Source organism: Flavobacterium sp. ZE23DGlu08, from assembly GCF_030505335.1.
Lineage (GTDB): Bacteria > Bacteroidota > Bacteroidia > Flavobacteriales > Flavobacteriaceae > Flavobacterium > Flavobacterium algoritolerans.
Map to the genome: position 1 here is coordinate 3,229,055 of NZ_CP130045.1, position 57,671 is coordinate 3,286,725.

Annotated in this window: 43 protein-coding genes, 1 tRNA gene and 1 pseudogene; 15 read left to right on the forward strand and 30 right to left on the reverse strand. The window is 34.9% G+C overall.

Annotated features, from left to right (window positions below):
- The first annotated feature begins 136 nt into the window (after positions 1-136).
- The gene (locus tag Q1W72_RS14165; RefSeq protein ID WP_282744595.1) at positions 137-568 is read left to right on the forward strand and encodes an META domain-containing protein; all 432 of its coding nucleotides are present in this window, start codon (positions 137-139) and stop codon (positions 566-568) included.
- 98 nt (positions 569-666) lie between these two features.
- A complete protein-coding gene (locus Q1W72_RS14170; RefSeq protein ID WP_158234594.1) occupies positions 667-1,188 on the forward strand; it encodes a DUF4251 domain-containing protein in 522 nt (173 codons plus the stop codon).
- Between the two features lie 90 nt (positions 1,189-1,278).
- Here Q1W72_RS14170 and Q1W72_RS14175 read toward each other — a convergent pair whose 3' ends face one another.
- The 13 genes and pseudogenes from Q1W72_RS14175 to Q1W72_RS14235 all read right to left on the reverse strand — a co-directional run bounded on the left by Q1W72_RS14175 (position 1,279) and on the right by Q1W72_RS14235 (position 17,675).
- The gene (locus tag Q1W72_RS14175; RefSeq protein ID WP_302135956.1) at positions 1,279-3,084 is read right to left on the reverse strand and encodes an acyl-CoA dehydrogenase family protein; all 1,806 of its coding nucleotides are present in this window, start codon (positions 3,082-3,084) and stop codon (positions 1,279-1,281) included.
- Between the two features lie 66 nt (positions 3,085-3,150).
- Positions 3,151-4,332, reverse strand: coding sequence for an acetyl-CoA C-acyltransferase (locus Q1W72_RS14180; RefSeq protein WP_099714878.1), 1,182 nt, complete (start codon positions 4,330-4,332; stop codon positions 3,151-3,153).
- Positions 4,333-4,412: 80 nt separating this feature from the next.
- Positions 4,413-6,803, reverse strand: a complete 2,391-nt coding sequence (locus Q1W72_RS14185) for a 3-hydroxyacyl-CoA dehydrogenase/enoyl-CoA hydratase family protein (protein ID WP_302135958.1) — start codon at positions 6,801-6,803, stop codon at positions 4,413-4,415.
- Positions 6,800-7,291, reverse strand: a complete 492-nt coding sequence (locus Q1W72_RS14190; RefSeq protein WP_099714882.1) for a MarR family winged helix-turn-helix transcriptional regulator — start codon at positions 7,289-7,291, stop codon at positions 6,800-6,802. The genes Q1W72_RS14185 and Q1W72_RS14190 overlap by 4 nt, the downstream gene beginning before the upstream one ends.
- A gap of 137 nt (positions 7,292-7,428) precedes the next feature.
- Positions 7,429-7,815 carry a hypothetical protein gene (locus tag Q1W72_RS14195; RefSeq protein WP_099714884.1) on the reverse strand — a complete coding sequence of 129 codons (387 nt, stop codon included), beginning with the start codon at positions 7,813-7,815 and terminating at the stop codon, positions 7,429-7,431.
- Between the two features lie 165 nt (positions 7,816-7,980).
- Positions 7,981-8,511, reverse strand: coding sequence for a hypothetical protein (locus Q1W72_RS14200; protein WP_302135959.1), 531 nt, complete (start codon positions 8,509-8,511; stop codon positions 7,981-7,983).
- 30 nt (positions 8,512-8,541) lie between these two features.
- Positions 8,542-10,428 (reverse strand): IS1634 family transposase, encoded by a 1,887-nt coding sequence (locus tag Q1W72_RS14205; RefSeq protein ID WP_302134830.1) that lies wholly within the window; start codon positions 10,426-10,428, stop codon positions 8,542-8,544.
- Positions 10,429-10,624: 196 nt separating this feature from the next.
- Positions 10,625-11,131, reverse strand: a pseudogene (locus tag Q1W72_RS14210) (alpha/beta fold hydrolase); the annotation flags it as partial.
- Positions 11,132-11,153: 22 nt separating this feature from the next.
- The gene (locus Q1W72_RS14215; protein ID WP_099714888.1) at positions 11,154-12,929 is read right to left on the reverse strand and encodes a long-chain fatty acid--CoA ligase; all 1,776 of its coding nucleotides are present in this window, start codon (positions 12,927-12,929) and stop codon (positions 11,154-11,156) included.
- Positions 12,930-13,112: 183 nt separating this feature from the next.
- Positions 13,113-13,556 (reverse strand): hypothetical protein, encoded by a 444-nt coding sequence (locus tag Q1W72_RS14220; RefSeq protein WP_099714889.1) that lies wholly within the window; start codon positions 13,554-13,556, stop codon positions 13,113-13,115.
- Positions 13,557-13,613: 57 nt separating this feature from the next.
- A complete protein-coding gene (locus Q1W72_RS14225; protein WP_099714891.1) occupies positions 13,614-15,899 on the reverse strand; it encodes a GH92 family glycosyl hydrolase in 2,286 nt (761 codons plus the stop codon).
- A 208-nt stretch (positions 15,900-16,107) separates the two neighbouring features.
- Complete coding sequence (locus tag Q1W72_RS14230) at positions 16,108-16,704, reverse strand: HD domain-containing protein (RefSeq protein WP_302135961.1); 597 nt, start codon at positions 16,702-16,704, stop codon at positions 16,108-16,110.
- 83 nt (positions 16,705-16,787) lie between these two features.
- Entirely contained in the window at positions 16,788-17,675 is an 888-nt protein-coding gene (locus tag Q1W72_RS14235; RefSeq protein WP_099714895.1) for a YitT family protein, read from the reverse strand.
- 176 nt (positions 17,676-17,851) lie between these two features.
- Between Q1W72_RS14235 and Q1W72_RS14240 the strand changes: the two genes are divergently transcribed.
- Both Q1W72_RS14240 and Q1W72_RS14245 read left to right on the forward strand, forming a co-directional pair.
- A complete protein-coding gene (locus Q1W72_RS14240) occupies positions 17,852-18,295 on the forward strand; it encodes a hypothetical protein (RefSeq protein ID WP_099714897.1) in 444 nt (147 codons plus the stop codon).
- A 98-nt stretch (positions 18,296-18,393) separates the two neighbouring features.
- The gene (locus tag Q1W72_RS14245; RefSeq protein WP_302135964.1) at positions 18,394-20,112 is read left to right on the forward strand and encodes an adenylate/guanylate cyclase domain-containing protein; all 1,719 of its coding nucleotides are present in this window, start codon (positions 18,394-18,396) and stop codon (positions 20,110-20,112) included.
- Between the two features lie 63 nt (positions 20,113-20,175).
- On the opposite strand, the gene Q1W72_RS14250 is transcribed toward Q1W72_RS14245, so the two are convergent.
- From Q1W72_RS14250 to Q1W72_RS14260, 3 genes are all read right to left on the reverse strand, one after another.
- Positions 20,176-20,937 (reverse strand): LuxR C-terminal-related transcriptional regulator, encoded by a 762-nt coding sequence (locus Q1W72_RS14250; protein WP_282731637.1) that lies wholly within the window; start codon positions 20,935-20,937, stop codon positions 20,176-20,178.
- A 446-nt stretch (positions 20,938-21,383) separates the two neighbouring features.
- Positions 21,384-21,854: a DUF1905 domain-containing protein gene (locus tag Q1W72_RS14255; RefSeq protein ID WP_302135966.1), complete on the reverse strand. Its 471-nt coding sequence runs from the start codon at positions 21,852-21,854 to the stop codon at positions 21,384-21,386.
- Between the two features lie 199 nt (positions 21,855-22,053).
- Entirely contained in the window at positions 22,054-23,160 is a 1,107-nt protein-coding gene (locus Q1W72_RS14260) for a two-component regulator propeller domain-containing protein (protein ID WP_302135969.1), read from the reverse strand.
- A 303-nt stretch (positions 23,161-23,463) separates the two neighbouring features.
- On the opposite strand from Q1W72_RS14260, the gene Q1W72_RS14265 reads away from it, so the two are divergent.
- Entirely contained in the window at positions 23,464-24,465 is a 1,002-nt protein-coding gene (locus tag Q1W72_RS14265; RefSeq protein WP_099714043.1) for a transposase, read from the forward strand.
- Positions 24,466-24,596: 131 nt separating this feature from the next.
- On the opposite strand, the gene Q1W72_RS14270 is transcribed toward Q1W72_RS14265, so the two are convergent.
- A complete protein-coding gene (locus Q1W72_RS14270; RefSeq protein WP_302135971.1) occupies positions 24,597-25,055 on the reverse strand; it encodes a DUF4375 domain-containing protein in 459 nt (152 codons plus the stop codon).
- A gap of 115 nt (positions 25,056-25,170) precedes the next feature.
- Here Q1W72_RS14270 and Q1W72_RS14275 point away from each other — a divergent pair, with 115 nt between their 5' ends.
- On the forward strand, positions 25,171-26,709 hold the full coding sequence (locus Q1W72_RS14275; protein WP_302135917.1) for an IS1182 family transposase: 1,539 nt from the start codon (positions 25,171-25,173) through the stop codon (positions 26,707-26,709).
- 235 nt (positions 26,710-26,944) lie between these two features.
- Here Q1W72_RS14275 and Q1W72_RS14280 read toward each other — a convergent pair whose 3' ends face one another.
- On the reverse strand, positions 26,945-27,304 hold the full coding sequence (locus Q1W72_RS14280; protein WP_302135972.1) for a hypothetical protein: 360 nt from the start codon (positions 27,302-27,304) through the stop codon (positions 26,945-26,947).
- Positions 27,305-27,423: 119 nt separating this feature from the next.
- Here Q1W72_RS14280 and Q1W72_RS14285 point away from each other — a divergent pair, with 119 nt between their 5' ends.
- Both Q1W72_RS14285 and Q1W72_RS14290 read left to right on the forward strand, forming a co-directional pair.
- Positions 27,424-28,962: an IS1182 family transposase gene (locus Q1W72_RS14285; protein WP_302135917.1), complete on the forward strand. Its 1,539-nt coding sequence runs from the start codon at positions 27,424-27,426 to the stop codon at positions 28,960-28,962.
- 368 nt (positions 28,963-29,330) lie between these two features.
- On the forward strand, positions 29,331-30,332 hold the full coding sequence (locus Q1W72_RS14290) for a transposase (protein WP_099714043.1): 1,002 nt from the start codon (positions 29,331-29,333) through the stop codon (positions 30,330-30,332).
- 137 nt (positions 30,333-30,469) lie between these two features.
- Here the strand turns inward: Q1W72_RS14290 and Q1W72_RS14295 are convergent, their stop codons facing one another.
- The 5 genes from Q1W72_RS14295 to Q1W72_RS14320 all read right to left on the reverse strand — a co-directional run bounded on the left by Q1W72_RS14295 (position 30,470) and on the right by Q1W72_RS14320 (position 40,398).
- Positions 30,470-31,150, reverse strand: a complete 681-nt coding sequence (locus Q1W72_RS14295) for a hypothetical protein (protein ID WP_302135974.1) — start codon at positions 31,148-31,150, stop codon at positions 30,470-30,472.
- A gap of 184 nt (positions 31,151-31,334) precedes the next feature.
- On the reverse strand, positions 31,335-32,138 hold the full coding sequence (locus Q1W72_RS14300) for a hypothetical protein (protein ID WP_302135976.1): 804 nt from the start codon (positions 32,136-32,138) through the stop codon (positions 31,335-31,337).
- 195 nt (positions 32,139-32,333) lie between these two features.
- Positions 32,334-35,987, reverse strand: a complete 3,654-nt coding sequence (gene purL / locus Q1W72_RS14305; protein ID WP_302135978.1) for a phosphoribosylformylglycinamidine synthase — start codon at positions 35,985-35,987, stop codon at positions 32,334-32,336.
- 91 nt (positions 35,988-36,078) lie between these two features.
- Positions 36,079-38,634 carry an endonuclease gene (locus Q1W72_RS17050; RefSeq protein ID WP_367881665.1) on the reverse strand — a complete coding sequence of 852 codons (2,556 nt, stop codon included), beginning with the start codon at positions 38,632-38,634 and terminating at the stop codon, positions 36,079-36,081.
- Positions 38,635-38,871: 237 nt separating this feature from the next.
- A complete protein-coding gene (locus Q1W72_RS14320; protein WP_302135980.1) occupies positions 38,872-40,398 on the reverse strand; it encodes a hypothetical protein in 1,527 nt (508 codons plus the stop codon).
- Between the two features lie 137 nt (positions 40,399-40,535).
- Here Q1W72_RS14320 and Q1W72_RS14325 point away from each other — a divergent pair, with 137 nt between their 5' ends.
- From Q1W72_RS14325 to Q1W72_RS14345, 5 genes are all read left to right on the forward strand, one after another.
- Positions 40,536-40,970: a PaaI family thioesterase gene (locus Q1W72_RS14325; RefSeq protein ID WP_302135982.1), complete on the forward strand. Its 435-nt coding sequence runs from the start codon at positions 40,536-40,538 to the stop codon at positions 40,968-40,970.
- 129 nt (positions 40,971-41,099) lie between these two features.
- A complete protein-coding gene (locus Q1W72_RS14330) occupies positions 41,100-42,179 on the forward strand; it encodes an isochorismate synthase (RefSeq protein ID WP_302135983.1) in 1,080 nt (359 codons plus the stop codon).
- A gap of 52 nt (positions 42,180-42,231) precedes the next feature.
- Complete coding sequence (bshB1, locus tag Q1W72_RS14335; protein WP_302135985.1) at positions 42,232-42,948, forward strand: bacillithiol biosynthesis deacetylase BshB1; 717 nt, start codon at positions 42,232-42,234, stop codon at positions 42,946-42,948.
- Positions 42,949-43,023: 75 nt separating this feature from the next.
- Positions 43,024-43,097: transfer RNA gene (locus Q1W72_RS14340), tRNA-His, on the forward strand.
- A gap of 311 nt (positions 43,098-43,408) precedes the next feature.
- A complete protein-coding gene (locus tag Q1W72_RS14345; RefSeq protein ID WP_099714919.1) occupies positions 43,409-44,605 on the forward strand; it encodes a PAS domain-containing sensor histidine kinase in 1,197 nt (398 codons plus the stop codon).
- A 185-nt stretch (positions 44,606-44,790) separates the two neighbouring features.
- Here the strand turns inward: Q1W72_RS14345 and Q1W72_RS14350 are convergent, their stop codons facing one another.
- The 5 genes from Q1W72_RS14350 to Q1W72_RS14370 form a co-directional block, all read right to left on the reverse strand.
- Positions 44,791-45,804, reverse strand: coding sequence for a M28 family metallopeptidase (locus tag Q1W72_RS14350; RefSeq protein ID WP_282744437.1), 1,014 nt, complete (start codon positions 45,802-45,804; stop codon positions 44,791-44,793).
- 5 nt (positions 45,805-45,809) lie between these two features.
- The gene (locus tag Q1W72_RS14355) at positions 45,810-46,823 is read right to left on the reverse strand and encodes a DUF3667 domain-containing protein (RefSeq protein WP_099714923.1); all 1,014 of its coding nucleotides are present in this window, start codon (positions 46,821-46,823) and stop codon (positions 45,810-45,812) included.
- Positions 46,824-46,923: 100 nt separating this feature from the next.
- Positions 46,924-47,694 (reverse strand): dienelactone hydrolase family protein, encoded by a 771-nt coding sequence (locus Q1W72_RS14360; RefSeq protein WP_121342441.1) that lies wholly within the window; start codon positions 47,692-47,694, stop codon positions 46,924-46,926.
- Between the two features lie 112 nt (positions 47,695-47,806).
- Positions 47,807-50,008 carry a penicillin acylase family protein gene (locus tag Q1W72_RS14365; RefSeq protein WP_233206878.1) on the reverse strand — a complete coding sequence of 734 codons (2,202 nt, stop codon included), beginning with the start codon at positions 50,006-50,008 and terminating at the stop codon, positions 47,807-47,809.
- 16 nt (positions 50,009-50,024) lie between these two features.
- Positions 50,025-50,477 (reverse strand): Lrp/AsnC family transcriptional regulator, encoded by a 453-nt coding sequence (locus tag Q1W72_RS14370; RefSeq protein WP_099714929.1) that lies wholly within the window; start codon positions 50,475-50,477, stop codon positions 50,025-50,027.
- A gap of 230 nt (positions 50,478-50,707) precedes the next feature.
- Here Q1W72_RS14370 and rocD point away from each other — a divergent pair, with 230 nt between their 5' ends.
- Together rocD and Q1W72_RS14380 are read left to right on the forward strand one after the other, a co-directional pair.
- On the forward strand, positions 50,708-51,991 hold the full coding sequence (gene rocD, locus Q1W72_RS14375) for an ornithine--oxo-acid transaminase (RefSeq protein ID WP_099714931.1): 1,284 nt from the start codon (positions 50,708-50,710) through the stop codon (positions 51,989-51,991).
- 11 nt (positions 51,992-52,002) lie between these two features.
- Entirely contained in the window at positions 52,003-52,965 is a 963-nt protein-coding gene (locus tag Q1W72_RS14380; protein WP_099714933.1) for an arginase, read from the forward strand.
- A gap of 93 nt (positions 52,966-53,058) precedes the next feature.
- On the opposite strand, the gene Q1W72_RS14385 is transcribed toward Q1W72_RS14380, so the two are convergent.
- Both Q1W72_RS14385 and Q1W72_RS14390 read right to left on the reverse strand, forming a co-directional pair.
- Positions 53,059-54,450, reverse strand: coding sequence for a RagB/SusD family nutrient uptake outer membrane protein (locus Q1W72_RS14385; protein WP_099714935.1), 1,392 nt, complete (start codon positions 54,448-54,450; stop codon positions 53,059-53,061).
- Positions 54,451-54,461: 11 nt separating this feature from the next.
- On the reverse strand, positions 54,462-57,449 hold the full coding sequence (locus tag Q1W72_RS14390) for a TonB-dependent receptor (RefSeq protein WP_099714937.1): 2,988 nt from the start codon (positions 57,447-57,449) through the stop codon (positions 54,462-54,464).
- Between the last annotated feature and the right edge of the window lie 222 nt (positions 57,450-57,671).

Sequence of the window (57,671 nt, forward strand, 5' to 3'; positions counted from 1 at the left end):
GATTTCTGATTTTAAGGTTTGAAGGATTTAAAAGATAGTTTTGTAAGACTCTTTTTTTGTAATTTTTTATAAAAAAACGACACATTGGCAATGTTTTTGAACTATAGAAAAAATATAAAAATCAAAAATGGATCACATGAGAAAAATAATTCTGTCGCTTACGGTTATATGTTTAGCATTTATTTCTTGCAATTCGGTTAAAACAATCACAGGTAAAACAGCTTCACTTGAAGGAACTTGGGAGTTGAATTATGTTACAGGACCAAGAATAGCTTTTAATGGATTGTATCCAAATAAAAAACCAACTATTATCTTTGACTTGAAAGAAAATCGTTTTTCAGGAAATACCAGTTGTAACAATTACACGGGAAAATTAAGTGTTAATGGAAATACAATCAGTTTCAAAGAGCCAATGGCGGTAACCAGAATGATGTGTCTTGATGGTCAAGGTGAAAGTGTGTACTTATCAACTTTAGAGAAAATTGATTCTTACTCCATTTCAGAAGATGGAAAAACTTTAAATTTTATCATGGGCGATATCGCTATGATGCGTTTTGAGAAAAAATAAATTTAGAGTTTTAGTTTAACCTGCTTTTCAGAACCTATTAGCATATATTTAATATTGGTTTTTGAAACATTACTGTCAAAACATTAAAAATGAATGTCATGAAAATAAAACGAACTATTTCAGTAATTTTTTTGTCACTTATAATGACTGTTGGTTACAGCCAGGAAAAAAGTAAGAAACAATTAAGAGAAGAGCGCAAAATAGAGAAGCAAAAACAAACAGCGGCTTTGGTTGATTCTAAAGAGTTTGTTTTTGTTGGCAGAACAGCTTTGCCTCAGGGGTTTAGAACAATGGATTTGACTACGAATCCTAATTATGTACAATTTCGTCCTGATAATATTAAGAGCGAAATGCCTTTTTTTGGCAGAGCATTTAGTGGAGTTGGTTATGGAAGTGATGTAGGATTACACTTTGAAGGAACGCCTAAAGAGTTTAGCGTCGAGAAAGGTAAAAAATCCTATCAGATAAAAGTAGTTGTCAGAGGAGAGAAGGATACTTATACGTTGTTGCTTTCTGTTTTCTTTGAGGGCAGTGCAACACTTTCCATTAGTTCCAATAACCGAAGTACGATTTCATATAATGGTGATATTACAGCAATTGAGAAAATAGAAGCGAAGTAGTTTACCTACGGAAGAAATAAAAAAAACCGTCTTGCTTTCAGGAACAAGGCGGTTTTTTAACAAATAAAATTACTAAAAACTATCTTCTAATTAAAAACAATATTCATTTTCAGCCACTAATTTTGAAGTGATTATTTCTCTTAATCCTACAATATTTGGCATGTTCGTGTATTTTGTAAAACGACGTAATCCCATTAACATCATACGTTGTTCATCGCCTTCAGCAAAAGAGATAACACTTTCTTTTCCTTTTTGAGTAACGATATCTACCGCTTTGTATAAGTATAATTTTGCCATTGCAATTTGCTCTTGCACTTTGGCTTCGCCTTCTTTTTTGGCTAATTTTTCGGTTCTAAGAATAGTACTTTCAGCCATATAGATTTCAATTAAAATATCAGAAGCTGCCATCAATAATTGTTGGTGTGAATCTAAATCTGGACCGTATTTTTGAACAGCACCACCAGCAACCATTAAGAATGCTTTTTTCAATTTGCCAATCATTTCTTTTTCTTCTGCAAATAACTCAGAATAATCAGGAGTTTCAAATGATGGAATTCCCATTAATTCTTCTTGTACTTTTGATGCAGGTCCAAGTAAATCAACATGTCCTTTCATTGCTTTTTTAATCAACATTCCTACAGAAAGCATTCTGTTGATTTCATTTGTTCCTTCGTAAATACGAGCAATTCTGGCATCTCTCCAAGCACTTTCCATCGGAGTGTCTTCAGAGAATCCCATTCCACCAAAGATTTGAATTCCTTCATCGGCACAGTTTTGAATGTCTTCAGAAACTGCCACTTTAAGGATAGAACATTCAATAGCATATTCTTCAACTCCTTTTAGTTCCGCTTCTTGATGAGAAGATCCTTCGCCTTCGCGAGCAATGATTCTATCTTCAATATCTTTTGCAGCTCTGTATGAAGCACTTTCTCCTGCATAACAGCTCGTTGCCATTTCTGCTAATTTTGCACGAATAGCACCAAACTGAGCAATTGGAGTGTTGAATTGGATTCTTTCATTAGCATATTGTACAGAACTTGCAATCACTCTTCTTTGAGCGTCTAAGCAAGCTGCTGCCAATTTGATACGACCTACATTCAAAGCATTCATTGCTATTTTGAAACCGTTTCCTCTTTCTGACAACATGTTTTTAACAGGAACTTTCGTTTCACTGAAGAAAACCTGACGCGTAGAAGATGCGCGAATCCCTAATTTATGCTCTTCTTCACCCATAGAAATTCCGTTATCAGCGGTATTTTCTAAGATGAAACCAGTAATATTTTTATCATCACCAATACGTGCAAAAACGATAAATACAGAACAAAATCCAGCATTCGAAATCCACATTTTTTGTCCTGTGATTTTATAATGCGTTCCATCTTCAGATAAAACTGCTTTTGTTTTCCCCGAATTAGCATCAGATCCTGCGCCTGGTTCTGTCAAACAATAGGCACCAAACCATTCGCCAGAAGCTAATTTAGGAACGTATTTTTGTTTTTGTTCTTCTGTTCCGTACAAAGTGATTGGCATTGTTCCAATTCCGGTATGTGCTCCAAAAGCAGTTGAGAAGGATCCCGTTGCTCCCGAAATATAATCACACACAAGCATTGTGGAAACAAATCCCATTCCTAATCCACCGTAAGCTTCAGGAACTGCAACTCCAAGAAGTCCAAGTTCACCAGCTTTACGCATACTTTCTTCTGTAAATGCGTAATCTTTACTTTCAAAACGATTTTTATTTGGCCAAATTTCTTTGTCCACAAACTCTTTTACAGAGTCACGCATCATTAATTGCTCTTCCGAAAAATCTTCTGGAGTGAAGATATCTTCGCATTTTGTTTCTTTTACCAAAAACTGACCGCCACGGGTTACGTTTTTTTCAATTATATCTGCCATTTTTTTATTTTTTTAATGTTTTTTACTTATAATCTAAATCCTCAATAAACGGATAGAAATCTATGACTACAAAAGTTCATAAATCCCTGCACTTCCTTGTCCAGTTCCCACACACATGCTTACAATTCCGTATTTGCTTCCTCTGCGTTCCATTTCGTCAAATAGTTGAACAGACAATTTTGCTCCGGTACAACCCAGTGGGTGACCTAATGCAATCGCTCCACCATTGACATTGATGATATCCGGATTTAGGTTTAATTCGCGCGTAACAGCCAATGCTTGTGATGCAAAAGCTTCGTTAAGTTCTATTAAATCAATATCATTCAATGTTAAACCAGCTTGTTTCAAAGCTTTTGGAATTGCTTTTACAGGTCCAATTCCCATGATTCTTGGTTCAACTCCTGCCGAAGCAAAGTTTACCAAACGGGCGATAGGAGTAAGGTTCAATTCTTTTACCATTTCTTCACTCATGATTAGAACAAAAGCTGCTCCATCACTCATTTGAGAAGAGTTTCCTGCAGTCACGCTTCCGTTCGCTTCAAAAACCGGTCTTAAACCTGCTAAAGCTTCTACAGAAGTTCCTGCTCTAGGACCTTCATCTTTATTAACTACGTATGATTTTGTTTCTTTTTTACCATTTTCATTGATAAATGTTTGTTCTACGGTAATAGGAACAATTTGTTTGTCAAACTTACCTTCGGCTTGCGCTTTAAGGGCTTTCATGTGTGAGTTATAAGCAAACTCATCTTGGTCGGCACGAGATACATTGAATTGTTTGGCTACCGCTTCCGCAGTTAGTCCCATTCCCCAATAATAATCTTCGTTACCCGCTTTTGCAACAGCATAATCCGGTGTTGGTTTGTAACCTCCCATTGGAATAAAACTCATGCTTTCTGCACCACCAGCGATGATACAATCCGCCATTCCAGATTGGATTTTGGCTGTTGCCATACCAATTGTTTCTAATCCTGACGCGCAATAACGGTTTACGGTTACACCCGGAACATCTTCGATTTTCAATCCCATCAAAGAGATTAATCGTCCCACGTTTAACCCTTGTTCCGCTTCCGGCATTGCATTTCCTACCATCACGTCATCAATACGTTTTTTGTCGAAATCAGGCAGCTCATTCATCATAAACTGAATCGTTTCTGCCGCCAATTCATCAGGACGTTTAAATCTGAACACACCTTTTGGGGCTTTCCCCACGGCGGTTCTGTATGCTTTAACTATATAGGCTGTTTTCATGACTATTATTTTGAATTTTGAATTGTAAATTTTAAATGAAGCTCATTCATAATTTATAATTCATAATTTATAATTAAAAATTAATTTCTTAGCGGTTTTCCTTTGGTCAACATAAACTGAATTCTTTCTAATGTTTTTCTTTCTGTACATAATGACAAGAAAGCTTCACGTTCTAAATCCAATAAATATTGTTCGGTTACTAAAGTTGGTTCTGATAAATCACCACCAGCCATAACATAAGCTAGTTTGTTAGCGATTTTCTTGTCGTGTTCAGAGATGTATTTTCCGGCTTCCATTTGGTCCGTTCCTACTAAGAACATTCCAAGAGCTTGTTTTCCAAGAACTTTCACATCGCTTCTGCGAATCGGTTGTGTGTAACCGGCTTCTGCCATTAGTAAAGCGTGTTTCTTGGCTTCAGCAATTTGACGGTCTTTGTTCACCACAATAATATCTTTTCCGTGTTGTAAAAGTCCGGTATCAAAAGCTTCATAACCAGAAGTAGACACTTTTGCCATAGCAATAGTCAAGAAATATTCTTGTAAAACATTTAGCTCCACATCATTTTTATGGAATAAATCCGCTGCACGCAATGCCATTTCTTTCGATCCGCCACCGCCGGGAATTACTCCAACACCAAATTCCACTAATCCCATATACGTTTCTGCTGCAGCAACAACTTTGTCGGCATGCAAACTCATTTCGCAACCACCGCCAAAAGTCATTCCGTGTGGCGCAACGACTACTGGAATTCCAGAGTAACGTACACGCATCATCGTGTCTTGGAACATTTTGATGGCCATATTCAACTCATCATATTCTTGTTCGACTGCCATCATGAAAATCATTCCGATATTGGCCCCAACAGAGAAATTCGCTGCTTGATTTCCAATAACCAGACCTTGATATTCTTTTTCAGATAAGTCAATTGCTTTATTGATAGCGTCCAAAACATCGCCACCAATCGTATTCATTTTAGATTGGAATTCTAAATTCAAAATTCCGTCTCCTAAATCTTGTATAATCGCTCCGCTATTGCTCCACACTTTTTTGCTCTCGCGAATGTTGTTCAGGATAATAAACGCATCCTGACCAGGAACTTTAGTTTGTGATTTTGTTGGAATATTATAGAAAAAAGTTGCTCCTTCTTTAATAGAATAAAAACTAGAACTTCCAGAAGCCAACATATCAGTTACCCAAGCAGCTGGTTCAAGACCTTCCGCTTTCATGATTTCAATTCCTTTTGCAACACCAATGGCATCCCAAATTTCGAAAGGACCATTTTCCCATCCAAAACCGGCTTTCATCGCATCGTCAATTTTGTATAATTCATCTGTAATTTCAGGAATTCTGTTCGAAACGTAAGCAAACATTCCTGCAAAGCTTTTTCTGTAGAATTCTCCTGCTTTGTCTTTTCCTTTTACCAAAACTTTAAAACGGTCAATTGGTTTATCAATCGTTTTTGTCAGTTCCAAAGTGGTAAAAGAAGCTCTTTTAGCTGGACGGTATTCTAAAGTATCTAAGTCCAAAGACAAAATATCCTTGTCTACTTTTTTATAAAATCCTTGACCAGTTTTACTTCCCAACCATTTGTTCTCCATCATTTTGTTGACAAAATCAGGAAGTTTGAATAACTCGTGTTGCTCGTCATTCGGGCAGTTTTCATAGATTCCGTTGGCAACGTGTACCAAAGTATCTAAGCCAACAACGTCAACTGTTCTGAAAGTAGCCGATTTTGGTCTTCCAATAACCGGACCGGTCAATTTATCCACTTCTTCAATTGTCAATCCCATTTCTTTTACCAAATGAAACAAACTCTGAATTCCGTAAATCCCGATTCGGTTCCCAATAAATGCCGGAGTATCTTTGGCAACGACCGAAGTTTTACCCAAAAATTTAGAACCATAATCAGTAAGGAAATCCAAAACTTCCGTAGCTGTTTGTGGACCAGGAATGATTTCGAATAATTTTAAATAACGCGCAGGGTTAAAAAAGTGAGTTCCACAGAAATGCTTTTGGAAATCGTCGCTTCGTCCTTCACTCATAAAGTGAATCGGAATTCCTGATGTGTTTGAAGTTACCAAAGTTCCCGGTTTTCTAAATTTTTCAATTTGCTCAAAAACCATTTTTTTGATGTCCAAACGTTCTACCACAACTTCAATAATCCAATCTACATTGGCAATTTTTGCCATATCATCAGTAGTATTTCCCGTAGTGATTCTGCTGGCAAATTTCTGATTGTAAATAGGGGATGGTTTCGATTTTAATGAATTGGCTAAATGCTCGTTCACCAATCGGTTTCTTACAATTTTGCTTTCTAAAGTGAGGCCTTTTTTAGCTTCTGCTTCAGTAAGTTCTCTTGGAACAATGTCCAACAGTAACACTTCAACTCCAATGTTGGCAAAATGGCAGGCAATTCCTGAACCCATAATTCCGGATCCTATTACTGCAACTTTTTTAATTGTGCGCTTCATACTTCGTTTGTATTTGTTTTTTCAGTTTGCTCCGCCAGTTCGCTGGCGTTCGTGTGATTAAATATATTTTTGTCTAGAATTAATTCGTTGATGGTTTCGGCCACTTCAATAAAATGTTGCAGCTTCTCCTCAGAGATGTGTTGTTTTACCGTTTCATTGAATTTCAGCACCGTATTTTTAGATAATTCTCTTTTTTCTTTACCAAAATCAGTCAGGTAAATCAATACGCCACGGCCATCTTCAGGATTTTTCTTTCGGATAATTAATCCTTTTTCCTCCATAGATTTTAAGGTCCTGGTCAAGCTGGTGGCTTCCATTCCCATTTTTGGCCCCAAAGAAGTGGATGGCGTCCCACCTTCTTTATCAATACTCAACAAAGCAAAACCTGTTGCCATGCTCGCATCGTATTTTGAAGCTTCTTCATTGTACATTCTGGCTACCGCTTGCCAGGTAGCACGTAAAATATAATCTATCGTTTTATCTTTCATAAGTAACTATATCGATTTCAAATATAATAAAAAAAATACTATGCATGCATAATATATTGAAATATTTTTTTGTGATTTTTTATTTAAACTAAAAAACTCCCCATAAAATGAGGAGTTTACTGGTGTGTTTTTATATTTTATTTTAGTTTCCCATTAACCAGAGCAATTACTGCTCCTACTAATGCGGCCATAACAACAGTGATTACAACATCTAACCCCATAGTTTGATAATTGATTTCAGCTGTCATAGAATTCATAAAGAAATTACTGTATAGGGACATGAATAATCCAATAACGGCACCGGCTTTTAAACCTGTCGCTACATTCGAAATTCCGGCCCATTTCGTAAAAATGTAAGAGACGAAAAATCCAAAAGTCATGCATCCTAAAAATATGAATAGCATGTTTTCATTTCCATTAGTAGGGAATGAGTTTTTAAATAGGATTCCGTAAAACAACCATCCTAATAGAAATTCGACGATACCACCTACAATGCCCGAAACTAAAAAGTTTTTTACATTCATAATGTTTGGTTTTATTGGTTAATACAATAAAGGTATTAAAAAATAACAAAATAACAGATAAAGTGTTAAAAAACAATTGAATATGAAATAAGTGGTTGTGTTTTTGTTTTAGATTAAAAAAAAACTCATCAGCAATTGATGAGTTTGTATTATTTCGAATAAAGTCTATCCTTTTTTAAACTCCCCGCTATCCACATCTTTCAAGAACTTGATTACGCCCGGAAAATAGGTTTTTGGGTCATCGTATTGCGAAAGATGACTTCCGTTAGGGCAAAACAGGAAACGTCCGTTTTGAACTTCGTTAGCAATCCATTTCATGTGTTCGGGATCCATCGTGTCGTATTTAGAACCAATACTCAAGGTAGGAACCGTCAGGGTTTTTAGTCTGGCTTTGACATCCCAATTTTTAAGTGTAGCGTTTCCAGTGATACCAAATTCACTATGGCCTTGCATATACACATATACATTTGGGTTAATGTGTTTGAAGCATCTGTTGATGGATTCTGGCCATTTCTCCAGTGGCATTCTCAAAATATGTTCGGTATAGTAATGTTTGAAAAGCAATTCACTGTATTTTGGATTATCAAAATCATTATTGTTCTCGATATCCTGCAATTGTTTTAGGATTTTAGGATCCATTTGCGGTGCCAGCACGTCTTTTGCGTAAGCGTTATATTCCGCTGCACTCGCCATCATATTGGAGATAATTAACCCAACTTGCAGACTTTAGCTTGTAAACCTTTGTTTAAAAAGGAAATCTTGTTTTAGGATTTCAGATTTGGGGACTACAAATTTTTTCCTGGTAAAGGGACATTTTTTATAGTTTAGGGCTAAGTAAATTTCCTTTAGTTTAGGGCTTGGCTCTGAACATTTCTTAATTTCGATTGTGTTTTCAAGTACATCTTTTATCTCTGTTGTAACTAACTTTTGAGTATTTGCAATTCTCATAATTTCTTGCCAATCGTGATTTATTTTTTTTACTTTTAGTTGATATCTAATCGTATTTACGATCCAATAGGCTAACAATCCAAGGTTTAAATGTGCCATAGTTGACTCATCGTTCTGATGATAAATAGGTCGTAAATCCAAGTCTGTTTTTAACGTTCTAAAAGTACTTTCAATTTCTCGTATGCAATTGTATATTCTCCAAATTGTTTGCTCATCCCTTTCTTTTAGAGACGTTTTTATAAAATAAACGCCATGTTCTTTTTTCTGATTTATTTGACTTTCTTTGACCTCCCATTTCATAGAAGTTACCTTGCTCGTTTTTTGGTCAACCAATAAATCAATTTGGTAATGCTTGGCTATTGAGGGATATTTTTGTTGCAATCGCCCTATTTTTTGATTTATAATTTCTTGCTTTTTTATCCCCGATTTTTTGGCTAATCCATTGGCAAGTTTGGTTAATGTGTCTTCATAAAGGGTTTTAAATTTGCGATTCATTGAACGTTCTTTCATTGCTTTCATGTCGCTTTTCACCTTGAAAACACACTGATTTTGTTCTTCACCTTCAATTTCATTCAGCTCTATTTTCTGATTTTTTTTGTCATAAACTATTGTAGGGATTTCATTTTTTAAGGCATATTTTTTGGGTTTAGTACGGCTTACACATAAATAATCATATCCTTTTTCTGTCACCAATTTCAAGTTTTCGTCAGTGGCAATACCAGCATCCATAATCACCAAAGCCTTTTTTGTGGACTCACTCGTAGCCTCACGAAGGCTATCAATCATATCGGACAAGGTCTTGCAATCGGCCATATTCCCTTGGTAGATATTGGAATATTTCAAAAAGCCTTCTACATTTACAACAGCTGCCAAAACAACTAGTTTGGCATCGGTTCGCTTTTCCTTGCTACGTCCGTACTGAGCTAAATCACTGTTCTTTTTCTGACCTTCAAAATAGGTATTGGTTAGGTCATACAAATAAAATTTATCTTCAATATCAAATAATTCATTGGTCTTTTGAGACAAATATTTTTCCATCTCATCTTTAACTTGATACAAATTTAAGGCAGATTGATATAATTTATCCTTTGTTATTTTTTTGATAGGATAAGCGGTTAATTCACAAATAGCCGAATTTTCTTTTATCCATTTACTGGTTCTGTTTTCGCTCGCGGGATAAACGGCTCTGCTTATAATTTGAGTGAGTGCCAATTGAACTTGTTCTTCCGGCCAATTTTTATCCAATAAAAACTGGTCTATTTTTAGTTGCTTCAATGTTTGCAAACTCATCCATTCACCTCCTAGTTCACGTGCTTCAGTGTGTTTTAGTGTGTTCAAATCTACACTGTGAATGTCTTTTTGGGAAGAATGAGAATTATCTATTTTGTTTGATTTTAGTATTTTGGAATACAATTCATCAATATACTCCCAAAGATGTTCTTGAAAATCATCTTCAAACAAGCTGTTTTTTCCATTGAGTTTTTCAGTCAATTTTTTCTGGATATAATTCAATTCCTCAGCCGTTAAATGGTCTATAAATCCAGCAGTTACAATAGTTCTGTTTCTAACAATATCGTTTTGATCACGAAAACTCTCTACCAATCGGTAGTAGGATTCCATTTTGCCTGTTTCAGGATTTCGACGAAAAGTAGATTTGAAATACATTTAGTAAAAATCGGAAATATCCCCATTAAAGACAAGATTTGCTGGGGACTACAAAACGGAATTTACCTAAAAAACACCTGTTTTGAATACAAAAAATACCAATTTTTAAATAAAAACTTACAGAAATGATTGTTAAAATGATGTAATTAACAATTAATTAACTTTTATCGTCATTCAACCCTGCAAGTTGGGTTAAGCCTTTCAGGTTTTTTTGGTATTTCAAAGCGTATTCCATTGCGAGGATTCCGCCCCAAGATTGTCCCATCAAGTAAAAGTTAGAACTGTCCAAGCCTAATGCGATACGTACTTGCTCCACTTCCTCCACAAAACGTTCATTGGTCCACAAACTATTGTCATTGGGTTGGTCACTGTAATACGAACCCAACTGGTCGTAATAAATGTATTCAATGCTTTCGTTAGGGAAATAGCCGTCAAAAGATTCGTATAATTCATGCGTCAATCCCGGTCCACCGTGAAGCAACAACACTTTTATTTTCGGATTATTGCCCACTCTTTTTGTCCAAACGTTGAAGGTCCCTTTTGGTGTTTTAATCGGAATCATTTTGATACCGCCAGTCAGCTGGTCGTCTCGTTTGGAAAAGTCTAAATAATTTGCCTTTATGGAATCTTCCTTTGGTTTTTCTTTACAATTAGAAAAAAAGAACACACTTATAACAGAGCAAATTAAGACTTTTAGTTTCATAATAGAGCGGTTTTTTCAAAGGCTAGTTGTAGATTTTATGGAATAAATCAATGTATTTCTCCATCACTATTTTTCGTTTTAGTTTTAGAGTAGGAGTAAGCTGTCCGCCTTCAATAGACCAAATATCCGGTGTCAATTCAAAACGTTTTATTTTCTCCCAATTTCCAAATTTTTCATTTAAGCTGTCAATTTCTTCTTGAATTCGAGCAATAACTTTTTCGTTTGAGACGATTTCTTCATTGCTTTTTCCAACATCAATTCCATGGATAACACCCCATTCTTTAATAAAATCAAAACTTGGTTGAATGAAAGCTGCCGGCATTTTTTGTCCGTCACCAATTACCATTATTTGTTCAATGAAACGAGATTGTTTCATCGTATTCTCAATTAATTGTGGCGCAATGTATTTTCCTCCAGAGGTTTTGAACATTTCTTTTTTACGGTCCGTAATTTTTAAGAATCCTTCTTCGTCAAAAATTCCGATATCGCCAGTATGAAAATAGCCGTCAGTAATTACTTCATTGGTCAGTTTTTCGTCTTTGTAATAGCCCATCATTACGTTTGGTCCTTTACAAAGGATTTCACCGTCTTCCGCAATTAACACTTCTACATTATCAATTACTTTACCCACAGTTCCTACTTTGAAACCGTGATTTCTCATATCATTAACAGAGATTACAGGTGACGTTTCGGTTAAACCATAGCCTTCCATTACCGGAATTTCTGCTGCAGCAAAAACTCTCGCTAATCTAGGTTGTAAAGCGGCACTTCCAGAAACCATCAAATCAAGGTTTCCACCCAAACCTTCTTTCCATTTACTGAAAATCAGTTTGCGGGCAATTTTGAGTTGGAACTCATACCAAAATCCATTTTTGCCATAAGGCTCATAGACTAATCCTAAATCAATTGCCCAAAAGAATAGTTTCTTTTTGATACCGGTTAATTCCGTTCCTTTGGCATAAATTTTATCGTATACTTTTTCCAAAAGTCTTGGAACCGCAGTAATTACTGTTGGTCTAACTTCTTTTAGATTGTCACTAATTTTATCAATTGATTCCCCAAAATATACCGAAACTCCGTAATATTGGTATAAATACAAAATCATTCTTTCGAAAATATGGCAAATAGGAAGGAAACTCAACGCACGGCTTTTTCCAGCTTCAAAAGGAATTCTGGAAGCACTGTCCAGCACATTTGAGACAATGTTTTTATGCGAAAGCATAACTCCTTTCGGTTTTCCGGTGGTTCCCGAAGTATAAATTATAGTCGCTAAATCTTCTGTTTTTACATTGTTTTTACGGTCTTCAACTTCACTTTGATTGCCTGTGTCTACACCATGAATCAATAATTCATTCCAGTTTTTGCAACCTTCAATTTCGTTGAACGAATAGACTTCTTTTACATTCGGAATTTTATTTCGAATCAAATTTACTTTGCGCAGTACTTCGGCATCCGATACAAAACAATATATGGCACCGGAATGATTCAGGATATATTCATAATCATCTTCGGAAATGGTTGGGTAAATAGGAACGGTTTGCGCGCCGGTTTGTAACACACCAATATCCATAATATTCCATTCGGTTCTATTATTAGTAGAAATAATGGCAATTTTATCGTCTTTTTGAACATTCATTTTCAAGAGCGCCCTCGAAACAGCATTGGCTTTAGCGATGTATTCTTGAGTAGAAGTTTTTATCCAAACTCCATTTTGCTTAGTTGTTAAAGCATCTGGAATTGAAGTATATTTATCTTGTTGATAATAGGGAAAATCAAAAAGTCTGGTTATAGAAGTCATTATTCGAATGTTGAATTGACTCGCAAATTAAATAAAAATTAATAATAATTATTAATTTTCAAAAATTAAATGGAAAATTAAACCAGAATTATTCCATTTTACGAAAACGTTTTCTTGAAATAAAGTTTAAGATACTGATTTTAAGCTAAAATGTTCATACCATATGAATTTTGGATTAATAGATTACTCTACATAATCTTTGCTTCTGTCTCCTAAGATGAACATTTTCTTTTTTTGAAAATGGATAGAAAAATGGGCATTTGTCCAATCTTCTGAGGTTTCCATTTCTGAACTTGTGTCTTTGTTTTTGTACCAAAGCGTGTATACCGCATAGTTAAATCCTTTTTGGTATTTCGGAGTGCCATTTTCAAAACATTCCATTCCCCAAAGGATAGTGGTTTTTGATAAATCCAATACCTGAAAAACACCGGTTCCATCGGGGTCTAATTGTACGATAGGTTCTGTAAGGCCTTCAAAAAGATAGGTTCCCGTTATGGGATAATCAATGTTTGTGGTAATATAATGCATTCCGTCTTTTGCGGTTATTTTTTCAACTTTATTCTGAGCATTTGCAGTGACTACAAATAGAATTAATGGAATTATAAATACGGTAACTAATTTTGTCATTTCGTATAGTTTTGGTTTTTCAACAAATAGTTTTTTTTGGATTCGGTGCCATTAGCTTTATTTTTTTGTTGGCTTTGGACTCATATAAAAAGTGATTTTTGAACCGTTGGTAATGTCAGCATGTTTGATAAATAAACTGTTTAATGGTTTTCCGTTCAACAGCACTTTTTTCACATAAACATTTTTATCACTTTGGTTCATCGCTTCCACAGTAAATGTTTTTCCATTTTCTAAAGTCAGGGTTGCATTATTTACCAATGGCGAGCCTAAACTGTATTCATCAGATCCCGGCGCTACAGGATAGAAACCCAGTGAAGAGAATATATACCAAGCACTCATTTGTCCGCAATCATCGTTTCCTCCTAAACCATCGGGAGTAGGTTTGTACTGCATGTTCAAAATTTTACGCACTTGGGATTGCGTTTTCCAAGGTTCGTCTGTCCAATTGTAAAAATAAGCCACATGATGCGCAGGTTCATTGCCATGAACGTAACCGCCTATGATTCCTTCTCGGGTAATATCTTCGGTTTCTGCAAAAAATGAATCTGGCAAATACATTGAAAACAGGGTATCCAATCGTGATGCAAAAGATTTTTTGCCACCCATTTGAGTGACTAATTGAGTTGGATCCTGCGGTACAAAAAAGCTGTAGTTCCAGCTATTGCCTTCTATAAAACCTTGACCGTGGGTGCTCAAAGCGTCAAATTCTTTTTTGAAGGTACCATCAGCTAATTTTGGACGCATAAAACCAGTTGTTTTATCAAAATTGTTTTTCCAATTTCCGGAGCGTTTTATAAATTCATTGTATACATCAGTTCGGTTTAGTTTCTTGGCGATTTGTGCAATACACCAATCATCATAAGCATATTCTAATGTGTTTGAAACAGATATGCCACTTTTTTCGGCAGGAATGTAACCCAAATCAATATAGCTGCCTATGCCTTCATAATTGCGGTGGTTTGCTGTAGTGATACAGGCTTCCAAAGCTTGGTTTTCATCTCCATTGTAAGTTCCTTTTATAATGGCATCCGCAATTACAGAAACACTATGATAGCCGCTCATACACCAGTTATCATTGGAATAATGAGACCAAATGGGTAACATGTGCAAGGCACTTTGATTGTAATGTGCCAGCATGGATTTTACCATATCATTGTTACGTGAGGGTTGGATTATATTGAAAAAAGGATGCAATGCCCGATAGGTATCCCAAAGTGAAAAAGTACTGTAATTGGTAAAACCGTCTGCTTGGTGAGTTCCTTGATCCAGTCCTTTGTATTGTCCGTTTACGTCCGTGTAAGTTGTTGGATTTATGAAAGTATGATACATGGCGGTGTAAAAATTCACTTTGGTATCTTCTGATGCAGTGATATTGATTTTATTCAATTCTTTGTTCCAAATTGCTTGTGCCTGGTCTTTTACTTTTTCAAAATCCCAATCTTTAATTTCTGCCTGCATATTTTGCAATGCGTTTTCTTGGCTAACCGAGGATAAAGCGAATTTTATTTTTATTTTTTCGGATTCTTCTGTTTTGAAATCAAAATACATTCGTATTTTTTTTCCGGCTATTTCAGGGAAATTTTTGGTTTGGTCGAACTTGCCCCAAAATCCTCTATACGGCTGTTTAGCATCATAATTTTTTTGACCATATTCTTTAAAAGGTTTAGAAAATGACATGGCAAAATAAACCGTTCGGGTTCTTGCCCAGCCATTCGTTTGTCTGTAACCGGTAATCAAAGTGTCATTAATAACTCTCACATAGGTCCAAACATCTTTTTGATCGTAATTATAAATTCCGGCCATTAAGTCTAAAATGATATGACTTTCGTCCGATTTTGGAAAAGTATATTGATGCATACCAACTCGAGTTGTAGCAGTCATTTCGGCTAAAATACCGTCATCATCCAGTTTAACTTTATAATAGCCGGCTTCGGCTTTTTCGTTAGCATGAGAAAACGCGGAGCGAAATCCACTTTTTGGGTTTGCAGCAGTTCCAGGATTCAACTGCAATTTTCCTTGTGTTGGCATAATTAGAAAATCTCCAAGATCAGAGTGTCCTGTTCCACTTAAATGCGTGTGACTGAAACCTACAATAGTCTTGTCTTCATATTTGTAACCGGCGCAATATTTATAAACGTCTCCGTTGTATTTGCCATTAAGTTCGTATGAAATAGTATCCGTTTCCGGGCTTAGTTGCACTGCTCCAAAAGGAACTGTTGCACCAGGATAAGTATGCCCCATTTTTTCGGTACCAATGATTGGCTTAACATATTTTACTAAATTTTGTTGTGCTTGGGTAAAAGAAAAACTGTAGAGTAAGGCAAATAGGAATATTTTTTTCATGGGATAACTGCTAAATTAGTTTCGGGAGTTAATGCGAATTAAGTATTGCATTCAAATCTAACTAATCGTAAGTTTTTAAGCAAATATTAGGACTATTTTACAGTAAAAACTTCGTCACGCAATGATACTATTCGTTCAGAATTATTTTTAGACCTGCATTTAAAATAAAATTACAGCCATTCATTTAGGAATACCAACTAAGTCGATTTTATCTCTTTTCTAATTTTTTCCTTTCAATCAGTTCTTTAAGATTCTTTTCTTTTACGGCAGTTCTATTTTGAATGCAATAGTCGGTATGATAAAAGTGCGATTGGAGAAAATTAATTTGCATGTCGTTCCATTCTTCCAAGCTGAGATTTGGATTATAATGTTTCAATTCCAAATAGAGTTTATTTCCGATGCGCTCAAAATGATTGGTACCCAAGTATTCGACATCGGCATCTGCAAGTATACATTCTAATTTGGTTTTTGGTTGTTGCGGAATTATCGTGGCTCGTATCATGCCGGCAATGATTTCAATTTCTTTTTTGGTATATCCAAAATCTGGCAACTTTTTTTCAGCAAACCGAATGCTTTCTTCTTCATGCCCCTCATTAATTCCGTTGATAAATCCCGCATCATGAAACAATGCCGCCGTTTTAACAAGCAGTATATCTTCCTCAGTTGTATTATCTTGTTGCGCAATATATTCCGCTGCTTCCAGCACATGTTGCGTGTGTTTCCAATGGTGATAAATGAGAAAAGGAGACAATTGTGTTTTTAAACAATCCATGACATTGGTATACAAAAGATTCCAGTTTTTCATATTTACAGCACAATTAAATTTAAAAATAGGGTATAGGTCCTGAAAGCATCTCTGTGAGATTTTCATTTCATGGATTTTCGATACTAGTGTTTTTGTTTGTTTCTTAAAATTCCGCCGCTGGCTTCTTTGATGTATTGAATAAACATAAAAGCATTGGGGTCTAATTTCCGTATCTCATCTTTGATTCTAAGCAATTCAAGTCGCGTTACTACAGTGATGATAATGTCACAATCTGTTTTTAAATCGAAAGTATCAGGTAAATAACCCCGTTCCCCTTTAATTATTGTAATTCCTTTCCCGAATTTTTTCACAATTAATGATTTAATAATTTCACTTTTGGATGAAATGATGTGTAAGGAAGTGTATTGTTCTAAGCCGTGCGTTATATAATCGAGGGATTTTATAGCCGAAAAATAAGTGACAATTGAGTACAATGCTGTGCCAATACCAAAAGACCAAGCTGCAGCCAAAAACAATAAAGTATTCATCCCAAAGATAACTTCGGATACATTGAGCCCGATTTTTCGGGTAGTTAATAAAGCCAAGATTTCTACACCATCAGCAGTGGAACCACTCCGAATGCACAAACCCATCCCGATACCAATAAGGCAACCGCCGAATAAAGCAATTAAAAGTCTGTCTGTGGTAACTGCTTCAATATGAATAAAAGTCATACTGGCGGCTAGTAATAAAAAAGTCATCAAGCTTTGTAATGCAAATGTTTTTCCCAATAATCTTTTTCCTAAAAACAAAAACGGTATGTTTAAACCCAAGACAAGAATTCCAAATGGCAGATGGGTAATTTCATGTACAAGTATCGAAATCCCTATAATACCGCCATCCAAAAATTTATTGGGTATCATAAATCCCTTTAGTGCCAATGTAATGAATACTACGCCCACTAAATTTAGAATTATATTTTTTGGATGAAATATTTCTTTCCAGTCAATGGGTTGGTGGTCAATATTCATAAGAATGAATTTGGATTAAAATCCTTTAAATATACTACTTTATTTTAAAAAATAAATATTATATTTACCTTATAATTAGATAGTTACCTCAAAATATCGATTCTTTGGTTTCCCCAGCCATTTTTAAATTAATAGTTTTCTGAATCAGAATTTATTAACCTTTAAATATAGTAATCATGGCAAAGCCTGTAGTAATCACATTGACCGTTCAAACTGCTAATCTTTATGGAATGAATGCTCCATCACAATCTCAAATTGATGGTTGTTGCACATTATCGGATGATAATTCCGGAAGTTCTTCAAATGGAACTCCAGAAGATTTTAAATCCTATGTATTTATCAATAATAATGTAAAGTGGGTCGGTGTTTCAAGGGATTCGGGATACTCTGTGGCAATCAACAGTATTGATTATGAATCCAAATCCAATGATGTTAATTTTTTTGACAGTCCTACTATTTATGGATCGGGAGGAAGGTCCGGAAACGCATCTGCCAATGTCAAAAATGATTCTAGTTTGCTTGGTAAGTTGGATATTTACAACATCAATTTTAGCGTTTATGATTCCGGTAATTCTTCAAAAACATTTAGCATAGATCCTAAATTAGCCATAAATCCGTAATGGAATTGAATTTTAAATATTCTTTTAAAATTGCTCTTTTTGTTTTTTTTGTGCACTTAAGTATTTTAGCCCAGGAGCAAAAAGTCGCTGATAGCCTTGTGAAAATTTATCAGAGAGGGAATATTGAAAATGCTGAAAAATTAGAATTACTCCGGAATTTATCTTTCAATGAAGTGAATAATCTCAGGCTGTCGCTAAGATATGCAGAGGAACTTATTGCGCTGTCAAAGTTAGAAAACAACTATTTATACCTGCACAGAGGGTATTTTCAAAAAGGAAATAAACTCAGACTTATAGGAGATTTGAATAAATCCTTAGATGCTTTTTTTAAAAGTGAGGCCGCAGCAAGCAAAGCAAAATATAGTGCGGGTCAAGGAACTGCTTATTCGTCTATTGCCGATGTATATTCGGTTATGGGGAATTCTAAAAATGCCTATATCTACTACAATAAAGCAATCAAATTATTAAGAAAGACGGATAATTCCATTGGGTTAGCGTCTGCTTTATTAAATATGGGCGATGAATATTTTAAAAACAAGAAATATGATTTGGCATTAAGGAATTTTAAAGAGTCCGGTGAAATTTTCAAGAAAGCCGATTATTTGATTGGAACTGCCTATAATTTAGGAAACATTGGAATGGTCTATGCCGAGCAGGGAAAAGACGTTTTGGCCATGAAATACATGAGTAAAGCCATAAAAATTCTGGAAGAACTAAAGGATTATTATGCGATTTCAGATTACCTGACCTATATGTCAGCTATCTATTTAAAACAAAATAATCAGACTGTTGCGCTCAATTATGCGCAGAGAAGTCTGGAGTTAGCTCAAAAATATGGATTGAAAGACCAAATCAGTAATTCAAATCTTAAACTTTCTGAGCTGTATCAAATATCCGGAAATCCCGTTGAATCGTTTAAGCATTATAAGAATCATATTCTTTATCGAGATAGTGTCACCAATCTCAAATCGGTTCAGCAAATGGCTGATTTGCGAACGAATTTTGAAGTTTCCCAGAAACAGATTGAAGTCGATTTGCTCAACCAAGGAAAAAAAAACCGACAGATTATTGCCATTTCATCCGCGATTTCATCGGGACTGGTTTTCTTACTTGCTTTTGGAATGTTCAGAAGGTATAAATTCATAAAGAAAACCAATGTAATTATTGAAGAGGAAAAGAATCGGTCAGACAGCTTGTTGCTAAATATTCTTCCTGAAGAAACGGCTCATGAGTTGAAACAAAATGGCAAGGTACTCGCCAAAAAATTCGAATCGGTATCGGTATTATTTACCGATTTTGAGGGATTTACCCAATATGCAGAAAAACTACCGCCAGAAAAATTAGTGGAAAGTGTCGACTATTATTTTTCAAAATTTGATGAAATCATGGAGAAATATGATTTAGAGAAAATCAAAACAGTTGGTGATTGTTACATGTGCGCGGGAGGTTTGCCTTTTCCAACAGAAGACCATGCTTTTAAAATGGTACAAGCGGCTTTTGAAATTGCCACATTTGTCAGAGATTCAAAAAATAATAATCCTTTAAATCATACTCGTTTTGAAATTCGCATCGGAATTAATTCGGGCCCCGTGGTAGCCGGAGTAGTCGGTACCAAGAAATTTGCGTATGATATTTGGGGAGATACCGTAAACATTGCTTCCCGGATGGAATCTAATTCAGAGCCCGGGAAAATTAATGTATCCGAAAACACGTATGAACTCATTAAAGACCGCTTTGATTGTGATTACAGAGGTGAAATTGAAGTTAAAAATAGAGGGACGATGAAAATGTATTTTGTAAACAATCCCACAACTTAAAGCGTTGGGAATTATTCTATTTTTCTCTAATAGCTCTGCTTTTAAAGACAAATCGAATAGAATTTATAATAAGCCTTGTAATGTACTTTTTCTAATTAATTGGGCGGTATTTCGGGAGTTGGATTTCTTTAAAATATTTTTGCGATGCTGTTTTACGGTATTGACACTGATAAAAAGTGTTTCGGCAATTTCATTGTTGTCAAAACCTTCTGCAATTAGCTTAATGATATCAATTTCTCTTTTTGAAAATTCTGAAAAGCATTGGGTATCTTCAAAAACATCAATATTCATATAGGAAGGTTCGCCTTTTAGCCCTATCATGGAATATTGGTAGGTGTTGTTTTTGGTCAAATGATCGATTCTGGTATGAATATTCAATGATTTTCCAAATCCACCTTTTGGATCTAAAGTAAGAATAATGGCTTGATGATTGAGCATGCAATATTCCCCATTTTTCATTCGACTTCTAAAACTGTAATTCATTTTATAGTTAGTCAATCTTTCCGGACCTATGTTAGTATAAAAAAAATTAAGTATTGAAGCTTCGGCTTTTACTATGAAGTCAACATCGTCAGGATGTATTGTTCCAAGAATATCATTAAAAGATACGGTTTCCGGGTCAAATCCATGAATATCTGTTATAGCTGGACTAACGTTCGATAAAGACATATCATAAAAATCAATGATGTAATAATAAAATGGACCAGAGCTTATTATCGAACTGGCAATTTCGTCAAACTTTATTTGTGGTAATAAAGTATTCTCGTTGGCTCTTTTTTGAGTACTAATCCAAACCGAATGAAGTTTTTGTAGTTCTTGGGTCATGTCTTAGGTTTTTGACATAAAATTTTGCTAAAAATACAATTATTTTACGGTTTAAAGAAAAATAAATGAGGTTTTGAAAAAGAAGAACTGATACTGAAATTTTTATTTAGCAACAAAACTCCGCTAACGATTGTGGTATATCAACGCGTTAAGATAGGAATTCCTATCCAATGCATAACAAGCATTATTGCAACTGTTATTCCGAAACTACATAAACAAAGAAGTCGCCAATACGTAGATCTTCCATACCCATATTTCCAAACTTTCTCGCCAGTTTCTTTTCTGTTTTCTTTCAAAGTAAATTTCGATAGTATGTACGTTGAAGCAACAAAAATAAATATTGCAATTATCCAAAATGTCATCATAAACGATTCTTTTATTAAAGTTATAAATTTACGATTTTTTTCTTAAAATTAGTGCTAACAACGGTTTAGGAGCAGTTTTTTTTAATTTAACTGTTCAAGTGTTGCAATAAATTTCACAATTTTTTCTACTTTCTGATTTTCAGTAGCAGATGAATTTATGTTTTGAATTATTTCATTTTGTTCCTCAATTTTGAGTTTTTTGAATATATTTAAAACTTCAGCATCCTTAAAACATTCAAAAATCATTTCATTTTCATTTTTTTTTTCAGTGTTTTCATTTACAAGATAAAGCGTGACGTTTACGAATTCTCCACCTCTTTTCCCTATAAAGTTTCTAATTTCCGAGTTCAAAGACATTTTTTTGTCTGAATTTTTTAAAGGTGCTAAGTTTTTACTATTTATTTCGTAATCATCAATTTTTCCTGACACTTTTAAATCGCCCCATTTTCCTTTTATATTTTTAGTATTTGGTATAATAAGATGGTAAGTCCAAGCACCGTTTCCTGGAATATATTGGATTTCCAATTTTTCATTTTCTACTATAAAATTCATAGTTCAAATTCAAAGATTTTTAAATTTCATTCTTTTGCTTTGCAGAGGAAATAGTACTGGTAACGTTTCGCCGCTTGGCGAGGTTGAGAACTTCGTAACCGTTTATTTTCTGCTAAAGATAAAATTTCTTGCGAAATGTAAACGTGAATTTACTACAAAACTCGCAATCTTGCCAAACGGCTGTTAGCAACAGTTATTTTTACTTCGTCCAAGGTTCTTTTTCTTTAGCATTCATAATTTTTTGTCCATCATAAATACTTATTCCTTGCCAAGTGCCAAACCAAAGTTGGCCTTTGTGGTCCTCAAGTATACTTTGAACCACGTTTGTGGTTAATCCGTCTTTAGTTGTGAATTGGGTGAAATTTGTTCCATCGAAACGATACACGCCATAACCTTCTGCCGTAAACCATATATTACCTTTCGTATCTTCACAAAAATTATATGTTTCTAGACCTTCAATAATTCCTTCCTTTGTGAAGTTAGTGTATGTTTTACCATCATATTTACTCACACCACCATTAAAAGTACCAATCCAAATATTTCCTTGCTTGTCTTCTAAAATATCAAAGACATTATTGTCGGTAAGTCCATTTTTAGTAGTTAAATGAGTAAACTCCCCGTTCTTGTATTTGAAAATTCCATTTCCATCGGTAACAAACCACATCGTTCCATTTTTGTCTTCTAAAAATTGAAAAACCAATTTATCAGATAACATAGGTTTTGGATTTTCAACCTTTGTTTCAGGTAAAATAAAAGGTGTGAATTTTTTACCATCAAAATGACTGACGCCTTCGCCATTACTAACCCAAATCAAACCTTTTTTATCAATACAAATACTAAAGATTTCCTCTTTTTGAAGACCGACTTCTGTCGAGTATGTCGCAAATTTCTCACCATCAAATTTTACTAGTCCAGTAGAAGTTGCAAACCAAACATTGCCAGCCTTGTCTTCAACAATTTCATAAACAACTTTCAATGGGCGAAGTCCTTCGATTGAAATTTTTTGAAGTGTTTGCCCATCATACCGGATAATCCCATTTCCATTTGTTCCAAACCAATAATTCCCTTTTTTGTCTTGATACATTGTCCTTACAAACTCTCTTACCATACCATTTAAGTTGGTGTGAATTTGCGGAAAGGTCGTGCTTTGTTTTAAAATGAGTGGTTGGGTGTTTACTTGTTTTTCTATTGAATCAGTAACAGATTTTTCTTTTACTTGTCCTGTGCAGGCTGAGAATTGAAATGTCAGAAGAACCAAAAGTAAATTTCTTACTTTGAATAAAATCATTATACCAGTGTTTGTCATATTGTTGGTTTTATAATTGTTGCTAACGTCTTGGTACTACAGCGGGTTTGGTACTAAATTAAGACCATTCTTCGGATTTGCCACCCGAGCCTTTACTTTGTGTTAGAGTAAAAAACATTAAATTTATTCAAAGGAAAGCAGAGGTGAACTTTCACCCGAGCTAAGCTTAAGACTTAACTATCGCATTAGTCCTCTGCCTTCTCCTTGAACCCGTTGAATTGCTTCAAATAGAATGATAGACATCAAGGTCTAATAAAGGCTCTAAAGAAGTTCAACATTTTTGTTTATCCTAAATCCAAAGTTATGAAAAACTATTTATTTTATGTGGGTATTGATATTTCAAAACTAAAATTAGATATCACTATTCTTGATGTTTCTTCTTTGAAATCGGAACATTTTGTTGTTGAAAACAACATAAAAAGCATTAGTCTGTTTGTCAAAAATCTAAGCAAGAAGATTGACATAAATCAAACTCTTTTTTGTTGTGAAAACACAGGGGTTTATACCAATCATCTTTCGTCTGCTTCAATGGATTTAAAGTTAGATTTATGGATTGTCCCAGCCGTTGAAATAAAAAGATCAAAGGGGATTTCAAGAGGAAAAACCGATAAATCAGACGCTAAAGATATTGCCTATTACAGCTATAGAAATATTGACAAACTCAAACTTTTTACTTTGACAGCTATAGACATTCAAAAACTAAAAATTCTGTATACCGAAAGAGAAAAAATGCTTAAATCATTATTGCTTTTAGAAACAACTAAGGAAAATAAGGGTTTTGCAAGTAAAGAAGTTTTCAAGGAAGTATCATCAATCAATCAAAGTTTAACCAAAACCATTAGAAATGCTATCCGCAAAATAGAAACCAAGATGAAAGAAATCATCAAAGCAAATGCTCAGTTGAACAAACAGACTCAACTCATCAGAACCATTCCTGGAATAGGGGAACAAACCAGCATATATTTAATCATTGCCACAAAAGGATTTACGGCTTTTAAAAATTGGAGACAATTTGCCTGTTATTCTGGAGTTGCCCCATTTGAATGCAGCTCCGGCTCTAGTATAAAAGGCAGGACTAAAGTAAATCATATGGCTGATAAAAAAATAAAATCCTTGCTGCAAATGTGCGCTATGACCACATTGAAGTATGATCCTCAATTAAAAGAATATTACAATAAGAAAAAGGCTGAAGGAAAAAATTCTATGCTTGTTTTAAACAATATTAGATGCAAACTTATAAGCAGGGTTTTTGCTGTCATTAACAGAGAAACTTCATATATAAACACGTATAAATTTGCATCGTAGTTTTAACAATTTTTACTTGTTTTTCATCATAGAATGCGATAGCGAACAGGCGAAGCAAATCATCACAAATACAAAACCAATTTCAAATTAAGCCTAATACCCAAATTGCTTGTAGCGTGTGTTATGCAACGTTATTCTTCCGTTATACTTCCGTCTTTGTATTTATAAAATTCGGTATCCAGTTTATTTAGTTCGGCGCTTATTTTGTCGTCATATAATTCTTCAACATCTCTTTTCCTTAGCTTTTCTATAAAATCAATTTCGGATATATTATTAGGATTGATTAGGTTAATTGCGCTTTCAAGAAGTTTGGCAGTTTCAACTTTTCCAATTTTTTTCAGTGCCTTTAAAGTTTCATAACAATTTTGACCAGAATTTATAAAGTATTGATTAAAGCCTCCATTATTAACTTCCATTTCTAATTCTTCAATGTTTGCTTTTGGATTAAGTTTATCAACTTCAGTTCTTTTTAGTTGAGTTTTCACATTTTCATAAGTATCAACTTTTCCGCTTTCGGATGAATTCTTTTGTGCGCAACTTGAGAAAGTCAATAATAAAAGTAAAAGTTGAATTTTAATCAAATATTTCATAGAAGCAGTTTTTTATAATGTTGCATAACGTCAGTCTGTGAAAAAACCTCCGTTGTATTATCATCAAATATAACAAAATACTAGTATAAAAAGAAGATTTTTCGTATTTTTAAGAATGCAACATATCACAGGTATTTCCCGTCAACAAATGCGTTTTTCAAGTTTAGAAGACACTATAAGTCCCGATAATCAGGTGCGATTTATAGATGCCTTTGTCGAATATATTGACCTCTCTAAACTCGATTTTGCTGTAAAAACGCTCAAGACCGAAGGTCGCCCAAGTTTCAATAGTAAAGTATTTCTAAAGATGTATTTATACGGTTATCTCAACGGAATCAGAAGTGGCCGTGATCTAGAAAAGGAATGTTTGAGAAACATCGAAATGCAATGGCTTTTAGAGGATATTCGTCCCAATTACCACAGCATCTCAGATTTTAGAAAAGACAATCCTATTGCTTTGAAAAAATTATTCAAACTCTATGTTCTCTTTTTAAAAGATTCTGACTTAATAGGCGGTGAAACTATAGCTATTGATGGCACCAAAAGTCGCGCGCACAATAGTAAGAAAGCCAATTTTAACCAAAAGAAAATAGACAAACACTTAGCTTATATTGAAGCTAAGACCCAAGAATACTTGGATACCTTGGAAGAAAATGACGGCAAAGATAATCCAGCTATAATCCAAAATATCCAACAAAAGTTAGACCGATTGAAAGGGAACAAATTGCGTTATGAGCAACTGGAAGAAAAACTAAAAGCAAGTGGCGAGCCTCAAATAAGCACAACTGACAGTGATGCCAGAGCATTACTAGTTCAAGGACAAGTAGTTGAAATTTCGTTTAATGTTCAAGCCGCAGTCGATGCTAAAAATAATCTTGTTGTAGCCACGCACACCATCAATAAGAATGATCGCAGTGCTTTGTCAGCTATTGCCATAGAAGCCAAAGAGAATCTGGGTATCGAAACCTATACTGCATTGGTCGATAAAGGTTACCATAATGGCAAACAAATAGAAATCTGCAAACAAGCCAACATAACTACCATTGTAGCACAGCCTGAACAAGGAAAAAGTAACGAAAACGGTACGACCAAGGCTTATTTGGTAGCCCAATTTCAATACGATCACGACACCGATACTTATACTTGCCCACAAGGCGAAACACTAAAAACTACAGGCAGTTGGCATAAGAAAACTACAGATAAAGACAGTTATAATTTTAAAAAATACCGAACCCCAAAATGCAAAGAATGTCCCGTAAAGCATTTATGTACAAGTAGAGCTGCAGGCAGAGAAATCGACCGAAGCCAATATGCCGATGCCGTAGAAGAAAACAACAAGCGTTACCATGCAAATGCGCAGTTGTACCGCATGAGGCAAGAAATTAATGAACATATTTTTGGCACCATCAAACGACAATGGGGCTATAACCATACCAACTTAACGGGATTAGAAAAAGTAAACGGAGAACACAGCCTGATTATGCTGGTGTATAACATCAAACGCAGTATCAATATCCTAGGCGTTCCCGATTTGATTGCCAAACTCAAAAAATGGAACTCACCCTACAAGGCAAAAGTCTTGTTTTTGCTAAAAACGAGTTATTTAAAGCTGAATTTAGAGTTCTTTTTTTCCAGTTTAAAATTAGCAGCCTAAAAAAGACCTTTCTTAAAAGGCTTTCTTTTGGATTGTAGAAAAGGAAAAATTGAAGATTTTAACGCAAAAAAGAGGTTTTTTCACAGCCTGACGTTCCGCCGCTTCTCGTCAGTTGCGAACTTCGGAACGAATTATTTTCCACTAAGATAATATTTCTTGCGAAACGTTAAGGTGAACATACCACAAAATTCGCAATTGCGAGAAACGGCTGTTAGCAGTAGTACGTCTTAGTACCTTAATCTTTGAATTGAATATTATTACACTTATTTTCTTCATACCATTTTAACCAGCCTGCTTTATCTTCTTCAAATATTCCATAAGGATAAGTTCGGGCATAATTCGCCATAGATTCAAAATTAACTTTCGCATATTTTGAGATAAACTTCAGTGATTTATGAAATGATTCATTTTGACTTTTAGTTTCCAAATTTTCAATATTCTGAATATTTTCAAAGTAAACTTTTTTGAAGGCTAAATTTTCATTACAAGGTTTGTCTTCCACCGAACTTTTTGTATTCGAAGATGAACACGAAATAAATAGTAACAACGTTATCGCAAAGGTTTTAAAAATGATGTTTCTTAGTTTCGGATTCATTCTCGTATCAGTTTTTTTAGTATTACCGCTAACGTCAGTCTGTGAAAAAACCTCCGTTGTATTATCATCAAATATAACAAAATACTAGTATAAAAAGAAGATTTTTCGTATTTTTAAGAATGCAACATATCACAGGTATTTCCCGTCAACAAATGCGTTTTTCAAGTTTAGAAGACACTATAAGTCCCGATAATCAGGTGCGATTTATAGATGCCTTTGTCGAATATATTGACCTCTCTAAACTCGATTTTGCTGTAAAAACGCTCAAGACCGAAGGTCGCCCAAGTTTCAATAGTAAAGTATTTCTAAAGATGTATTTATACGGTTATCTCAACGGAATCAGAAGTGGCCGTGATCTAGAAAAGGAATGTTTGAGAAACATCGAAATGCAATGGCTTTTAGAGGATATTCGTCCCAATTACCACAGCATCTCAGATTTTAGAAAAGACAATCCTATTGCTTTGAAAAAATTATTCAAACTCTATGTTCTCTTTTTAAAAGATTCTGACTTAATAGGCGGTGAAACTATAGCTATTGATGGCACCAAAAGTCGCGCGCACAATAGTAAGAAAGCCAATTTTAACCAAAAGAAAATAGACAAACACTTAGCTTATATTGAAGCTAAGACCCAAGAATACTTGGATACCTTGGAAGAAAATGACGGCAAAGATAATCCAGCTATAATCCAAAATATCCAACAAAAGTTAGACCGATTGAAAGGGAACAAATTGCGTTATGAGCAACTGGAAGAAAAACTAAAAGCAAGTGGCGAGCCTCAAATAAGCACAACTGACAGTGATGCCAGAGCATTACTAGTTCAAGGACAAGTAGTTGAAATTTCGTTTAATGTTCAAGCCGCAGTCGATGCTAAAAATAATCTTGTTGTAGCCACGCACACCATCAATAAGAATGATCGCAGTGCTTTGTCAGCTATTGCCATAGAAGCCAAAGAGAATCTGGGTATCGAAACCTATACTGCATTGGTCGATAAAGGTTACCATAATGGCAAACAAATAGAAATCTGCAAACAAGCCAACATAACTACCATTGTAGCACAGCCTGAACAAGGAAAAAGTAACGAAAACGGTACGACCAAGGCTTATTTGGTAGCCCAATTTCAATACGATCACGACACCGATACTTATACTTGCCCACAAGGCGAAACACTAAAAACTACAGGCAGTTGGCATAAGAAAACTACAGATAAAGACAGTTATAATTTTAAAAAATACCGAACCCCAAAATGCAAAGAATGTCCCGTAAAGCATTTATGTACAAGTAGAGCTGCAGGCAGAGAAATCGACCGAAGCCAATATGCCGATGCCGTAGAAGAAAACAACAAGCGTTACCATGCAAATGCGCAGTTGTACCGCATGAGGCAAGAAATTAATGAACATATTTTTGGCACCATCAAACGACAATGGGGCTATAACCATACCAACTTAACGGGATTAGAAAAAGTAAACGGAGAACACAGCCTGATTATGCTGGTGTATAACATCAAACGCAGTATCAATATCCTAGGCGTTCCCGATTTGATTGCCAAACTCAAAAAATGGAACTCACCCTACAAGGCAAAAGTCTTGTTTTTGCTAAAAACGAGTTATTTAAAGCTGAATTTAGAGTTCTTTTTTTCCAGTTTAAAATTAGCAGCCTAAAAAAGACCTTTCTTAAAAGGCTTTCTTTTGGATTGTAGAAAAGGAAAAATTGAAGATTTTAACGCAAAAAAGAGGTTTTTTCACAGCCTGACGTTCCCGCGCTACACGCAGTTTGGGATTAAATTAAGCCCATTATTCGGATTTGCCACCCGAGCCTTTACTTTGTGTTAGAGTAAAAAACATTAAATTTATTCAAAGGAAAGCAGAGGTGAACTTTCACCCGAGCTAAGCTTAAGACTTAACTATCGCATTAGTCCTCTGCCTTCTCCTTGAACCCGTTGAATTGCTTCAAATAGAATGATAGACATCAAGGTCTAATAAAGGCTCTAAAGAAGTTCAACATTTTTGTTTATCCTAAATCCAAAGTTATGAAAAACTATTTATTTTATGTGGGTATTGATATTTCAAAACTAAAATTAGATATCACTATTCTTGATGTTTCTTCTTTGAAATCGGAACATTTTGTTGTTGAAAACAACATAAAAAGCATTAGTCTGTTTGTCAAAAATCTAAGCAAGAAGATTGACATAAATCAAACTCTTTTTTGTTGTGAAAACACAGGGGTTTATACCAATCATCTTTCGTCTGCTTCAATGGATTTAAAGTTAGATTTATGGATTGTCCCAGCCGTTGAAATAAAAAGATCAAAGGGGATTTCAAGAGGAAAAACCGATAAATCAGACGCTAAAGATATTGCCTATTACAGCTATAGAAATATTGACAAACTCAAACTTTTTACTTTGACAGCTATAGACATTCAAAAACTAAAAATTCTGTATACCGAAAGAGAAAAAATGCTTAAATCATTATTGCTTTTAGAAACAACTAAGGAAAATAAGGGTTTTGCAAGTAAAGAAGTTTTCAAGGAAGTATCATCAATCAATCAAAGTTTAACCAAAACCATTAGAAATGCTATCCGCAAAATAGAAACCAAGATGAAAGAAATCATCAAAGCAAATGCTCAGTTGAACAAACAGACTCAACTCATCAGAACCATTCCTGGAATAGGGGAACAAACCAGCATATATTTAATCATTGCCACAAAAGGATTTACGGCTTTTAAAAATTGGAGACAATTTGCCTGTTATTCTGGAGTTGCCCCATTTGAATGCAGCTCCGGCTCTAGTATAAAAGGCAGGACTAAAGTAAATCATATGGCTGATAAAAAAATAAAATCCTTGCTGCAAATGTGCGCTATGACCACATTGAAGTATGATCCTCAATTAAAAGAATATTACAATAAGAAAAAGGCTGAAGGAAAAAATTCTATGCTTGTTTTAAACAATATTAGATGCAAACTTATAAGCAGGGTTTTTGCTGTCATTAACAGAGAAACTTCATATATAAACACGTATAAATTTGCATCGTAGTTTTAACAATTTTTACTTGTTTTTCATCATAGAATGCGATAGCGAACAGGCGAAGCAAATCATCCCAAATACAAAACCAACTTTCCATTGAGCCAATTGCCCAAATCCATTGTAGTAGCTGTTACCTGCCTTTTTAATTATCGTTTCTTCATAATTAAATATTGATTTCTTTTAATATTTCGTATATCATTTTCAAGAATATCAATAATTTTTTTACTTTTTAAATTGGTATTATGGTTGTAATTGATGTTGTATAATCTCTTGTCCTTAAAATTATCAGTTTCATTTTGTAATTTAAAATTATCAAAATATTTCTCAACGATTTTATTGTTTACGATAAACTTAAAGTTTTGGTGATATGAATGATCTCTAAATATTGGACTTGATATTTTTTTTCCATTTATGAAGGATTCATATTCGAAATTCTTTACTTTTTCTTTTTCAATAGCATTTGTGTTTTCAAAGTAAATTTTCCACAATTCATCTTCTAAAATTTCAATTGCCGAATATTCAAAACAACTATTTATTTTGTTTAGAAATGTTTTACCTTTTTCTTTCCAAAATACAAAAACTGGTTGATTGATTAATTCATCTCTACACAATTCTTGTTTTTCTCTTTCATTTAATTCAGAAATGTCAAATGTGATTTCAGAACCAACACTATAGCTTTCATAGATACAAATTGTGTCAATTTTCTTTTCAATAAGTTCTTTGGTAAAATTTGAAACTAATTTGTCGAGATTGTCATTTGGAATATATTGAGTCTTTCCAATGTAGCTTACAAATAAAAAAACTAAAACTATTATATTTTTCTTCATTATCTTGATTTGATACTCTTCCCATCGGTTTAAAATGGAAGGAAACGTCTTGGCACTACAGCGGGTTTGGGACTAAATTAATCCCTATTCTCGGATTTGCCAAATCATCCCAAATACAAGACCATTTTTCCATTAAGCCTAATGCCCAAATCCGTTGTAGTGGCTGTTAGTGATAGTTTTTCTCTCAATTGTTTTTACGTTTTTTCTTCTCCAATTTTTCAAAATTAAAATATGATTTTAGTTCTTGAATTAGTAATTTATTTATTTTCAGAATTTCTTCTAAACTAATCTCATTTTCTCTGATAAATGCCAAATCCTGAAGAATTAAATTTTGATTTTTCAATACGGAATTTTCGACTTTTAAGCCAATCCATTGTTTGTCCTTAATTTCTCTTTTAACCGACTGTAGAGAATCAAATTTATCGTGAAAAGTTGTAATTGTATAATAATGTTCCAATAATAAAAATACGGCAGTAAGTTTTGTATGCTCTTTTTTAGAAAGTTTATCTCCAAATTCTAAAGATTTTTCGTCAAGATTATTCAAGTCAATTGCGTTTAAAGCATATTGAATTCTCTTAGTAGTGAAAAGAAGGTTTTGAAAATTTAATAAAATACCAAATGCGAATAGGGGATGGATTGTATTCTTATGTTTGTTGTAATCCTCTTCAAAGCGGTAAATTACTTTGTCAAAAGTTAAGCTTAAATCATCTAAATCATCCGCATTTTTAGGTTGCTTGTATGAAAAATGATCATAAGTAAGTAAATTAAAAACAATTCCAATTTTCTTTTTGACGTAAAGATGAAATGCATATTTACTTTTACTTTCTTCATACTTTTTTTGTGCAAAAGGAATTAGAACGGCGGAAATTAGAGACAGTACTGCAATAAAAAGAAACCAAATATTCCAATCAATTTTGTCACTTTCTTCAATTATTTTAACTTTTATTGGTTGTGCAATTTTCAAAGAATCTACTATTTTATCTTTCATTTTATAACTTGATTTGAAATCGAATCTTCTTTAAAATTATCACTAACTTGTATATAGGCGCTACTGGGTAGCGTATTACTTTCAAATATACACTTTAATTATTATCTTACAAATCATCAAAATGGCTTTTAAATTCATTCCATAAAAAAAGCGCTCTTTTTCAGGAACGCTTTTTTAAAATCTATAAAAATATAATTATTTTTTATCCATCCATTTTCTGGCATTGACAAAAGCTTCATGCCAAGGCGAAACTTCATCGTCTCTGTCTTTTGGATAATGTGCCCAGTTCCATTGGAACGTAGAACGCTCAATGTGTGGCATCATAACCAAGTGACGTCCTGTTTTGTCGCAAAGCATCGCCACGTCAAAATGAGAACCGTTTGGATTAGCAGGATAGCCTTCATAGGCATATTTAGAAACAATGTTATAATTTTCTTCGCCCATTGGCAAGTTGAATTTTCCTTCACCATGCGAAACCCAAACTCCAAGTGTACTTCCTGCTAATGAAGAAAGCATCACCGAATTGTTTTCCTGTACCGTTACCGATGTAAAAATACTTTCGTGTTTGTTACTTTCGTTGTGCAACATTTTTCCGTGTACTTCATGCTCTGGATTAATCACTTCCAATTCCATAAACAATTGACAACCATTACAAATTCCAACAGACAATGTGTCGTCTCTTTTGAAGAAATTGTCTAAAGCTGTTTTTGCTTTTTCATTGTATAAAAATGCTCCCGCCCAACCTTTGGCAGAACCCAATACATCTGAATTGGAGAATCCACCAACAGCTCCAATGAACTGAATATCTTCCAAAGTCTCACGACCTGAAATCAAATCGGTCATGTGAACGTCTTTTACATCAAATCCAGCTAAGTACATGGCATTTGCCATTTCACGCTCGGAGTTACTTCCTTTTTCACGGATAATAGCTGCTTTTGGTTTTGGCTTAGAAGTATCGATTACTGGTTTTTTTCCTGTAAAATGTGTTGGAAAAGTATAGTGTAAGGCTTGGTTTTTATAATTGTCAAAACGCGCTTGAGCTGTTCCGTTCTTCGATTGTTTTTGGTCTAATAAGAAGGAGGTTTTGTACCAAACATCTCTGTATTTAGCAATGTCTAATGTACAAGGACCAAAATCTAAAGTCGCTTCATTTGTAGCGCTTCCTAATTTGTAGAAAGAAACGGTATTGGCGTTTAATTTAGATTCCACTTCAGCATCTGATTTTGCTTGGAAAACAATTCCAATATTTTCAGCAAAAAGGTATTTGATGATGTCTTTTTCTTCGAAAACAGAGAAATCTATTTTCGCTCCTAAATTCACGTCGGCAAAACACATTTCCAATAAAGTTGTGATCAAACCACCACTTCCAATGTCGTGTCCTGCAAGGATATTGTTGTCTAAAATTAATTCTTGAATGGTATTGAAAGCTCTTTTGAAAAATGCAGCGTCTTTAATCGTTGGCACTTCATTTCCAATAGTATTCAAGGTTTGTGCAAACGAAGAACCACCTAATTTGAAATCATCTTGCGATAAATTGATATAATAAATAGAACCGCCGTCTCCTTGTAACACAGGTTCAACTACTTTTCTAATATCCGTACAATTTCCACCTGCCGAAATAATTACCGTTCCCGGTGCGATTACTTCTTCATTTGGATATTTTTGTTTCATGGAAAGTGAATCTTTCCCTGTTGGAATATTGATTCCTAATTCGATTGCAAAATCCGAACAACCTTGTACAGCTGCATACAAACGAGCGTCTTCCCCTTCGTTTTTACAAGCCCACATCCAGTTAGCTGACAATGAAAGTCCAGCTAAACCATCTTTTATTGGCGCCCAAACAATGTTAGACAATGCCTCTGCAATAGCAGTTCTACTTCCCGCAATTGGATCAATTAATGCTGCTACAGGAGAGTGACCAATCGAAGTGGCAATTCCTTCTATTCCTTGGTAATCCAAAGCCATTACACCACAATTATTCAATGGCAATTGTAATGGACCCGCACATTGTTGTTTGGCAACTTTACCACCCACACAACGGTCTACTTTGTTGGTCAACCAGTCTTTACAAGCCACTGCTTCCAGTTGAAGTACTTGCTCTAAGTAGGTTGAAATGTTTTTCTTGTCGTATGTTAAATCAGTATAATTTCTTTCGATTGTTTTGTCTGTCATGACCACTTTTGGAGAACTTCCAAAAAAGTCTTCCAAGGCAAAATCCATTGGTTTAGCTCCAGTTGATTTTGATTCGAAAGTAAAACGGTGATCTCCGGTTACGTCTCCCACTTGGTACATTGGAGAACGCTCACGGTCGGCAATTTTTTGCAATAAATCGATGTTTTCCTTACCAATAACCAATCCCATTCTTTCCTGAGATTCGTTACCAATTATTTCTTTTGCCGAAAGGGTAGGATCTCCCACAGGCAATTTGTCTAAATCAATTAATCCACCAGTATCTTCCACTAATTCCGAAAGACAGTTTAAATGTCCGCCAGCACCGTGATCGTGAATAGAGACAATTGGATTGATATCGCTTTCTACCAAACCACGAATGGCATTGGCAGCACGTTTTTGCATTTCTGGGTTCGAACGTTGGATGGCATTCAATTCAATTCCTGAACTAAAAGCACCTGTATCTGCTGAAGAAACTGCAGCTCCACCCATTCCAATTCTATAATTTTCCCCACCAAGGATGACAATTTTATCGCCTGTTTGTGGTTTTTTCTTAATCGCTTGGTCTAATTTTCCGTACCCAATTCCACCCGCTTGCATAATCACTTTGTCGAAACCTAGTTTGCGAGCGTCTTCTTCGTGTTCGAAAGTCAGGATAGAACCTGTAATTAACGGTTGTCCAAATTTATTTCCAAAATCAGAAGCTCCGTTAGAGGCTTTGATCAAAATATCCATTGGGGTTTGATACAACCATTTTCTTTCGGTCATACCGTTTTCCCACGGTCTGTTTTCGGCTAAACGAGAATATGAAGTCATATAAACTGCCGTTCCAGCCATTGGCAACGAACCTTGTCCACCTGCTAAACGGTCGCGAATTTCTCCTCCAGAACCAGTTGCAGCTCCGTTGAAAGGTTCTACTGTTGTTGGGAAATTATGCGTTTCTGCTTTTAATGAAATAACCGAATCAAATTCTTTTACTTCATAAAAATCAGGCTTATCAGCACTTTTTGGTGCAAATTGTTGTACACGAGGCCCTTTTACAAAAGCAACGTTGTCTTTATAAGCCGAAACAATATCGTTCGGGTTTTCCTGAGATGTTTTCTTGATTAATTTGAATAAAGAAGATTCTTTTTCTTCTCCGTCAATTATAAATTTTCCGTTGAAAATCTTGTGACGACAGTGTTCTGAATTGGCTTGTGAAAAACCAAAAATCTCAGAATCTGTTAGTTTTCGTCCTAATTTAATCGCTAGATTATCTAAATATTCCACTTCATCCGGACTTAAAGACAATCCTTCTTTTGCATTGTAAGCAGCAATATCATCGATGTCCAAAATGGCTTCCGGAAGCACGTTGATAGTGAAAATATCTTGATTTAACTCAGCGTATTTTTGCGAAAGCATCGGGTCAAAATCAGAAAAATCAGCTGTTGCTTTCTGAAATTCTTCGATTCTAATGATTCCGGAAATCCCCATGTTTTGAGTGATTTCCACAGCATTAGTGCTCCACGGCGTTATCATTGTGGCGCGAGGACCAACAAAAAAATCCGTCAGTACGGATTTTTCTATTTTATTTGAATCGGCAAAAAGCCAGTTAAGTTTTGAAATGTCTTGAGCCGAAATTTCGTTTTGCGTATGTACGGCAAAAACAGTTTTGCTTTGGTTTTCAAAGAAATGGATCATTGTTATGTAGTTTGTTGTATTGCGGTGCAAATTTAGTCAATTAAGATTAAATTTTGGGTAAAAAAAAAGCGGCAATTTGCCGCTTTCTTAATTAGTTGATTATTAATTTCTTGATGACCGAATTTGAATCGATGGTAACTCGAACTAAGTACGTTCCTTTTGCAATATTTGGCAGCGTAATTTCTGATTTGGTACTGTTTTCTTCTCCAAAAATTTTCTGACCAATTATAGAATAAATTTCGATAGCATATATTTTATTCGAATTGTTGATAGAAAAATTTCCATTAGATGGATTTGGATAGATAGCAATATCATTTATGTCAAGAGCAACACTGGTTTTTGGTGTTTTTTCAACCATACGACTTCCTAAATTGTTACAGGTGTCTGAAGTGTAAGAATCCCATTGTGCTGTTTTATTGAAAGTGGTCGTTGGAGACGTAACGGTTGCTTTTCTTCTGATTGTTTCGTCAGCTGCAAAGTTTGCTGTTCCACCGTTAAAAGTTCCAATGATGTCAATTAGGACTCCATTTTTGAATAAACCTACAGCATCATTTCCATTAAAAGCCATTTCAGTTGCTGATGTAGAAAGATTAGCCGAACTTATAGGATAACAAGTGGATGCCATCAAACTATTTACAATGGTGAATTTACTTCCGTTATTCAGCGTTCCGGTTAAGGCTAGTCCAGTACTCCAAGCACCGGCACCGTTGGTTTGTTTTTTGATACTGTAAATCGATAAATTAATCGCTCCGCCTGTTGCATTTGAAATTTCCAACGCTTTATTGTTTGACGAACCTTCAATATATTCAGAAAATAATAAATCGGTTGCAGTGGAGCCACCGCTAGTTGTAGTAACATTGACAACATTGCTTGAAGCTGAAATATTTCCGGCTGCATCCTTAGCTTTTACTGAAAAAGTATAGGCTGTTGCAGCAGTTAATCCAGTTACATTATACGTTGTCGTTGAAACGGTACCTAATAATGTAGTTCCTCTATATACGTTGTATCCGGTTACTCCAACATTGTCCGTTGCAGCAGTCCAAGATAAAGTTGTGGTGGTTTGGGTTGTTCCTGATGCTGTCAAAGCTGTAGGTGCTGATGGAGCAGTTGTATCTGCAGTTCCGGCAACTATATTTACCGTATAATCCTCTACTTGGCCATATGGGATCGCTTCACAAGAAGTTGGAATGGCATTGTATTTCATTGAAACTCTCATTCTCGTTGTTCCTAATGCAGCCGAAACTGGTATCGTGATTGTTCCTGTTGCCGGAGTTGTTGTTGAAGTGGCTTTCGACCAAACTAATTCTCCTGCATCTGTAAATAATCCGTTTTTGTTATAATCAATCCAAACCGCATATCCTTCGCTGTAAACAGAGCCTGTCCATGACGGTGTAATGGTAATGGTATTTGCCGTTCCAGAAGTTGCATTAGTAGTTAATGCCGTGAAATTTTCATAACCTGCAGTTCCTGTAGAGGTGTTATTTATAGAACCAAAAACAACTTTTCCTATTTTTTCATCGGCAGTACTGTTTCCTTGAGAAGCACAATACGTAATTGATGTTCCGGCAGCAGTTGTAGCATTAACTACGTTACTTGAAGTCGAAGAATTTCCTGCTGCATCTTTGGCAACAATATAAAACGAATAGGCTGTTGAAGCTGTTAATCCAGTGATAGTAGTTGTTGTTCCGGTTACTGTTGTTTTTAAAGCGCTGTTCATGTATACATTATATCCAGTCACTCCAATATTGTCAGTTGAAGCCGTCCAGCTTAATGAAACGGAGTTTGATGTTGTTCCGCTAGCTACTAAATTAGTTGGAGTAGTAGGGGCTTGTGCATCAGCGGTTGGGTTCCAAATCGACTGTACATATTCTGGATGGTCAATGTATGGATTTCTATTGTTTTGAGCCGTATAAATAGCATTGTTACGAGCGATTTCTCGAGTACTAACTGGATCTTGATTGTGCCAAGTGATCAATAGGTTTAAAAAAGCAGTAGTGAAAACTTGATTGCTGGTACCATTAAACATTGCATAAGAATAACCAGCAACAGTATTTTCGTAACGTGTGGCAAAATAGAAATACATACGTGCAATATCACCTTTGAATTCGTTGATAGGTTCAAAAATAGGTCCAGAGTAACCAGAAGTTGTACTTGCTCCAAGTTTACCTCCGTTTAATGAAGTCCAAGTAGGAGAAGTTACCGGTCCGTGTGGATAATTAGAACGTTGTCCATTTACTTTCCCATCAGTTGGTGTGATGAAATGCGCATCCGAAACCATTGGTGATTGTTCACTAAATACAGATTGCGGAATAATGTGCTCTCTATTGTAACAATCGCCCTCTACGCTATAGGTTCCACATCTTTGTGTAGTTCCTGCGGAGTAATTATAAGGATCTGTTCCGGTTGGATTTTCAGAATACATGTCTAAAATTGTGGCGTCATTTTCAAAGTAATAATCCCTGTCGGATGTCTGATATATGGTATATAAACCTGCATATCCGTTATCCGTATGTCCTTTGATGATGTTGTATAATTGTGTTTTCAAGGTGTAGCCAGTTCCCGAGGCGGTGTTGTAATAGCCACTTGGTATTTGGGCTATTGTAGCTGTGACAAACAGTAATAATAAGGCAGAGTAGATTTTTTTCATAATTTAAATTTGTTTTGGTTATTGGGGTTAGTTTCAGTTTTTAAAAACTTGATTTTCAAATCTTAAAATACTGAAGACGCGCAAATTTATAACTTTTATGATGGGTTATGTTAAGAAATTATGAAGTTAATTAAGATTTTCTTAACATAATTATTAACATTTTAAGGAAAGTAGTTGTACTCTTACTTTAGAAGAAAACAGAAATGAAAATTGGAATTGGAGTTAAAGCAATGGTGTTTATTTTGGAAAAACTTTGTTTTGATACGCACCCAAATCTGGTGGTAAAGTTCTCGTGTTTCCTATAATATCAAGCGGAATCAAATACGCGGAATTCCCTTTTGCGAAAGCTGCTGAAGTTTCGTCAATATTGAATTTGTTCTGTGATGTATTGAAAAATTTCGGGTCTTTGTTCAAAATTATAGCATTGTAATGTGCGGTGTCAGTATTAAATTGATAATCGGGATTCGTCGTAAATTGATTGGATACGTTATCAAATTTGATAAGGCAATTGTTGAATTGGTATTCAAAAGCAGCCCCTGTTTTTTTGTTTAAACTCATTTCGTTTGAGTACGACCCATAAATGATACAATTGTTAAATGTGGCTGCGGTTAAATCTTTCACTTCCGGAACTGCTCCCAAAATATAATTGCTTACCAAAACCGCCACTTGTTGTGAGCTGTTCCAGCTATTGTTGAAGGTGGAATGTGTAAACGAATAATTTCCGCCATAAGAACACGCTAAACTGGCTTGTCCGGCATTATTGATAACTAAATTTTCGCCTTTGATTTTTGCTGTCTGCGCCAAAATTCCGTAGTTACTGCTATTGTAGATTTGGGTATTTTTGATAGAAACTGTTGTGCCATCATTGTTTTGAATTAACAAACCAATGGTTGCATTTTTAATCGTGAGGTGATTCAATGTATTATTTGTACTGCCATCAGTAAGCCAAATGGTACCCCATTGTCCCGGTACATCTGAAAAATCCGGTTCTAAACGGTCGCCTTCAAAAATAACTTCGTTTTCTAGCTTATCCGTTGTTGATAATGTTCCATTGATATTTATTGAGGCATTATTGGCTACAATAAGCCCGGAATTTGCATGGAAATGAACTCTGGTTCCTGCTTCAAAAGTGGCAGTTTTATTCGAAGGAACAGCTGCGTAACCATAAATAACATAAGGCTTGTCATTGGTAAACTGCAATTCATTCCCATTTACAGGGTCGTTTTCATCAAGAAAAAATCCATCAATTTTTTCGTCTCCAATAGGAAGTGTTTCTGTGGTTCCGTCAGCAAAACGTTTTGGATAAAGAAAAACAGCATCTTGAATCAGCGTTACCAGTTCCACATTTTGAAGATTTTCGCCACTGTCAAACTGAATTTGATCGGTGTATAAAAAATCAGTTGGGTTGGCATCAGTGATATTAGCAGTAGTTTCTATGAAAATATACAAACTGTCTTTGGCTAAAAGATCCACATTATTGAAAATTTTCCCGTCAGTTCCCTGCATTCCATCAACGGTCATTCTATATTTTGAGCTCAATCCTTTTCCTAATTTAATGCTTGGAATGGTAATGTCGTTTTTACTTTTGTTGTACACTTTGAGTCGGTATGTACTGGAACCTATGTTAGTAAAAACGGTATCTAAATAAATGGTGTCTTTCGAAAATGTCAAATCACCAGTACTTGCTACGGTCTCAAAATCGGAACGACAGGAAAAAACAGAAAGCACTATTCCAATAAAAAGCAGTAATGTGATGGGACGCATTTAGTTAGATTTTTTGTAAAAATAGGAAAAATCTAATATTAATGTAGCCGATTTTAGATTTGTATTTACAATAACAATTGCAATTACTGTTTTGTGACTTATCTTTTATTTATTTTTACATTTTAAAAGCTAATAACATGACATTCGACAAAGAAAAAATACTTCAGTATTGCAATCACATTTCTAAAAACACCTTAATGGAAACTCTGAATATTGAATATACTGATGCAGGAGAAGATTTTTTAGTAGCCACAATGCCAGTGAATCCGTCCGTACATCAACCAATGGGATTGTTGCATGGCGGTGCTTCTGTGGCTTTGGCAGAAAGTGTGGGCAGTGCAGCTTCTATGCTTTATGTAAATTCTGAATTAAGCGAAGTGCGCGGAATTGAGATTTCAGCCAATCATTTGAAAGCAAAACGGGACGGAATTGTAACGGCAACCGCCAAGATTGTCCACAAGGGCCGAAGTATACATCTTTGGGAAATACGAATTACTGATGAAAACAATAATTTAATCTCACTTTGTAAGCTTACGAATATGGTTTTACCAAAAAGAAAAAGCAGAGATTAAATAGGGAAGCAATTGTGGCTAAAGCCATAAGACAGCTTCTGGAAAAATTGACGAATATGGTTTTGAAAAAATCCAACAAATAAGAATACCTGATGTTTTAATGAAATTTATATTTTAAATAAATTGAATATGATTGATTTTTTTATAAAAGTAAAGCAACAAGAAACGCAACATTTACCTTTCGTTATATATCGAAAGCCTAATACAAGTAGATTAATTGGTTATTTTCAAAAGAATGACCACTTGTATTTTGCTGAAAATTTCAATGAAATGGGATTTGTTTTCGCTCCTTTTGAAGGTAATCAAATGATACTGATGCCAAAAGAACAATCTGTAAAATGGGATGCAGAGTTGCCTTCTTTTGAAGAAAGTTCCCATTCGGATGTTGCGTTTACAGAAAATGAAGAAGCCAAAGAACATTTTATTACGTTAGTTCAAAAAGGTGTTGATGCCATCAAAAAAGGGCTTTTAAATAAAGTGGTTTTGTCGAGAGAGGAAATCGTTGCTGTGCCTAATTTTGATTTGGTTTCTGTTTTTACAAAATTGCTTCAATCGTATCCATCAGCTTTTACCTATTGTTGGTTTCATCCAAAAATTGGCTTGTGGATGGGCGCTACGCCAGAGCAATTATTGAAAGCCAATAAAAATAAATTTTACACGATGGCTTTGGCGGGAACGCAAACTTTTCAAGGTTCATCAGATATTGTTTGGGAGAAAAAAGAGAAAGAGGAGCAGCAATTTGTAACGGATTTCATTTTGAATAATCTAGAAAGTGTAACATCTGAAGTGACAATCTCAAGTCCCTATACATTAAAAGCAGGTAATTTGTTGCACATTAAAACTGATATTGAAGGGATAATAGATGCCAATTCAAATTTAAAAGAAGTGGTTTCTATTTTGCATCCAACTCCCGCTGTTTGTGGACTTCCTAAAGATAAAGCTAAAGCATTTATTTTTGAAAATGAAGGTTATAACAGAGAATACTATTCGGGATTTTTAGGTGAATTGAATAAAAAAGGAATTGATATTCAAAAATCAAAAACAGACTTGTTTGTAAACTTACGATGTATGCAAATTAAGATTGCTTCGGACCCCACAATGACAAAAGCGCATTTGTATATGGGTTGTGGTATTACAAAAGACAGTATTCCAGAGCATGAATGGAAGGAAAGCGTCAATAAATCAATGACAATGAAAAAGGTATTGTAACGAATGTAGTTTCAATATCATTACGGCTTAAATATTAAAAAAAATAAATGAAATGAAATTAGATATACTTGCTTTTGGTGCGCATCCTGATGATGTAGAATTGGGTTGTGCAGGAACCATTTTAAAAGAAATCTCCTTGGGGAAGACAGTTGGAATTATTGATTTGACCCGTGGCGAATTAGGAACTCGCGGTTCAGCCGAAATCAGAGATCAAGAAGCGAATGCTGCTGCAAAAATCCTAGGTGTTTCAGTGCGTGAAAATTTAGAAATGAGAGATGGCTTTTTTGTTAATGATGAAAAGCACCAATTAGAGATCATAAAAATGATTCGCAAGTACCAACCCGAAATTGTTTTGTGTAATGCAATCGATGATCGTCATATTGATCATGCAAAAGGGAGTAAATTGGTATCTGATGCTTGTTTTTTATCCGGATTGATGAAGATTGAAACTACATTAGAAGGACATAAACAAACGGCTTGGCGACCAAAACTAGTCTATCATTACATACAGTGGAAAAATATAGAACCGGATTTTGTGGTTGACATTACAGGATTCACCGATAAAAAAATTGAATCTATTTTAGCATACGGTTCTCAGTTTTACGATGCAAATTCTAATGAACCAGAGTCGCCAATAACCAGTAAAAACTTTCTGGAAAGCCTGAATTACCGTTCCAGAGATTTAGGAAGGCTTACAGGAGTAGATCATGCGGAAGGTTTTACCGTAGAAAGATATTTGGCAGTCAATAGCTTAGGAGATTTGATATAAATTTCATGTAATTTTTTAAAAAAAATATTTGCAGAAGTAAACTTATGTCGTATATTTGCCACCGCTAAGCAAATGGTGGTTGTAGCTCAGCTGGTTAGAGCATCGGTTTGTGGTACCGAGGGTCGCCGGTTCGAACCCGGTCATCCACCCAAAAGGCAAAAGCCTCGAAGAAATTCGAGGCTTTTTTTGTGGGATAAAGTTTCGTGGGATAGTAGGTACTATTTTATTGGCTTGAAAATTGTAAATGGGAAATAGTATCAGAGTGGAATAGAAGAAGTCTTTTGGGATTTTAGGATTAAACCAATTAAGGATATAACTTTTCGGACATAAATTACTGTTAGGGGTTATATTATTTGTTTTAGATACTTCGTATTTTCTTTTGTGTATCTTTGGACGCATTGCATAGTTAAATCAACCTAAAATAAGCTTTCAAAACTTTAAATATTATTTACATAATTTAATGGAAAACGAGAAAATCAATTCTAAAATTCTTAAAAGTAATTACATTCCAACAGCCGAGTTTTATAGCCAAATAATTGATAGTTTACAAGATTATTCAATTTTTACTCTTGATAATGAATTTGTAATTAATAGCTGGAGTTCAGGTTCAACCAAAATATTTGGATATGAACCAGACGAAATTATAGGACAGCATTTTGATGTTATTTTTACTGAAGAAGACATACAAAATGGTATTCCGCAAACAGAAATTCAAGCTGCATTAGTAGAGGGAAGAGCTACGGATAACAGATGGCACATTTGTAAGGACAGAAGTATTTTTTATGCTTATGGTTTAGTTTTTCCACTTACTGGAATTGATGGAGAGATGTTGGGTTATGTTAAAATCTTACGAGATTTGACTGAGAGAAAGAAATCAGAGGATGCCATAAAGAAATATGTAAAAGAACTGGAAGACCTTAATACACATAAAGAGAATGTTCTTGCAATTGTTTCTCATGATTTAAGAAGTCCGTTGTCCGGAATTATCGGAACGGCAGAATATTTGAAAACAAATCTGGACCGATTAGAATCCACAAAGGCAAAAGAAATGCTTGATTTACTTCATAAAACGGCAGTAGATGAGTTAAACATGCTAGATAATTTAGTGGAATGGGCCAGAATAAAATATGCATCGGAAGTGTTCTCTCCAGCAAAAATTGAGCTTTTTGATTATGCACAAAAAGTTTTTGAATCATTGCATGACGCAGCTGCTTTGAATTCCATAAATCTCCGTAATGAAATAGGACCTAATATCAGTGTTTTTGCAGATGGGAAAATGTTGCTTTCTGTTTTTCAAAATATAATTTCTAATGCTATCAAGCATTCTTTACCTGGAGGAGAAATTATCGTTTTGGCAAAAATTGAAGCTGAAAAAGTATTAATTCAGATAAAGGATTCTGGAATTGGAATGTCCAAAGACGTGCAAAGCAAACTTTTTACCCCACAAATGAGTACGCTTTCTAAAGCAAGGAAAGATAACAAAGGTGCCGGAATTGGATTGTTATTAGTGAAAGGATTTTTAGAAAAAAATGACGGGGAAATATGGGTTGAAAGTGTGGAAGGAATTGGTTCTTCTTTTTATTTCACATTGCCTCTTGAGGAACCTTTGCATAAAATTGATAGCGTTGATAAAATAGAATTTGACGAAAGGGTTTAATTGATTAAATGATAAAAAAAAGAGCTTCGGATTACTTCGAAGCTCTTTTTTTATGGGGTTTGCACAAGGGATAGCAGTGGAAATCCTTTATTGTCTCGTTTTTTAACGTGACAATAAAGATTGTAACGTATAGCCCGACCACGCTGTAGCGCTAGCGAAAGCGTGAATGTGCCCAAATGCTCTATCTATTTTTTATCTACAATAGGTCTTTCGGTACGGTTTGCCAGTTCCCAAGCGGTTACAAATGCAAATTTGGCTCTTTTTGTTAATGCATCGTATTCAATTTTGTCAGGACTATCTGTTGGTTTGTGATAATCAGCATGAACTCCGTTGAAAAGGAATACAGACGGAACGCCATTTTTAGCAAAGTTGTAATGGTCAGAACGCTCATAGAAATGGTTTGGATCTTTAGGATCATTGTATTTATAATCTAAATCCAAATTAGTGTATTTAGCGTTTGCAATGGTACAAATATTATCTAGATCAGTCGATAAGCGGTTTGCGCCAATAACGTATACATAATTGTTGCTGCCCGCATGAGCTTCATCACGACGGCCTATCATGTCAATATTGATGTCGGTAATGGTGTTTGCTAATGGAAACAAAGGGTTTTCTGAATAGTATCTGGAACCATGCAAACCGTGTTCCTCGCCGGTAACGTGAAGAAACAGGATAGAGCGTTTTGGACCGTGACCTTCTTTTTTAGCGATTTGGAATGCTTGTGCAATTTCAAGAAGCGCAACAGTTCCTGAGCCATCATCATCAGCACCATTGTAAATTTCTCCATTTTTTGCACCTACGTGATCGTAATGGGCAGAAATTACAAGAACTTCATTTGGTTTTTCAGAACCTTCGATATAGGCCCAAATGTTTTCGGAATCCGGTAAGTTTTCATTGCGTTTGGCATTTAAGAAAGCTGCCGGGATTTTTTGGTAATAGTCAGAAGCGGCAGTTGGAAAAGGAACGGCGTTTTTCTTGTATTGATCGATGAGGTAAACACCTGCTTTCTTTTGTCCTGCAGATCCTGTTTCACGGCCTTCCATTTCATCCGAAGCGACAATGTAAAGATGTGTTTTTAATTCGTCAGCAGTAATTGTATTCATATATTTTGTAGGGTCGGTATTTGCTATACTGACTTTTTGAGTGGTACAGCTCATGGTTAAAACAACCATTAGACCTAATAAAGGGATTTTTTTCATGTTTTTTAATGTAAATTGATAAATGTATAAATGGCAAAAATTGATAATATAATAATGATTAATATGAAGTTGATGAAAAATAGTAAACTACTTTTTAGAAAGGAGATAAAGCGGGTTTCTCCATAAAAACGATGGTGCGCCGGAAAGAAATAATAAACCATCCAGCCAATTCCTACGAAATTAGTGATTACCTGTATGAAAGTTACAAGACCTAGTTCTGAAAATGGAGTCAATCCTTTGTTTATCAGAAATAATAACAAAAACAGCAATAACAAAAAGGAAAAATAATGTAAGGTAAAAATACCATGATCAAAGTAATACCAGCGTTTCTTGTTGTGGAAAAGCCACAGAAAAAAAGCAAAAATTGGCATGAATACAAACAGAACTTTGGGCAAATTATGGGTAAAGGAACTTATGAATTTTTCAATAATTTCGCTTTGGGTATTATTTTCTTTAACGATTTGGATTTTTTTATTCATCCAATAACTGAAATCAGATAATTTTTCTGACTCAGGAGCATGCTTTTGAATAGAGTCTAATTGTTCGACGGAATCATATCCAAAATTGATCAATTCATCCTCGTCTTTTGGATCAGTTTTACTTTTTTTAACGGAATCATTTTTGGATATAGTATTTTGAAATGATTTGTTTTTGGTGGTAAAGATAGCTTCCTTTTCGGTAGTTTTTTCTGAAGAATTGATTTCACTAGGAAAAATGGCAATCAATAGAAATGTAATAAAACTTATAAAAATATACAATCTGACAGGAGCCAAATAAGACAATCGTTTTCCGGAAAGGTATTCTTTAGTTAGTGCAGAAGGCTTGAATAAAAGATTTTTTATGGTTCTCCAAAAAGCGTTTTCATAATGTGTTAAATCCTCAAAAAAATGAACAAAGAGGTGATGAAACGTCTTTCGGGTATCAGTATTTTCTTGCCCGCAATTAGGGCAGAATCTATTTTCAACCACATATCTGCAATTAAGACACGTTTTGTCGTTTCTGATTTTACTTTTTGACATAAAAAAAACAGTATAAATTCTAGAATTTTGTTACATTTTAATCTATAAAACTAACAAAAAAACCGAACTTATACTGTTTTTAAAAAATATATTTAAAAAATTATTTCAAAACTTCTTTTAAGAAAGCATTCATACGTTCCCATGAACGTTTAGCAGCTTTTTCGTTGTAAGCGGCTCCTTTAGAATTATCATTCCCAGCTTCAGGTTCTGTAAAAGCATGTACTGAATTAGCGTAATAAATCATTTCCCAATCCGCTTTTGTATCTCTCATTTCTTGTTGAAAAGCAGTTACTTCTGCAGCTGGAACATAAGGGTCATCAGCACCGTGAAGCACTAAAATTTTTGCAGCAATTGGATTATTTACTCGTGCAGCATCTCGTCCTAAACCACCATGGAAAGAAACTGCTCCTTGGATTTTCATTCCTGCTCTTGCAGCTTCAAGTACGCCAGTTCCCCCAAAACAATAACCTATGACAACAATATTATCTGGATTTGCACCTGCTTTCACTAATTGGTCTAGAGCAAGTTGAATGCGTCTTTGATAATCAGCTACATTATTTTTATAAATACCAGCTTGTTTTCCGGCTTCTTGCGTGTTTGTTGGGTAGTTTCCTTCACCATAAATATCAGCTACAAAAGCATAATAGCCCATGTTTGACAATTTTTCTGCAGATTGTTTTGAATGCGTATCAATTCCTTTCCAAGCGGGAAGGATTAAGATTCCAGGTTTAGTTTTGCTTCCTTTTTTAGGTGCAATTGACAAACCATTTAATTTTTGATTTCCATCCGTGTACTTTACTGCTTTCAATTGTGCAAATGCGCCATTGGAAAGCAATAGAAATCCTAATAAAGCAAAGAAGATATTTTTCATATTGGGTGTTTTTATTTTTACAAATGTCTCAATTAATTAGTCCAAAAATTAGGGCTTTGATTTTTTTAATTTATAACTGTATATTTAATCTTTATGATGAAGAGTTAAAAAACTATTCGCCGGGATGATACTTTTTTTCGGCATTTTTTTGAACATCATCTTTATAAAATAATACATCTTTAAATTGTCCTTTTCGGTACATTTCAGCCTGATCATAAAAATGTTTCGATTTTGGATCTCCGCTGTTTCCGCCTGCCAGTAAAGATTTTGCTTTTATTTTTGTTCCAAATTCTACTGCGCATACAAAACTATTACCGTTAGTGCCATAACGCTTTTTGGTATCTTTTTGATAATTGCTTTTGAAGGCGGGTAAACTTCCCCAAAGCGCGGGTCCGTATCCAATAGGTAGACTTTCCAGGGCATCATTATAATTCATAGCAATCTCGCCTGAAGTTCTCTGGAAACGATTGATTTCTCCCCAAGTAATTTGCCAGGTTCCAAATTTCATTTTCAATTCGTTTATAACTGTTTGTAGTTGAGGAAGCACTTGGTCTGGTGTTGCATTTTTTACAAAATTACGCGTGTTTTCCACTTGGTCCATTTCGCCTTCATTAGTATATACTTTTTGAATAATTGGGTTTAATCTATAAGCCCATTCCACAGCTAAGGTTGTCGCGACAGAATTCTCTTTGGCATAATAATCCCAATTTTTCAATATCGTTATTGGTTCTGACAGTTCTGTGTAAAGAGGATTATTGGCACTGATGTTTTTTTCGAAGCTGGAAATTAAAGATGGAATTAAAAATTCGAATGCCGTCAGTTTCGTGTCATAACCGTCGGCAATTACTTTGTCCAATGTATAGGTATTGCCTTTACTTAATAGTCGAACCGCATTCAATCCTCTGAAACTTTCTCCATCTGGCGCCATGTAAGGCAAATAGTTTTCCTCTTTTGGACTATTGTCACCAGCCACGGTATAAGGCGTAGAATTACAGTTTTGCAACCAGCCGTTTATGGGATTATAGGAATGAACTGTTTCTGAAACTTCGTGCAATCCTTTCCATTGCGTTGCCGGTGTTGTGCCGTCCATCACTTTTGACCAATTCAGTTTTTTGTCTCGAATAGGAATAAAATTCCCATGCCAGTAGGCAATATTTCCCTCTTTATCCGCATAGACAGTATTGTTTGAGGTATTGGCTTTCAAATTCATTGCCGTTCTATACTCTTCAAAACTTTTTGATTTTGTTCTCACCCAGCTTTGTTCCAGACTTTTCATCGAGCGATTATTCGATTTCAAGCTAATCCATTTTCCGTCTCTTTTGGCCATGATTGGACCGTGATTGGTGTAATAGGTGTTGAATGTTTTAGGGACCAGTTTCCCGTTTTCAAGATACTTGATGGTTATTTTTTTCTCGATAATCCGAACTAATTTATTATCGTATTCGTAAAATAGTTTGTTGTTTTTGGTTACGATTTTCTCGGCATACATATCGGCTACATCCACATTTGATGAGGTATGCATCCAACCACAGTTTTCATTAAATCCTTGGTATATAAAAAATTGTCCCCATGTTACTGCTCCGTAGGCATTCAATCCTTCTTCACTGCTCATCTGTATTTCGGGGCGAAAATAAAAAGAGGTATGTGGATTAATGTATAAAATCGCATTTCCCGATGCTGTTTTAGAAGGAGCAATTGCAAATCCGTTGGAACCAGTTTGTACGTCTTTTTCACGTTCTATGTAGGCCACTTTATCCGTGTTTCCGGAATAAAAAGCTTTCAATTCTCCGGTTGAAAGATCAGCGGTACTGATTGCCCCAATACTTCCGTCTGTCCAAAGTAATGGAAACCAAGGTTCAAAATGAGTCAATAAAGCGGGTTTTACTTCGGGGTGATTGTGCAGGTAAAAGTTGATTCCGTCCGCATAACTGTTTAATAATTTTTTCAACCAAGGTGCTGCTTTTTTATAATCGGCTTTTGCTTCCTCGGTGTCAATTAAAAGTTTAATTTCTAAATCATTGTATAAAACCGATTGTCCTTTGATTTCGGAAAGGCGTCCTAATTTTTCAATGTAATTCATTTCTACCCGTTTGAAATCGTCTTCACATTGCGCGTACAACATTCCAAAAACGGCATCAGCATCGGTTTTGCCATATACATGCGCAATTCCCCAATTGTCTCGGATAATGGTCACTTGTTGCGAGAGTTTTTTTAGTCTTGCTATTTCTTGGTTTGATATCTTTTGTGAAAACATGGAGAAACTAAAACAAAAAACTAGAATTGTAAGCAGCAAATGATTCTTGAAATATTTCATTTTATGGAATATTATGTTAGAGACTTACATTTCTTTTGAAAGCGCAACCCAATTCGATTATAGAATCCGTTTTGGCAATACCGGGAATGTTATCTATTTTTTCATATAGAACTTTGCGCATGTGTTCGTGATCTCTGGCAATAATTTTTATGTAAAGAGTAAAAGATCCGGTGATGTAATAGCATTCCGTGATTTCTGGAATGTTTTTCAGTTCTTCAATAATCCTGTCAGAATCTTGATCTTTATTTAAGGTAATTCCAGTAAAAGAGCCCCAATCGTAACCCACTTTTTTTTCATTGATTACAGGCTTTATCCCTGTAATTATTCCTTGTTCCATTAATCTGTTGATGCGTTGATGCACCATTGTATTTGATATTTTTAGATTAGTAGCTATGGCTGAATACGCCATTCTTCCGTCTTTTTCTAATTCTTTGATAATATTGATGTCGAATTCGTCTAATATATCCATGTTGGTTTGATTATAAATGATGCTTTTGTATTTGTATAAAAGTACTTATTTTTATTTATTTCGAAATGCATCTGTAAATTGAATTGTAAATTTAAAAATGACTTATTTTTAATCTAAATTAAGAAAATATTTTCAAATAGTATCTTTATAAAAGTCAAAATATTTATTTTTATTGGTAAATTAAAAAAAAATAGTAATTTTGTACTTTATTATATTAAAATAGAAACATCATGACACATACAGAACAAAACCTTTCTTCAAAATCTGAAGCGTTGATAGCAAAAGAGAATCAATACGGAGCTCACAATTACCATCCTTTACCTGTAGTTTTAGAAAAAGGCGAAGGTGTTTATGTTTGGGATGTAGACGGAAAAAAATATTATGATTTTTTATCGGCATATTCTGCCGTAAATCAAGGACATTGTCATCCAAAAATTGTTGGTGCCATGATAAAACAAGCGCAAACATTGACTTTGACTTCACGTGCTTTCCATAATGATCAATTAGGACCGTATGAAGAATATGTAACCAAGTATTTTGGTTTTGATAAAGTATTACCTATGAATACTGGTGCTGAAGCAGTGGAAACTGCTTTGAAATTATGTAGAAAATGGGCGTATGAGGTAAAAGGAATTCCTGAAAATCAAGCGCAAATAATCGTTTGTGAAAACAATTTTCACGGAAGAACAACAACAATTATTTCATTTTCGAATGATGAAACTGCTCGTAAAAGCTTTGGACCATTCACGGCCGGATTTATAAAAATTCCATACGATGATGTCGAAGCTTTGGAAAACGTATTAAAATCAACACCAAATATAGCAGGATTTTTAGTGGAACCTATTCAAGGTGAAGCAGGAGTGTATGTTCCTACCGAAGGATATTTGGCAAGAACTAAAGCGCTTTGTGAAGCACACAATGTTTTATTTATTGCTGATGAAGTGCAAACAGGAATTGCACGTACAGGAAGATTATTGGCAACTTGTGGAAATTGTGAGTGTAAAAAAGGATGTGAAGGTAAACCAGAAGTGAAACCTGATATTCTTATTTTAGGGAAAGCAATTTCTGGTGGTGTGTATCCTGTTTCGGCAGTTTTAGCCAATGATCACATTATGAATGTCATTAAACCGGGACAACACGGCTCTACTTTTGGAGGAAATCCTATTGCGGCAGCTGTTGCTATTGCAGCGCTTGAAGTGGTAAAAGAGGAGAATTTGGCACAAAATGCGGCTTACTTAGGCGAAGTTTTAAGAACAGGACTTAACGAGATTGCTTCCAGAAATTCATTAATTACATTGGTTAGAGGAAAAGGATTATTGAATGCCATTGTTATCAATTGTGATGAAGAATCTGATTTGGCTTGGAATATTTGTATGAAATTCAGCGAATACGGATTATTGGCAAAACCAACACATGGTAATAAAATTCGTTTAGCACCGCCATTAGTAATTACTGAATCTCAGATTTATGAGTGTTTGGGTATTATCGAAAGAGCTTTAAACGATTTCAGATAATTTAAGCGATAATGGGAAAAGCGATAAAATTAATAAAAAACAGATCTGATATAGGTGCTGGTACGCGAGGTTCTGACTTGGGGATTGATGCTATCGAAATCGCTGCAATTAATCAAAACAGTGATTATTTTAATCAATTTGAATTTGAAGATGTAAAAACACACAACGAATCCATTTATGATAAAAATCGGAGTACTTCTGCTAAAAGAATTGAGCATGTTGTAGAGCAGTGCACCAGAGTTTGTAATGCGGTAAAGAAAAATTTAGCAGGGAATTATTTTCCAATTGTTTTATCAGGAGATCATTCTTCAGCATTAGGGACTTTAAGTGGAATAAAAGCAACTTTTCCGGAGCAAAATATTGGTGTGTTTTGGATTGATGCCCATGCTGATTTGCATTCGCCTTACACTTCACCATCGGGAAATATTCATGGAATGCCATTATCAGCGGCTCTTGCGGATGATAATTTGAGTTGCCAGAATAATGATGTAGCTCCAGAAACCAAACAACATTGGGAGGAAATGAAAAATATAGGGTATAAAGGGCCAAAAGTTTTGGCTGAAAATCTGATTTATTTTGGAGTTCGTGATACTGAAGATGAGGAAGATAAGCAAATTGAAAAATTGAATATCAAGAATTATAAGGTTGATGAAGTGCGTTACAGAGGATTGGAAACGTGTGTCGCTGAAGCTTTGTCAAAATTAACGCATTGTGAAGTTTTGTATATTTCTTTTGATGTGGATTCCATGGATTGTGATATGATTTCTTATGGAACAGGTACACCGGTTCCCAAAGGTTTTGATCAGTACGAAATCATAGCAATTATCAATCAAATTATCCAAACAAAAAAAGTTGTTTGCATTGAATTTGTGGAGGTAAATCCTTTATTGGACACCAAAGGAAATAAAATGGCAGAAACTGCTTTTGAGGTTTTGGAAGCTATAACGACAACACTTGTTCTTCCTATTGAATAGTTTATTTTTTTTAATACATAGAAAAGCCCGAAATCAAATTTTAGATTTCGGGCTTTTTATTTAATGGTTTTTTAAAAGGATATTTTAAAAGGATTAACTTCCGTATCCAGGATTTTGCGTGATTTTACTATTTGTATCCGTTTCTCTTAATGGAATTGGGAATACTAAAGTGTTATCATTATATGGAATCAATTCAGATCCATCAGCAAAAACATCAATAGAACCTTTTGTTCTTTTTAAATCATGAATTGCAAAGCCTTCCATTGCTAATTCCAATTCGCGTTCTCTTAAAATAGTAGCTAAGGTAACGGTTATGAAATTTGTCGCATTTGCACGTGTTCTCAGTAAATTGATGTCAGCCACCGGAGTGTTACCAACAAAAGTTCCAGCTCTGAAATTTGCTTCGGCTCTAATAAGGTACATCTCAGCCAAACGAATTAAAGGAACATCTCCAAATTGATCGGTGTATTTAGAAGTCAATCTTCTTCCGTTGTCTGGGTTGATGTAATTAAAATTACGTCTTTCGTCAGCTGGGTCAGTAAATTTAGCTAAATAAGTAGATCTTATTTCGATATCGCCACCACGTCCACCATTGTCTTCGGAAGCATATAAATTTGTCACTTCATTTTCTCCTGTTTGTTTAGTGATTTGTATAGCAAAAATATCCTCACTCTGATTGACATCATGATTGAAAGCATTTGCATATTTAGGAGATAAAGCACGTCCGCTATTTTCAATTACATCATGAGCAGCATCTCTGGCAGCAGGATAATTTCCTTGTTGCAAATATACTCTCGCTAATAAAGCTTTGGCTGCATATTTATCAGCATAAAAACTATTGTCTTCCGGAAGATCATTGTAAGCCAAGTTTAAACCTGAAATTATTAGCGCATAAACTTCATCTACAGTGCTTCTTTCTTTTGCTAAATCAATAGTGAAATCATAAATTGCATTTGGTCTGATAACAACACCTAATTGGGTATTTGCTTGACCTGCTTCATATGGTTTTGCAAAAAATCGAACCAAATCAAAGTATGCCATTGACTTTAAAAAAGTAGCCTCGGCAATCATTGTAGTTTGTCTTTCGGGATCTTGAACTTTATCTATGTTTTCAATAACTGTATTGGCAGCATTGATTATTTGATAGTTTCGAGTATAAATTTGCTGAACAAAAGTATTGTTAACTAAAATAGTTTTAGAATACATTTGTCGGCATTCGCCAAAAGTACCTCTCCATCTAAAATCAGTTGTCGCTGTTATACCAGTTTGTGCCAATAAATCGGCAGAGGTCAATATTCTACCACCATATACATCACCATCTGCAGCTGTAGCATAGGCACCTGTTAATATGTTAATGATGCCTGTTTCAGTAGTTAATGTTACTGAAGCATCTTCATTTTGTTTGGGATCTATTTCTAATTCATTGTCACAACTTGCAAAAAAAGTAGCGAAGAGAATAAATAGGATTAATTTATTTGATTTCATTTTTTTAATTTTTAAAAATTAATATTTACTCCTAAAGCAATAGTTCTGGATGGTGGAGCTGAGTAAAATTCTTCTCCAATACCTGTATCATCTCTTCTTGCTTCTGGGTCATAACCAGAATAATTTGTAAAAGTAAGTAAGTTAACTCCTGTAGCGTAAAAGCGTACACTGCTCATTCCTAAATCTTTTACCGTGTTACTTGGTAAAGAATATCCTATTGTTAAGTTTCTTAAACGAACAAAATCAGACTTGTCTAAAAATCGAGTTGATTCTTGTGTTCCGTTACTTCCGTATAATCTGGCTTGAGGAACATTAGTAATATCACCCGGATTTTGCCAACGGTTTAATTGGTCTATGGTTTGATTGTCAAAATAGTCAGCTGCAACCGATTGGTATTTACCGGCAGAGTTGTAAATACTAGCTCCCCATTCTCCTTGGAATGTAAAAGAAAAATCAAGCCCTTTGTAATTAATTGTATTGGTTAAACCAGCCATCAATGTAGGGAAAGGATTTCCTGAAACCACTCTTTTTGCTTCAGAGTAATCGTTAGTTGTTGATTTATCCAAAGATCCATCAGCGTTAGCGGTATTTTTTACAAAAAGGGCATCTCCATTCGCAGGATCAACTCCAGCATATTCTACCAAGTAAAAGGAAGATATATTTTCTCCCACTCTGTTAATCGTAAATGAGCTCACAATATCTTGATTGTTATTTGGCATTGACAATACTTCAGATTGGTTGGTAGTTACATTAAAGCTAGTATTCCATTTTAAATTATCTGAATCAATATTTTTTGTATTCAATGTAAATTCGACTCCGCTACTTTGTACTTCTCCAATATTTTGGTTGATTGTAGTTGCTCCGGAACTTATTGATAATGGAACACTAAAAAGTAAGCCATCCGTATTTTTTTTGTAATAATCGGCTTCAATGCTGATGCGGTTTAGCAAACCAAATTCAACACCAAAATCAACTTGAGTAGATTTTTCCCAAGTAAGATCATCGTTCCCAGCTTGAGAGAAAGAAAGTCCTGATTTTAAGTTATAAGGATTTGATCCGTACAATTGGCGTGAAGCAAAATTACCCAATTCGGCATTACCTAATTTACCCCAGCTTCCTTTTAATTTTAAGAAAGTCAAAGTAGGATTATCTTTTAAGAAGCTTTCTTCAGACATGATCCATCCTGCAGAAAATGCCGGAAAAGTACCAAATCTATTGTTTTTACCAAAACGGGAAGAACCATCACGACGGATACTCGCTTTGAAGATGTATTTGTCATCATATGAATAGGTAACTCTACCAAATTGTGATACAAATGTATAATCAGTTTCATTTCCTGAACCACCAGATACTTCTGCACCTCCATCAACAGTTTGGAAAGAATCATTTGGGAAATAGATACTAGTTACACTTTGAAACCTACGGTTGAATTTATTAAACTCCATACCAGCAACCGCATTTACGTCATGTTTTTCACCAAAGGTTTTGTCAAAAGTCAGGTAATTACTGTAAATATAAGTTTCATTGTTTACAGAAGTAGCAAAAACTTCTCCGTCAGTTGCCATAAAAGGGGAGTTTTTACCATACCAAGCATCCTCCGTTTGTGATAACAAGTCATAGGAGAAATCAGAATTTACTTTTAAAGAAGGAATGATTTTAAATTCTCCATATGCTTTACCGGTAACTCTTCTCATGATTGTTTTCCAGAACGAATTGTCAATAGCCAATAAAAAGTTGGCATACAATGTATTTGGATTTGCCGTTCCGTCATCTAAACGAGCAGGAGATAATGGTGATTGTGCGACAGCCTGTAAAGGAGTAGTAAAGGAGTTGTCATCCTGCACACGGTCAATTTCTGATCTGGAGAAACTTAAATTCATACCAGCAGTAAAACGATCCGATATTTTGTGTGACACGTTTGTTCTTGCGGTAACTCTTTCTAGTGCATTACTGTTTATAATACCAGTTGTATTGTTATAAGCTCCAGAAAAGAAATATTTTGTATTGGCATCACCTCCGGATACTGAAAAATCAGCATCAGTATTGAATCCGTCTTGGAATGCAGTTTCTTGCCAGTCAGTATCTACTTCTCTGTTTCTCCAGTCTGTACCTTGAGCTAAGAAATCAAAAGTATCTTCAGCTTCAGCGGCATCACCAAGTCCATTAATAGATGCTTCAGTGAATAACTCTACATATTGATCTGCATTCAACCATTTTCTTTTGTTAGTAGCTTGACTAACGCCTTGTGAAAGGTTTATAGAAAACGTTCCTTTTCCTTCTTTTCCTCTTTTGGTAGTAATCAAAACAACTCCATTTGCACCTCTAGCACCGTAAATTGCGGCAGAAGATGCGTCTTTAAGGACGTCAATTGATTCAATTTCGTTAGTACTTAAAGTCAATAATGGGTTAGTTGGCGCTCCATTACTTGATTCGTTTGAAGTAACTAAAGGAATTCCATCTAATACATATAAAGGTTGTGTTCCTGCGCTGATACTTGCAGCACCACGAACACGAATATTTATTCCTCCATCAACTTTACCATTTGTCTGTGTGATTTGTACTCCGGCTAATTTACCAACTAAGGCATTTTGAACATTGGATACTGGAATTTGTTGGATGTCTTTTGCTGTAACGCGGGCAATGTTATCGGTTAATTTCTTTTTACTTTGAGTACCGTAACCTACTACAACAACTGTTTCTAATTGATTTGAGGCATCACTCAATTTAATTAACATCGAAGAAGATGCAGGAACCTCAATAGTTTTCATTCCTACAAAACTGACAATCAATAGTTGGCCTTTTTTAGCATTAATGGTAAAATCACCATCAAATCCAGTTTGGGTACTAATGTTGGTCCCTTTTACAATAATATTTGCGCCAGGAACGGGCAGTCCACCCATGTCAGTAACTTTACCTGACAATGTACTTTCTTGAGCAAATGTCAATTGTACAGTCAGTACAATGAGTAAACTCAAAAAATGCTTCAAATTAATTTTCATTTTTGGATTATTTAAGATTAGTTAGTCAAATATCTAAATAAAATGTTAATTAATGAAGTTTTTGTATTGAAAATCTCTTTTTTTGATGTTTTTTGTCAATAATTTAAAATTTAAAATCTAAAAAAATGGTATTCGTAAAAATATAGGTTTAGTGTGTTTAATCTTGTATTAGGTTTTGAGTATTGTGTAATCTAATAAATTCATGAATTCGTTTCAAAACCC

Coding starts and splice junctions, on each gene's coding strand:
- Q1W72_RS14165 (WP_282744595.1), top strand. CDS start 137: ATGAGAAAAATAATTCTGTCGCTTACGGTTATATGTTTAGCATTTATT.
- Q1W72_RS14170 (WP_158234594.1), top strand. CDS start 667: ATGAAAATAAAACGAACTATTTCAGTAATTTTTTTGTCACTTATAATG.
- Q1W72_RS14175 (WP_302135956.1), bottom strand. CDS start 3,084: ATGGCAGATATAATTGAAAAAAACGTAACCCGTGGCGGTCAGTTTTTG.
- Q1W72_RS14180 (WP_099714878.1), bottom strand. CDS start 4,332: ATGAAAACAGCCTATATAGTTAAAGCATACAGAACCGCCGTGGGGAAA.
- Q1W72_RS14185 (WP_302135958.1), bottom strand. CDS start 6,803: ATGAAGCGCACAATTAAAAAAGTTGCAGTAATAGGATCCGGAATTATG.
- Q1W72_RS14190 (WP_099714882.1), bottom strand. CDS start 7,291: ATGAAAGATAAAACGATAGATTATATTTTACGTGCTACCTGGCAAGCG.
- Q1W72_RS14195 (WP_099714884.1), bottom strand. CDS start 7,815: ATGAATGTAAAAAACTTTTTAGTTTCGGGCATTGTAGGTGGTATCGTC.
- Q1W72_RS14200 (WP_302135959.1), bottom strand. CDS start 8,511: ATGATGGCGAGTGCAGCGGAATATAACGCTTACGCAAAAGACGTGCTG.
- Q1W72_RS14205 (WP_302134830.1), bottom strand. CDS start 10,428: ATGTATTTCAAATCTACTTTTCGTCGAAATCCTGAAACAGGCAAAATG.
- Q1W72_RS14215 (WP_099714888.1), bottom strand. CDS start 12,929: ATGACTTCTATAACCAGACTTTTTGATTTTCCCTATTATCAACAAGAT.
- Q1W72_RS14220 (WP_099714889.1), bottom strand. CDS start 13,556: ATGACAAAATTAGTTACCGTATTTATAATTCCATTAATTCTATTTGTA.
- Q1W72_RS14225 (WP_099714891.1), bottom strand. CDS start 15,899: ATGAAAAAAATATTCCTATTTGCCTTACTCTACAGTTTTTCTTTTACC.
- Q1W72_RS14230 (WP_302135961.1), bottom strand. CDS start 16,704: ATGAAAAACTGGAATCTTTTGTATACCAATGTCATGGATTGTTTAAAA.
- Q1W72_RS14235 (WP_099714895.1), bottom strand. CDS start 17,675: ATGAATATTGACCACCAACCCATTGACTGGAAAGAAATATTTCATCCA.
- Q1W72_RS14240 (WP_099714897.1), top strand. CDS start 17,852: ATGGCAAAGCCTGTAGTAATCACATTGACCGTTCAAACTGCTAATCTT.
- Q1W72_RS14250 (WP_282731637.1), bottom strand. CDS start 20,937: ATGACCCAAGAACTACAAAAACTTCATTCGGTTTGGATTAGTACTCAA.
- Q1W72_RS14255 (WP_302135966.1), bottom strand. CDS start 21,854: ATGAATTTTATAGTAGAAAATGAAAAATTGGAAATCCAATATATTCCA.
- Q1W72_RS14260 (WP_302135969.1), bottom strand. CDS start 23,160: ATGACAAACACTGGTATAATGATTTTATTCAAAGTAAGAAATTTACTT.
- Q1W72_RS14265 (WP_099714043.1), top strand. CDS start 23,464: ATGAAAAACTATTTATTTTATGTGGGTATTGATATTTCAAAACTAAAA.
- Q1W72_RS14270 (WP_302135971.1), bottom strand. CDS start 25,055: ATGAAATATTTGATTAAAATTCAACTTTTACTTTTATTATTGACTTTC.
- Q1W72_RS14275 (WP_302135917.1), top strand. CDS start 25,171: ATGCAACATATCACAGGTATTTCCCGTCAACAAATGCGTTTTTCAAGT.
- Q1W72_RS14280 (WP_302135972.1), bottom strand. CDS start 27,304: ATGAATCCGAAACTAAGAAACATCATTTTTAAAACCTTTGCGATAACG.
- Q1W72_RS14285 (WP_302135917.1), top strand. CDS start 27,424: ATGCAACATATCACAGGTATTTCCCGTCAACAAATGCGTTTTTCAAGT.
- Q1W72_RS14290 (WP_099714043.1), top strand. CDS start 29,331: ATGAAAAACTATTTATTTTATGTGGGTATTGATATTTCAAAACTAAAA.
- Q1W72_RS14295 (WP_302135974.1), bottom strand. CDS start 31,150: ATGAAGAAAAATATAATAGTTTTAGTTTTTTTATTTGTAAGCTACATT.
- Q1W72_RS14300 (WP_302135976.1), bottom strand. CDS start 32,138: ATGAAAGATAAAATAGTAGATTCTTTGAAAATTGCACAACCAATAAAA.
- purL (WP_302135978.1), bottom strand. CDS start 35,987: ATGATCCATTTCTTTGAAAACCAAAGCAAAACTGTTTTTGCCGTACAT.
- Q1W72_RS17050 (WP_367881665.1), bottom strand. CDS start 38,634: ATGAAAAAAATCTACTCTGCCTTATTATTACTGTTTGTCACAGCTACA.
- Q1W72_RS14320 (WP_302135980.1), bottom strand. CDS start 40,398: ATGCGTCCCATCACATTACTGCTTTTTATTGGAATAGTGCTTTCTGTT.
- Q1W72_RS14325 (WP_302135982.1), top strand. CDS start 40,536: ATGACATTCGACAAAGAAAAAATACTTCAGTATTGCAATCACATTTCT.
- Q1W72_RS14330 (WP_302135983.1), top strand. CDS start 41,100: ATGATTGATTTTTTTATAAAAGTAAAGCAACAAGAAACGCAACATTTA.
- bshB1 (WP_302135985.1), top strand. CDS start 42,232: ATGAAATTAGATATACTTGCTTTTGGTGCGCATCCTGATGATGTAGAA.
- Q1W72_RS14345 (WP_099714919.1), top strand. CDS start 43,409: ATGGAAAACGAGAAAATCAATTCTAAAATTCTTAAAAGTAATTACATT.
- Q1W72_RS14350 (WP_282744437.1), bottom strand. CDS start 45,804: ATGAAAAAAATCCCTTTATTAGGTCTAATGGTTGTTTTAACCATGAGC.
- Q1W72_RS14355 (WP_099714923.1), bottom strand. CDS start 46,823: ATGTCAAAAAGTAAAATCAGAAACGACAAAACGTGTCTTAATTGCAGA.
- Q1W72_RS14360 (WP_121342441.1), bottom strand. CDS start 47,694: ATGAAAAATATCTTCTTTGCTTTATTAGGATTTCTATTGCTTTCCAAT.
- Q1W72_RS14365 (WP_233206878.1), bottom strand. CDS start 50,008: ATGAAATATTTCAAGAATCATTTGCTGCTTACAATTCTAGTTTTTTGT.
- Q1W72_RS14370 (WP_099714929.1), bottom strand. CDS start 50,477: ATGGATATATTAGACGAATTCGACATCAATATTATCAAAGAATTAGAA.
- rocD (WP_099714931.1), top strand. CDS start 50,708: ATGACACATACAGAACAAAACCTTTCTTCAAAATCTGAAGCGTTGATA.
- Q1W72_RS14380 (WP_099714933.1), top strand. CDS start 52,003: ATGGGAAAAGCGATAAAATTAATAAAAAACAGATCTGATATAGGTGCT.
- Q1W72_RS14385 (WP_099714935.1), bottom strand. CDS start 54,450: ATGAAATCAAATAAATTAATCCTATTTATTCTCTTCGCTACTTTTTTT.
- Q1W72_RS14390 (WP_099714937.1), bottom strand. CDS start 57,449: ATGAAAATTAATTTGAAGCATTTTTTGAGTTTACTCATTGTACTGACT.